Annotated in this window: 59 protein-coding genes (1 of these 59 cut by a window edge); 29 read left to right on the top strand and 30 right to left on the bottom strand. The window is 70.4% G+C overall.

What is annotated here, in order from left to right; translation table 11 throughout:
• Window positions 1–183: 183 nt before the first annotated feature.
• Complete coding sequence (locus tag ACZ4YL_RS26260) at window positions 184–702, bottom strand: DUF4245 domain-containing protein (protein ID WP_468119984.1); 519 nt, start codon at window positions 700–702, stop codon at window positions 184–186.
• Window positions 703–987: 285 nt separating this feature from the next.
• Between ACZ4YL_RS26260 and glpX the strand changes: the two genes are divergently transcribed.
• Window positions 988–2,019, top strand: a complete 1,032-nt coding sequence (gene glpX, locus ACZ4YL_RS26255) for a class II fructose-bisphosphatase (protein ID WP_030011229.1) — start codon at window positions 988–990, stop codon at window positions 2,017–2,019.
• A 155-nt stretch (window positions 2,020–2,174) separates the two neighbouring features.
• Here glpX and ACZ4YL_RS26250 read toward each other — a convergent pair whose 3' ends face one another.
• The 3 genes from ACZ4YL_RS26250 to ACZ4YL_RS26240 all read right to left on the bottom strand — a co-directional run bounded on the left by ACZ4YL_RS26250 (window position 2,175) and on the right by ACZ4YL_RS26240 (window position 4,125).
• Window positions 2,175–2,573 (bottom strand): WhiB family transcriptional regulator, encoded by a 399-nt coding sequence (locus ACZ4YL_RS26250; protein WP_382550902.1) that lies wholly within the window; start codon window positions 2,571–2,573, stop codon window positions 2,175–2,177.
• Window positions 2,574–2,705: 132 nt separating this feature from the next.
• The gene (locus tag ACZ4YL_RS26245) at window positions 2,706–3,305 is read right to left on the bottom strand and encodes a TIGR03086 family metal-binding protein (protein WP_468119800.1); all 600 of its coding nucleotides are present in this window, start codon (window positions 3,303–3,305) and stop codon (window positions 2,706–2,708) included.
• Window positions 3,306–3,444: 139 nt separating this feature from the next.
• Window positions 3,445–4,125 (bottom strand): DUF1707 SHOCT-like domain-containing protein, encoded by a 681-nt coding sequence (locus ACZ4YL_RS26240; RefSeq protein ID WP_468119798.1) that lies wholly within the window; start codon window positions 4,123–4,125, stop codon window positions 3,445–3,447.
• A 150-nt stretch (window positions 4,126–4,275) separates the two neighbouring features.
• Between ACZ4YL_RS26240 and ACZ4YL_RS26235 the strand changes: the two genes are divergently transcribed.
• Together ACZ4YL_RS26235 and ACZ4YL_RS26230 are read left to right on the top strand one after the other, a co-directional pair.
• Window positions 4,276–5,946, top strand: coding sequence for a fumarate hydratase (locus ACZ4YL_RS26235; protein WP_468119796.1), 1,671 nt, complete (start codon window positions 4,276–4,278; stop codon window positions 5,944–5,946).
• Between the two features lie 155 nt (window positions 5,947–6,101).
• Window positions 6,102–6,710, top strand: a complete 609-nt coding sequence (locus ACZ4YL_RS26230; RefSeq protein WP_468119794.1) for a hypothetical protein — start codon at window positions 6,102–6,104, stop codon at window positions 6,708–6,710.
• Here ACZ4YL_RS26230 and ACZ4YL_RS26225 read toward each other — a convergent pair whose 3' ends face one another.
• Entirely contained in the window at window positions 6,711–7,067 is a 357-nt protein-coding gene (locus ACZ4YL_RS26225; protein WP_468119792.1) for a hypothetical protein, read from the bottom strand.
• 53 nt (window positions 7,068–7,120) lie between these two features.
• Between ACZ4YL_RS26225 and ACZ4YL_RS26220 the strand changes: the two genes are divergently transcribed.
• Window positions 7,121–7,894 carry a glycerophosphodiester phosphodiesterase gene (locus tag ACZ4YL_RS26220; RefSeq protein ID WP_468119790.1) on the top strand — a complete coding sequence of 258 codons (774 nt, stop codon included), beginning with the start codon at window positions 7,121–7,123 and terminating at the stop codon, window positions 7,892–7,894.
• A 24-nt stretch (window positions 7,895–7,918) separates the two neighbouring features.
• On the opposite strand, the gene ACZ4YL_RS26215 is transcribed toward ACZ4YL_RS26220, so the two are convergent.
• Entirely contained in the window at window positions 7,919–8,395 is a 477-nt protein-coding gene (locus ACZ4YL_RS26215) for a hypothetical protein (RefSeq protein WP_468119788.1), read from the bottom strand.
• A 376-nt stretch (window positions 8,396–8,771) separates the two neighbouring features.
• Between ACZ4YL_RS26215 and ACZ4YL_RS26210 the strand changes: the two genes are divergently transcribed.
• Entirely contained in the window at window positions 8,772–10,478 is a 1,707-nt protein-coding gene (locus tag ACZ4YL_RS26210; protein WP_468119786.1) for an IMP dehydrogenase, read from the top strand.
• A gap of 139 nt (window positions 10,479–10,617) precedes the next feature.
• On the opposite strand, the gene ACZ4YL_RS26205 is transcribed toward ACZ4YL_RS26210, so the two are convergent.
• Window positions 10,618–12,123 (bottom strand): ricin-type beta-trefoil lectin domain protein, encoded by a 1,506-nt coding sequence (locus tag ACZ4YL_RS26205; RefSeq protein ID WP_468119784.1) that lies wholly within the window; start codon window positions 12,121–12,123, stop codon window positions 10,618–10,620.
• Between the two features lie 133 nt (window positions 12,124–12,256).
• On the opposite strand from ACZ4YL_RS26205, the gene ACZ4YL_RS26200 reads away from it, so the two are divergent.
• From ACZ4YL_RS26200 to ACZ4YL_RS26190, 3 genes are all read left to right on the top strand, one after another.
• Window positions 12,257–13,660: a class II fumarate hydratase gene (locus ACZ4YL_RS26200; protein WP_468119782.1), complete on the top strand. Its 1,404-nt coding sequence runs from the start codon at window positions 12,257–12,259 to the stop codon at window positions 13,658–13,660.
• A gap of 111 nt (window positions 13,661–13,771) precedes the next feature.
• Entirely contained in the window at window positions 13,772–14,491 is a 720-nt protein-coding gene (gene fomD / locus ACZ4YL_RS26195; protein WP_468119780.1) for a cytidylyl-2-hydroxypropylphosphonate hydrolase, read from the top strand.
• 309 nt (window positions 14,492–14,800) lie between these two features.
• A complete protein-coding gene (locus ACZ4YL_RS26190) occupies window positions 14,801–17,080 on the top strand; it encodes a SpoIIE family protein phosphatase (RefSeq protein ID WP_468119778.1) in 2,280 nt (759 codons plus the stop codon).
• A 77-nt stretch (window positions 17,081–17,157) separates the two neighbouring features.
• Here ACZ4YL_RS26190 and ACZ4YL_RS26185 read toward each other — a convergent pair whose 3' ends face one another.
• The gene (locus ACZ4YL_RS26185; protein WP_468119776.1) at window positions 17,158–19,428 is read right to left on the bottom strand and encodes a transglycosylase domain-containing protein; all 2,271 of its coding nucleotides are present in this window, start codon (window positions 19,426–19,428) and stop codon (window positions 17,158–17,160) included.
• A gap of 232 nt (window positions 19,429–19,660) precedes the next feature.
• Here ACZ4YL_RS26185 and ACZ4YL_RS26180 point away from each other — a divergent pair, with 232 nt between their 5' ends.
• From ACZ4YL_RS26180 to ACZ4YL_RS26160, 5 genes are all read left to right on the top strand, one after another.
• The gene (locus ACZ4YL_RS26180) at window positions 19,661–20,569 is read left to right on the top strand and encodes an SPFH domain-containing protein (protein ID WP_468119774.1); all 909 of its coding nucleotides are present in this window, start codon (window positions 19,661–19,663) and stop codon (window positions 20,567–20,569) included.
• Window positions 20,566–20,799 carry a type II toxin-antitoxin system antitoxin gene (locus ACZ4YL_RS26175; protein ID WP_030010967.1) on the top strand — a complete coding sequence of 78 codons (234 nt, stop codon included), beginning with the start codon at window positions 20,566–20,568 and terminating at the stop codon, window positions 20,797–20,799. Before ACZ4YL_RS26180 ends, ACZ4YL_RS26175 begins: the two co-directional genes overlap by 4 nt.
• A gap of 190 nt (window positions 20,800–20,989) precedes the next feature.
• Complete coding sequence (locus ACZ4YL_RS26170) at window positions 20,990–21,514, top strand: PadR family transcriptional regulator (RefSeq protein WP_150259013.1); 525 nt, start codon at window positions 20,990–20,992, stop codon at window positions 21,512–21,514.
• Window positions 21,511–22,197, top strand: coding sequence for an ABC transporter ATP-binding protein (locus ACZ4YL_RS26165; RefSeq protein WP_468119771.1), 687 nt, complete (start codon window positions 21,511–21,513; stop codon window positions 22,195–22,197). Before ACZ4YL_RS26170 ends, ACZ4YL_RS26165 begins: the two co-directional genes overlap by 4 nt.
• Entirely contained in the window at window positions 22,194–24,566 is a 2,373-nt protein-coding gene (locus tag ACZ4YL_RS26160) for an ABC transporter permease (protein ID WP_468119769.1), read from the top strand. The genes ACZ4YL_RS26165 and ACZ4YL_RS26160 overlap by 4 nt, the downstream gene beginning before the upstream one ends.
• Window positions 24,567–24,632: 66 nt before the next feature.
• Here the strand turns inward: ACZ4YL_RS26160 and ACZ4YL_RS26155 are convergent, their stop codons facing one another.
• A complete protein-coding gene (locus tag ACZ4YL_RS26155) occupies window positions 24,633–25,580 on the bottom strand; it encodes a hydrogen peroxide-inducible genes activator (RefSeq protein WP_468119767.1) in 948 nt (315 codons plus the stop codon).
• A gap of 135 nt (window positions 25,581–25,715) precedes the next feature.
• On the opposite strand from ACZ4YL_RS26155, the gene ACZ4YL_RS26150 reads away from it, so the two are divergent.
• On the top strand, window positions 25,716–26,270 hold the full coding sequence (locus ACZ4YL_RS26150) for a peroxiredoxin (RefSeq protein ID WP_365274842.1): 555 nt from the start codon (window positions 25,716–25,718) through the stop codon (window positions 26,268–26,270).
• A 3-nt stretch (window positions 26,271–26,273) separates the two neighbouring features.
• Window positions 26,274–26,810 carry an alkyl hydroperoxide reductase gene (locus ACZ4YL_RS26145; RefSeq protein WP_468119765.1) on the top strand — a complete coding sequence of 179 codons (537 nt, stop codon included), beginning with the start codon at window positions 26,274–26,276 and terminating at the stop codon, window positions 26,808–26,810.
• A gap of 63 nt (window positions 26,811–26,873) precedes the next feature.
• Here the strand turns inward: ACZ4YL_RS26145 and ACZ4YL_RS26140 are convergent, their stop codons facing one another.
• From ACZ4YL_RS26140 to ACZ4YL_RS26115, 6 genes are all read right to left on the bottom strand, one after another.
• The gene (locus tag ACZ4YL_RS26140; protein WP_468119763.1) at window positions 26,874–27,593 is read right to left on the bottom strand and encodes a hypothetical protein; all 720 of its coding nucleotides are present in this window, start codon (window positions 27,591–27,593) and stop codon (window positions 26,874–26,876) included.
• 10 nt (window positions 27,594–27,603) lie between these two features.
• Window positions 27,604–28,308, bottom strand: coding sequence for a hypothetical protein (locus tag ACZ4YL_RS26135; protein ID WP_468119761.1), 705 nt, complete (start codon window positions 28,306–28,308; stop codon window positions 27,604–27,606).
• Between the two features lie 105 nt (window positions 28,309–28,413).
• The gene (locus ACZ4YL_RS26130) at window positions 28,414–29,823 is read right to left on the bottom strand and encodes an AI-2E family transporter (RefSeq protein WP_468119759.1); all 1,410 of its coding nucleotides are present in this window, start codon (window positions 29,821–29,823) and stop codon (window positions 28,414–28,416) included.
• A gap of 136 nt (window positions 29,824–29,959) precedes the next feature.
• Window positions 29,960–30,664, bottom strand: a complete 705-nt coding sequence (locus ACZ4YL_RS26125) for an aggregation-promoting factor C-terminal-like domain-containing protein (RefSeq protein ID WP_468119757.1) — start codon at window positions 30,662–30,664, stop codon at window positions 29,960–29,962.
• A gap of 414 nt (window positions 30,665–31,078) precedes the next feature.
• Window positions 31,079–32,395, bottom strand: a complete 1,317-nt coding sequence (locus ACZ4YL_RS26120; protein ID WP_468119755.1) for a PhoH family protein — start codon at window positions 32,393–32,395, stop codon at window positions 31,079–31,081.
• A 303-nt stretch (window positions 32,396–32,698) separates the two neighbouring features.
• Complete coding sequence (locus ACZ4YL_RS26115) at window positions 32,699–33,460, bottom strand: isoprenyl transferase (RefSeq protein ID WP_030385783.1); 762 nt, start codon at window positions 33,458–33,460, stop codon at window positions 32,699–32,701.
• A gap of 129 nt (window positions 33,461–33,589) precedes the next feature.
• Here ACZ4YL_RS26115 and mgrA point away from each other — a divergent pair, with 129 nt between their 5' ends.
• A complete protein-coding gene (gene mgrA, locus ACZ4YL_RS26110; protein ID WP_468119752.1) occupies window positions 33,590–34,627 on the top strand; it encodes an L-glyceraldehyde 3-phosphate reductase in 1,038 nt (345 codons plus the stop codon).
• A 142-nt stretch (window positions 34,628–34,769) separates the two neighbouring features.
• Here mgrA and ACZ4YL_RS26105 read toward each other — a convergent pair whose 3' ends face one another.
• Window positions 34,770–35,510, bottom strand: coding sequence for a prepilin peptidase (locus ACZ4YL_RS26105; protein WP_468119750.1), 741 nt, complete (start codon window positions 35,508–35,510; stop codon window positions 34,770–34,772).
• 359 nt (window positions 35,511–35,869) lie between these two features.
• Between ACZ4YL_RS26105 and ACZ4YL_RS26100 the strand changes: the two genes are divergently transcribed.
• The 3 genes from ACZ4YL_RS26100 to ACZ4YL_RS26090 all read left to right on the top strand — a co-directional run bounded on the left by ACZ4YL_RS26100 (window position 35,870) and on the right by ACZ4YL_RS26090 (window position 38,504).
• A complete protein-coding gene (locus ACZ4YL_RS26100; protein ID WP_373040834.1) occupies window positions 35,870–36,238 on the top strand; it encodes a DUF192 domain-containing protein in 369 nt (122 codons plus the stop codon).
• Window positions 36,239–36,297: 59 nt separating this feature from the next.
• Window positions 36,298–36,915: an SMI1/KNR4 family protein gene (locus ACZ4YL_RS26095; RefSeq protein ID WP_189732943.1), complete on the top strand. Its 618-nt coding sequence runs from the start codon at window positions 36,298–36,300 to the stop codon at window positions 36,913–36,915.
• Between the two features lie 302 nt (window positions 36,916–37,217).
• Window positions 37,218–38,504 (top strand): extracellular solute-binding protein, encoded by a 1,287-nt coding sequence (locus tag ACZ4YL_RS26090; protein ID WP_468119748.1) that lies wholly within the window; start codon window positions 37,218–37,220, stop codon window positions 38,502–38,504.
• A 148-nt stretch (window positions 38,505–38,652) separates the two neighbouring features.
• On the opposite strand, the gene ACZ4YL_RS26085 is transcribed toward ACZ4YL_RS26090, so the two are convergent.
• Window positions 38,653–39,279 carry a hypothetical protein gene (locus ACZ4YL_RS26085; protein WP_468119746.1) on the bottom strand — a complete coding sequence of 209 codons (627 nt, stop codon included), beginning with the start codon at window positions 39,277–39,279 and terminating at the stop codon, window positions 38,653–38,655.
• Window positions 39,280–39,435: 156 nt separating this feature from the next.
• Here ACZ4YL_RS26085 and ACZ4YL_RS26080 point away from each other — a divergent pair, with 156 nt between their 5' ends.
• The gene (locus ACZ4YL_RS26080; RefSeq protein ID WP_468119982.1) at window positions 39,436–40,632 is read left to right on the top strand and encodes a serine hydrolase domain-containing protein; all 1,197 of its coding nucleotides are present in this window, start codon (window positions 39,436–39,438) and stop codon (window positions 40,630–40,632) included.
• Between the two features lie 22 nt (window positions 40,633–40,654).
• Here the strand turns inward: ACZ4YL_RS26080 and ACZ4YL_RS26075 are convergent, their stop codons facing one another.
• A complete protein-coding gene (locus tag ACZ4YL_RS26075; protein WP_189732947.1) occupies window positions 40,655–40,984 on the bottom strand; it encodes a nuclear transport factor 2 family protein in 330 nt (109 codons plus the stop codon).
• Between the two features lie 103 nt (window positions 40,985–41,087).
• Window positions 41,088–41,978, bottom strand: a complete 891-nt coding sequence (locus ACZ4YL_RS26070; RefSeq protein ID WP_468119744.1) for a polysaccharide deacetylase family protein — start codon at window positions 41,976–41,978, stop codon at window positions 41,088–41,090.
• 273 nt (window positions 41,979–42,251) lie between these two features.
• On the opposite strand from ACZ4YL_RS26070, the gene ACZ4YL_RS26065 reads away from it, so the two are divergent.
• Complete coding sequence (locus tag ACZ4YL_RS26065; protein ID WP_468119742.1) at window positions 42,252–42,620, top strand: hypothetical protein; 369 nt, start codon at window positions 42,252–42,254, stop codon at window positions 42,618–42,620.
• A 117-nt stretch (window positions 42,621–42,737) separates the two neighbouring features.
• On the opposite strand, the gene ACZ4YL_RS26060 is transcribed toward ACZ4YL_RS26065, so the two are convergent.
• A complete protein-coding gene (locus ACZ4YL_RS26060; protein ID WP_468119740.1) occupies window positions 42,738–44,324 on the bottom strand; it encodes an MDR family MFS transporter in 1,587 nt (528 codons plus the stop codon).
• A 131-nt stretch (window positions 44,325–44,455) separates the two neighbouring features.
• Here ACZ4YL_RS26060 and ACZ4YL_RS26055 point away from each other — a divergent pair, with 131 nt between their 5' ends.
• The gene (locus ACZ4YL_RS26055; protein ID WP_468119738.1) at window positions 44,456–45,034 is read left to right on the top strand and encodes a TetR/AcrR family transcriptional regulator; all 579 of its coding nucleotides are present in this window, start codon (window positions 44,456–44,458) and stop codon (window positions 45,032–45,034) included.
• A 54-nt stretch (window positions 45,035–45,088) separates the two neighbouring features.
• Here ACZ4YL_RS26055 and ACZ4YL_RS26050 read toward each other — a convergent pair whose 3' ends face one another.
• Complete coding sequence (locus ACZ4YL_RS26050) at window positions 45,089–45,526, bottom strand: nuclear transport factor 2 family protein (RefSeq protein ID WP_468119736.1); 438 nt, start codon at window positions 45,524–45,526, stop codon at window positions 45,089–45,091.
• A gap of 122 nt (window positions 45,527–45,648) precedes the next feature.
• On the opposite strand from ACZ4YL_RS26050, the gene ACZ4YL_RS26045 reads away from it, so the two are divergent.
• The 3 genes from ACZ4YL_RS26045 to ACZ4YL_RS26035 all read left to right on the top strand — a co-directional run bounded on the left by ACZ4YL_RS26045 (window position 45,649) and on the right by ACZ4YL_RS26035 (window position 47,242).
• A complete protein-coding gene (locus ACZ4YL_RS26045; protein ID WP_468119734.1) occupies window positions 45,649–46,176 on the top strand; it encodes a TetR/AcrR family transcriptional regulator in 528 nt (175 codons plus the stop codon).
• Window positions 46,177–46,270: 94 nt separating this feature from the next.
• Window positions 46,271–46,744, top strand: a complete 474-nt coding sequence (locus ACZ4YL_RS26040) for a carboxymuconolactone decarboxylase family protein (protein WP_468119732.1) — start codon at window positions 46,271–46,273, stop codon at window positions 46,742–46,744.
• A 159-nt stretch (window positions 46,745–46,903) separates the two neighbouring features.
• Complete coding sequence (locus ACZ4YL_RS26035; RefSeq protein ID WP_468119730.1) at window positions 46,904–47,242, top strand: SCO4225 family membrane protein; 339 nt, start codon at window positions 46,904–46,906, stop codon at window positions 47,240–47,242.
• 15 nt (window positions 47,243–47,257) lie between these two features.
• Here the strand turns inward: ACZ4YL_RS26035 and ACZ4YL_RS26030 are convergent.
• The 5 genes from ACZ4YL_RS26030 to ACZ4YL_RS26010 form a co-directional block, all read right to left on the bottom strand.
• Window positions 47,258–48,189, bottom strand: a protein-coding gene (locus ACZ4YL_RS26030; protein ID WP_373412838.1) for an IS5 family transposase whose coding sequence is annotated in 2 segments (ribosomal slippage) — window positions 47,258–47,809 and window positions 47,812–48,189 — 930 coding nt in all. Because the reading frame shifts where the segments join, the coding sequence is not laid out codon by codon here.
• A 194-nt stretch (window positions 48,190–48,383) separates the two neighbouring features.
• Entirely contained in the window at window positions 48,384–48,929 is a 546-nt protein-coding gene (locus tag ACZ4YL_RS26025; protein ID WP_267004197.1) for a hypothetical protein, read from the bottom strand.
• A gap of 208 nt (window positions 48,930–49,137) precedes the next feature.
• Window positions 49,138–49,380, bottom strand: a complete 243-nt coding sequence (locus ACZ4YL_RS26020) for a hypothetical protein (protein ID WP_453918572.1) — start codon at window positions 49,378–49,380, stop codon at window positions 49,138–49,140.
• Window positions 49,377–49,700, bottom strand: coding sequence for a hypothetical protein (locus tag ACZ4YL_RS26015; RefSeq protein WP_468119727.1), 324 nt, complete (start codon window positions 49,698–49,700; stop codon window positions 49,377–49,379). Before ACZ4YL_RS26015 ends, ACZ4YL_RS26020 begins: the two co-directional genes overlap by 4 nt.
• A gap of 58 nt (window positions 49,701–49,758) precedes the next feature.
• On the bottom strand, window positions 49,759–50,310 hold the full coding sequence (locus ACZ4YL_RS26010; RefSeq protein ID WP_468119725.1) for an ATP-binding protein: 552 nt from the start codon (window positions 50,308–50,310) through the stop codon (window positions 49,759–49,761).
• A gap of 242 nt (window positions 50,311–50,552) precedes the next feature.
• Between ACZ4YL_RS26010 and ACZ4YL_RS26005 the strand changes: the two genes are divergently transcribed.
• Window positions 50,553–51,401 carry a helix-turn-helix domain-containing protein gene (locus ACZ4YL_RS26005; protein ID WP_468119723.1) on the top strand — a complete coding sequence of 283 codons (849 nt, stop codon included), beginning with the start codon at window positions 50,553–50,555 and terminating at the stop codon, window positions 51,399–51,401.
• An 18-nt stretch (window positions 51,402–51,419) separates the two neighbouring features.
• Entirely contained in the window at window positions 51,420–51,617 is a 198-nt protein-coding gene (locus ACZ4YL_RS26000) for a hypothetical protein (protein WP_468119721.1), read from the top strand.
• Window positions 51,618–51,630: 13 nt separating this feature from the next.
• Here the strand turns inward: ACZ4YL_RS26000 and ACZ4YL_RS25995 are convergent, their stop codons facing one another.
• The gene (locus ACZ4YL_RS25995) at window positions 51,631–51,906 is read right to left on the bottom strand and encodes a hypothetical protein (RefSeq protein WP_468119719.1); all 276 of its coding nucleotides are present in this window, start codon (window positions 51,904–51,906) and stop codon (window positions 51,631–51,633) included.
• 73 nt (window positions 51,907–51,979) lie between these two features.
• Between ACZ4YL_RS25995 and ACZ4YL_RS25990 the strand changes: the two genes are divergently transcribed.
• Window positions 51,980–52,582, top strand: coding sequence for a hypothetical protein (locus ACZ4YL_RS25990; protein WP_468119717.1), 603 nt, complete (start codon window positions 51,980–51,982; stop codon window positions 52,580–52,582).
• On the top strand, window positions 52,579–53,196 hold the full coding sequence (locus ACZ4YL_RS25985) for a hypothetical protein (RefSeq protein ID WP_406085166.1): 618 nt from the start codon (window positions 52,579–52,581) through the stop codon (window positions 53,194–53,196). Before ACZ4YL_RS25990 ends, ACZ4YL_RS25985 begins: the two co-directional genes overlap by 4 nt.
• Here the strand turns inward: ACZ4YL_RS25985 and ACZ4YL_RS25980 are convergent.
• The 3 genes in view from ACZ4YL_RS25980 to ACZ4YL_RS25970 are tightly spaced (at most 30 nt apart) and all read right to left on the bottom strand, a layout consistent with a single transcriptional unit that may run on beyond the window.
• Window positions 53,193–53,843 carry an OmpA family protein gene (locus tag ACZ4YL_RS25980; RefSeq protein ID WP_468119715.1) on the bottom strand — a complete coding sequence of 217 codons (651 nt, stop codon included), beginning with the start codon at window positions 53,841–53,843 and terminating at the stop codon, window positions 53,193–53,195. The genes ACZ4YL_RS25985 and ACZ4YL_RS25980 overlap by 4 nt on opposite strands.
• A gap of 4 nt (window positions 53,844–53,847) precedes the next feature.
• Window positions 53,848–54,435, bottom strand: a complete 588-nt coding sequence (locus ACZ4YL_RS25975) for a hypothetical protein (RefSeq protein ID WP_468119713.1) — start codon at window positions 54,433–54,435, stop codon at window positions 53,848–53,850.
• A gap of 30 nt (window positions 54,436–54,465) precedes the next feature.
• On the bottom strand, window positions 54,466–54,615 hold the 3' end of the coding sequence (locus ACZ4YL_RS25970; RefSeq protein WP_468119711.1) for a pilus assembly protein TadG-related protein. It continues 492 nt past the right edge of the window; the window shows 150 of its 642 coding nt (coding positions 493–642); its start codon lies off the right edge, out of view; its stop codon occupies window positions 54,466–54,468.

Here is a 54,615-nt window from a genome sequence, read left to right as displayed (position 1 = left end):
CGCCCTCCCCCCCCCCCCCCCCCCCCCACCCCCCCCCCCCCCACCACCCACCCCCCTCCCCCCCCCCCCCCCCCCCCCCCCCCCCCCCCCCCCCACGGCCCTTCTCGCGTGCGCGGCCTCGCGCAGCTGCGCGAGGCCCTGCAAGCCCTACAAGCCCTACAAGGGCCACTTGCCCTACGAGCGCTACGTGCCCTGCTTGAACTCCAGCGCCGCCGCCAGCGCACCGAGCTGCTCGAAGGAGGCCGTGCCGGTCACCACCGTGACGTGGCCCTGCTCCTGCCGCACGAGGGCGTCGTACTTCTCGCCGTCCCAGCGCTCCCACGTCAGGTCACCGACCTGCTGCGTCTGCCCGGTGGCCGTCGCGTGCTGGGTGACCTTGGCGAGGTACTTCGCCGAGGTGTCCGTGGACTGCTCCACCGCCGCGTACTGCTGTTCCGGGTCGAGGAAGCCCAGGTGCCAGGCATTGGCGTTCTTGCGCTCGTACGTCACCGAGGTCGCCCGCCACTGCTCCTGGAGCCCCACGGGGGCCGCCACCGGATACGGGGCCGCGCGCCGGGCCGTCAGGGTTTCCACCCGGTAGTCGACCGTGCGTGTCGGATCGACCTTCTCGTCATGCGGGACGAAGAGGTAGATCCCGGCGACGACGATGCCGATCACCCCCAGCGACCGGACCATGTCCCAGACCGTCTGCTTGCCTTTCATACCTGCCACGGGACCCATCGTCCCGCATCGCGGGGCGGCGATCACCGCCGGGGTCGCGGTGCGGCGCGCGTCGGTGGACCCTGGAGAGTCTGGGAAGTCTGAAGAGTCCCGGAGAGTCCTGGAGGCTCCTGGTAGGCCCTGGAGGACCGCAAGACGTCCGCTCAGGACAATCGACTGACCGATATGCCGCTCATACGTGACCCGCCCTGCTCAATATGTCGACGTACCGATAGAGTTCCAGCACCCTCACTTCCCGGCCGTCGCCGTACAGAAAGGTGCGCTCCGATGACCGAGCACAACCTGCCGCCCCAGCTCGAAGTCTCTCCGGAGGCCCCCGACCGCAACCTCGCACTGGAACTCGTACGGGTCACCGAGGCCGCCGCCATGGCCGCGGGCCGGTGGGTCGGACGCGGTGACAAGATCGGCGCGGACGGTGCCGCGGTCAACGCGATGCGCACCCTGATCTCCACCGTCTCGATGAACGGCGTCGTCGTCATCGGCGAGGGGGAGAAGGACGAGGCCCCCATGCTCTTCAACGGCGAGCGGGTCGGCGACGGCACGGGCGCCGAGGTCGACATCGCCGTCGACCCGATCGACGGCACCACCCTGAACGCCAAGGGCATGCCGAACGCCATCGCCGTCCTGGCGGCCGCCGACCGCGGCACCATGTTCGACCCGTCCGCGGTGTTCTACATGGAGAAGCTGGTCACCGGCCCCGAGGCCGCCGACTTCGTCGACATCAACGCACCCGTCTCGGTGAACATCCGCCGGGTCGCCAAGGCCAAGAACATGGCCGTCGAGGACGTCACCGTGGTCATCCTGGACCGCCCCCGCCACGAGGGCATCGTCAAGGAGATCCGCGAGACCGGCGCCCGGATCAAGTTCATCTCCGACGGCGACGTCGCGGGCTCGGTCATGGCCGTGCGCGAGGGCACCGGCGTCGACCTGCTCCTCGGCATCGGCGGCACGCCCGAGGGCATCATCTCGGCGTGCGCCATAAAGTGCCTCGGCGGCACCATCCAGGGCAAGCTCTGGCCGAAGGACGAGGCCGAGCGTCAGCGCGCGCTCGACGCCGGTCACGACCTCGACCGCGTCCTGACCACGAACGACCTGGTGTCCGGCGAGAACGTCTTCTTCGTCGCCACCGGCATCACCGACGGCGAACTGCTGCGCGGTGTCCACTACCGCTCGGAGACCGCGACGACGTCCTCGCTGGTCATGCGCTCGAAGTCGGGCACGATCCGGCGGATCGACTCCACGCACCGCCTGTCGAAGCTGCGTGCGTACAGCGCGATCGACTTCGACCGCGCGCACTAGTCACCGGAGTGAGGAAGCGAGAGGGGCGGTCACCGCGTGCGGCGGGACCGCCCCTCTCGCACATCCACGTCCGGCTCCGGCGTCAGGCGTCCGGCATCCGTCGTCCGGCGCCCCGGCGGTCGACCCGGGTGACGCACGGGCGACCCGCGACCGGCTCAGCCCGCCGCGGCGATCGGCCCGGACCCCGGGGCCTGCCGCAGCTCGGCGGCCCTGCGCCGCATCCGCGCCAGCACCACCCGGCGCTCGGCCGCGGTGAGCCCGCCCCACACCCCGTACGGCTCGGGCTGGAGCAGCGCGTGCTCCCGGCAGGCGACCATCACCGGGCAGCGGGCGCAGACGCGCTTGGCGGCCTCCTCGCGGGAGAGCCGGGCCGCGGTCGGCTCCTTGGACGGCGCGAAGAAGAGCCCCGCCTCGTCGCGGCGGCACACCGCCTCCGCATGCCATGGGCCGTCCTCCGTCCTCGCCGGCACCCGCGGCTTCGGCACGGCCGCCGCGCGCCCCGGAAAACTCTGGACGGCGGCTACCTGCAAGGACTGATGCGGCGGATGCGGCACGGTCTACTCCTGACGACGTATACGTGAGCGAGAGACGACGCACCTGTCCCTACCCGCTGTACGCGCCCCTATGCACCGCGCGCCACGGGCCGCCGGGGGTTCGTCCGAAACGAGACCCCGCCGGGCGGGCCGTCACGCCGCGGGTGCGGCCCATCCGGGATCCCGCCCGAGGAAGGCCAGCAGGCGCGCCGCGGCGCCGTCGTGCGCGCCGGGCGCGAGGGGGAAGACCGGGCCGTAGGCGAAGCCGCGCAGGGGCTCGGCGAGGACGTCGGCGGCCGGGCGCAGGGCGGCGGCCAGCGCGTCGGTCAGGCCCGGCGGGCGGCCCGTGGCGACGGCGATGTCCCAGGCGTGCACGGCGGCGTCGAGGGCGGCGGCGCCGACGGCCGTCCCGGCCGGTACGGAGAAGGGCGGCAGCGGCACGGCCACCTCGACGTCACCGGGGGCGACCCCGGCGAAGGCCGCGGCCGCGGCCGCGAGCGCCGGGTCCAGCAGGTCCGCGGGCGTGCCTGCCAGGGCGCCGGAGGGCGCGAAGGGGTCCTCGGCGGGCCCGGGCCCGCCGGTCAGGCGGGCCGCGTAGGCCAGCTGGTCGCCCGCGGCGTGCTGGAGGACCTGGGTGACGTTCCACTGCGCGCAGGGGGTCGGGCGCTCCCAGGCGTCGGCCGGTACCCCCACGACGGCCTCGCGCAGCGTCGCGTACGCCTGGTCGAGCAGTTCCCACTTGGCTGTCGTCATGGTCCGGACCCTAGGGCGTGTCCCTGGACGGCGCTCCGGTGGACCGTCGGCCGAATTTCGTCGGACCTACGGCGCGGCGGGCCTAGGGCGCGTCGGACCTACGGCGCGGCGGACATGCGGCGCGCCGGGCCTTGTGGGCTCAGCCGTCCAGGCGCTTGCGCAGCTTGCGGGCCAGGTCCACCAGGCGGGCGCCGAGCTTGGGCCGCGCCTCGATGTTCCCCAGCAGGGCGAAGCCCCGCACGATCACCACCGGCGCCTGCGGGTCGCTCTCGCCGCGGCCCTCGCCGCGCACCTCGAAGTTGCCGAGGACCCCGCTGCCGTAGCCGCGCAGGGTGACGTTCTCCGGGACCAGGACCTCGACGTTGCCGAGGACACAGGTCACGTTGATCTCGGTGACCTGCTGTTCGAAGACCGCCTCGGTGAGGTCGATGTTGATGTCACCCATGACCGAGATCGCGCGGGTGTGCGCGCCGGGCCGCCAGCGGCCCTTGCGGGCCGAGCTGCTGCAGACGGCCACTATGGTCTCGGCGGGGCCGCCCGGGGCGGTGGAGGGGTCCGCGTAGGCGGGCGCGGCATGGACGCCGCCCGGCGCGGGCAGATCCCGTACGAGCACCTCCAGCTCGCCGACGGTCTTGACCGCGTAGAGCGTGTCCAGGCGGTCGGAATGCTCCTCGGCGGTCAGCCGGCCCTCGGCGAGGGCGTCGCCGAGGATCTGCGCGATCCGGTCCCGGTCCGCGTCGGAGGCGCGCAGGCCGGCGGGGGCGGCCGTCGCGGGAGCGGGGGCGGGTTCGGGGGCGGCGGGGTGCTTTTCCAGGTCCACGACGCCCAGCATAGCCAGACACGATAGATCGCGATACTGCCGAGTGAGCCTTACCTCACAGACACGCCCCCGGGGAGAGGTCCTACGCTGGTTAACCGCGCTGCCAATTGGTCGCCAGCGCCGTCTGCCGAGTGAGGAATGACTGCCGTCATGCCAGAGTTTGCGTACACCGACCTGCTGCCCCTGGGCGAGGACACCACCCCGTACCGGCTGGTGACCGCCGAGGGCGTGTCCACCTTCGAGGCGGACGGCCGTACGTTCCTCAAGGTGGAGCCTGAGGCGCTGCGCAAGCTCGCCGAAGAGGCCATCCACGACATCCAGCACTTCCTGCGCCCCGCGCACCTCGCGCAGCTGCGCCGCATCATCGACGACCCCGAGGCCTCCTCGAACGACAAGTTCGTGGCCCTGGACCTGCTGAAGAACGCGAACATCGCGGCGGCCGGCGTCCTGCCGATGTGCCAGGACACGGGCACGGCGATCGTCATGGGCAAGCGCGGCCAGAACGTGCTGACCGAGGGCGGTGACGAGGCGGCCCTCTCCCGCGGCATCTACGACGCGTACACCCGCCTCAACCTGCGCTACTCGCAGATGGCGCCCCTCACCATGTGGGAGGAGAAGAACACCGGCTCGAACCTGCCCGCGCAGATCGAGCTGTACGCGACCGACGGCGGCGCGTACAAGTTCCTCTTCATGGCCAAGGGCGGCGGCTCGGCCAACAAGTCCTTCCTCTACCAGGAGACCAAGGCGGTCCTCAACGAGGCCTCCATGATGAAGTTCCTGGAGGAGAAGATCCGCTCGCTCGGTACGGCGGCCTGCCCGCCCTACCACCTGGCGATCGTGGTCGGCGGCACCTCCGCCGAGCACGCGCTGAAGACCGCCAAGTACGCCTCGGCGCACTACCTGGACGAGCTGCCCCGCGAGGGCTCCCCCCTGGGCCACGGCTTCCGCGACGAGGCCCTGGAGCAGCAGGTCTTCGAGCTGACCCAGAAGATCGGCATCGGCGCGCAGTTCGGCGGCAAGTACTTCTGCCACGACGTCCGCGTCGTGCGCCTCCCCCGGCACGGCGCGTCCCTGCCGGTCGCCATCGCCGTGTCCTGCTCGGCGGACCGCCAGGCCACCGCGAAGATCACCGCCGAGGGCGTCTTCCTGGAGCAGCTGGAGACGGACCCGGCGCGCTTCCTGCCGGAGACCACGGACGAGCACCTGAACGACTCGGCGGACGTCGTCAAGATCGACCTGAACCAGCCGATGGACGACATCCTGGCGACCCTGACCAAGCACCCGGTGAAGACCCGCCTCTCCCTCACCGGCCCGCTGGTCGTGGCGCGCGACATCGCGCACGCCAAGATCAAGGAGCTGCTGGACTCGGGCGCGGAGATGCCGCAGTACCTGAAGGACCACCCGGTCTACTACGCGGGTCCCGCGAAGACCCCCGAGGGCTACGCGTCGGGCTCCTTCGGCCCGACCACGGCCGGCCGCATGGACTCCTACGTCGAGCAGTTCCAGGCGGCGGGCGGCTCCAAGGTCATGCTGGCCAAGGGCAACCGCTCCCAGCAGGTGACGGACGCGTGCGGTGCGCACGGCGGCTTCTACCTGGGCTCGATCGGCGGCCCGGCGGCGCGGCTGGCCCAGGACTGCATCAAGAAGGTCGAGGTCCTGGAGTACGAGGAGCTCGGCATGGAGGCGGTCTGGAAGATCGAGGTCGAGGACTTCCCGGCCTTCATCGTGGTCGACGACAAGGGCAACGACTTCTTCACTTCGCGTGAACCCGAGCAGCCGACGTTCACCAGCATCCCGGTGCGCGGTCCCGGCCTGGCGTAGCCCAGCACTCCCCGAGCGACCCCGTATGAGGGCCTCTCCCCCGTTCGGGGGAGAGGCCCTCGGGCATATCCGCCCATCGGCAGATGGCAGGCCGGCGGGCTCCCGGCGAGGCTGTTCCCGTAGCCGAACGGCCTCACTGTCAACGGGAGTTCACGATGAAGAACCGCAAGCGCGCGCTCATCCTGGCCGGAACCGCCGCCGCCCTGGCGGCGACGCTGATCGGCGCGGCGCCGGCCCCCGCGGCGCCGGCCGCGCCGAAGCTCGCCTCGGTGCACGGCGGCGGGACGGTGTCCTACCCCTACGTGCCGAAGGAGCACGACATCCGCTTCACCGTCGACGCCGACGCCGCCCCGTGGAGCAGGCCCTTCCCGGCCCCGGGCGGGGAACAGGGCATGCCGGTCGACGCGCGCGGCAAGGTGACCGTCTACCACGCCATGCCCGACGCGGGCTTCACCGGCGTCGCCGAGGCGGAGGTGGACTGCATGGTCACCGGCGGCAGGACCGCCACGATCACCGCGGTGGTCACGTCCTCGAACGTCGGCTGGGAGGGCAAGCGGATCGGGATCAGCGTCCAGGACGGGGAACGCGGCGGGCCCGACCGGGTGGGCTTCTCGTGGGGCATCGCCAACGTCGACGTGAAGGCCGACGGCTCGGTCTCCGAGCCCCGCGTGGGCACGTGCATGGCCCCGGCCCCCTTCACCGAGGTCACCAAGGGCGGCTTCAAGGTCACCCCGGCACCCTTGGCCCCGCGGCCGAAGCCGTAGTCACGGCGTCGGACCCGACAGGTACCGGGCCTCAACGGGGGTGGCCCGGTGCCCCGCCTTCCGCGCGGCCGCCACCTCGGCGATCGTCAGCCCGTACACCCGGCGCAGCACGGCGACCGGCACCCCGTCCCGGCCGCCGACCGGCAGGTGGACCGTGCCCTCCCGGGCCACGATGCGCTCGCGGATCCACGGCGGCGGTACACCCCGGCCGCGGTCGCACCACTGGACGTCGTACCGCGTGCAGACGTAGGACGACTCCCAGCACAGCTGCCCGTCCTCGATGGACTGACGGTCGTCATCGACGCACGCCTCGCACGGCTCGCAGTGCAGGACGGCGTACATCTCCTGTTCCGGCATCCGGGCAGCATGCGGCACCGGGCCGGTCACCGCATCCGGATAACGTCTGTTCCATGAACCGGCAGTCCATGCTCCCCGCCACCGCCCGCACCGTCCGGGTGGTCGCCCACCGCGGGGCCTCCGACGAGCACCCCGAGCACACCCTCGCCGCCTACCGGCAGGCCATCGCCGACGGGGCCGACGCGCTCGAATGCGACGTACGCCTCACCGCCGACCACAAGCTGGTGTGTGTGCACGACCGGCGGGTGGAGCGGACCTCCGACGGGCGCGGGGTGGTCTCCGAGATGACCTACGCGCAGCTGTCCGCGCTCGACTTCGGCGGCTGGAAGGGCGCGGAGCACCGCGGGGCGCAGGTGCTGCTCTTCGAGGACCTCCTGAAGGAGGCACTGGCCGCCGGCCGGCCCGTCGGGCTGGCCGTGGAGACCAAGCACCCCACCCGCGCCGGCGGCCGTCTGGAGGCCGAGCTCGTACGGGTCCTGAAGGACCACGGCCTGGCCGACGGCTCGACGGGCCTGGTCGAGGTGATGAGCTTCTCGCGCAATGCCCTGATCAGGCTGAACCGGCTCGCGCCCGGCCTGCCGGCCGTCTACCTGATCGAGCGGCAGCTGCGGCCGCTCCGGCCGCCGTTCGCGGGGCATGCCGGGCCGGGCATCGACCTGGTGCGCAAGGATCCGGGGCTGGTGGCCCGGCTGAAGGCGAAGGGGCTGTCGGTGCGGGTGTGGACGGTGGACGAGCCGCAGGACGTGGAGCTGTGCCTGCGGCTCGGCGTGGACACGATCATCACCAACCGGCCCCGGCAGGTGCGGGAGCAGCTGGAGAGCCGCTGACGCGCGGTCCGGCGGCGGGACCGGTCAGGCCCGCTGCCCCGCGGTGTGCGAGGACCTCGACGAGGAGCCGGCGCGCACGGCGCCCACGCCGCAGGCGGCGACGCCGGCCAGTGCGACCACGAGCAGGGGATTGGTCCAGCCCGGGACGAGCTCGACGCTGGTGCCGTCGGGGAACGCGCACACCCTCGACAGGGGGAAGTACCGTGCAGTGATCTTTATGTCGTTGTCGGGGGTCCGGTAGGACTGGACGCCGAACTGTTCGGCGCGTTCCGCGAGGCAGGGCCGCGTGGGGCGGGAGTCGAAGCCGCCCAGGCTGCCGAGGGCGAAGGCGACGACGGCGATGCCCAGGCAGGCGAAGGCCCATTCCACCCAGGGGCCGACGGCGCCGCGGCTCATGCCCCGTCTTCGGGTGGCCAGCAGGTGCACCACCTTGACGAGGAGGAAGGCACCGGCCGGGAGGGCCAGGAGGAGGGCTGCGGCTGCTACGAGGATCGGACTCACCCTTACGTGGAAACGGCGGAGACGGTGGAGACGGTGGAGACGGTGGAAACGCGGCATCAGGTCGGCGCCCGCCGGAGGCCGGGGGCCACGGTCACCCTGCCACAACACCCCCTCCGATCAGCGGACATGCGTTCGCCGAACACGAGAACGCCCCGCAGGGAATCAGGCACGGCATCAGGGTTCGCCGGGAAAGCGAATCTCGTTCGTCCATGATCACGCCGTGTGGGGCGTGGTGCTGCGTACGGTCGGGCGTGGCGGCCAAGTACGAGGAGGGAAGGGCGACTTCGGCGCTGCCGCTCCCGGCGCTTTGCGCGCCGACGAGGTGAACAGGGGCAGTGCGTTAAGATCACGTATGGCGCGATGGAAGTCAGCGCCTGTGCAGCACCGCGCGGAGGATCCGGGTCTGCCGTGCCTTCGCCGCCGATTCGGCCGCGCGTGCGAGCACCGCTCCGCCGGGTGCGCCCGCTCTGAGGATCTCCAGAGCGCATTTCTTCCGATGGCGCGCTACCGGTCGGCTCGATCCGCACTGCCCGTACGAGCCTCGCCGATCCGTCGTCGATCGGTGCGCAGGCTCCTTGCTGGAGACAATGTGAAAATCCTCCCCGAGATTTCTCGTACGCTGAGCGAATACCTCCTCATCCCGGGCCTGACCACGGAAGACTGCACGCCGGACAATGTGGATCTCGGGGCACCGCTGGTGCGTCACCGGGTCGGCGAGGAGCCGGTAATTCGGGTCGCCACGCCCATGGTCAGCGCCATCATGCAGGCGGTGTCGTCACCGACGCTGGCGGTGGCACTGGCGCAGGTCGGCGGGTTGTCGTTCATCCACCAGAATCAGCAGACCGAGGACCAGGCCGCGGACGTGCTGGCGGTGAAGCGGCACAAGGCCGGCTTCCGGACCAGCGAGATCACCGTGGCGCCGCAGACGCCTCTCGGTGAGGTCGCCCGGCAGCTGTCCGAGGCCGAGCAGGGCGTGGCGGTGGTCACGCAGAGCGGGGACGCGGACGGCGAGTTCCTGGGGATCATCAGCCTCGACGACTTCCACCTGGAGCGTCACGGGGCTTCCGAGACCGCCGGCAACCGGATGCGGGGCCGCGCCGGCCTGGTCACCGCGCCGGCCTCGGTCTCCCTGTCCGAGGCGAATGAGCTGATCTGGCAGCACCATCTGGACGTTCTGCCGGTGCTTGAGGACGACCGGGTCTTCTCCTTGGTCCTCAAGAAGGACTATCAGGCCCACAAGACGTACCACCGCGCGACGGTGGACGGCGAAAAGCGTCTGCGTGTGGGTGCCGGTATCAATTCCCGTGACTTCAAGGACCGCATTCCCGCCCTGGTGGAGGCCGGCGCGGACGTGCTGTGTCTGGACTCCTCCGACGGCTATTCCGTCTACCAGGCGAGGACCCTCGAATTCGCGCGGGAGACGTACGGGGACGATGTGTTCGTCGGCGCGGGGAATGTCGTCGACGGCAGGGCGTTTCGCTACCTGGCCGATGCGGGCGCGGCGTTCGTGAAGGTCGGGATCGGCGGCGGGGCCATCTGCACCACCCGGGCGCAGAAGGGCATCGGCCGCGGGCAGGCCTCCGCACTGCTCGATGTGGTCCAGGCGCGCGACGCCTACGCCCAGGAGACCGGTGTGTACGTGCCGTTGTGCTGCGACGGCGGCTTGCTCAACGACTCGCACATGGCGATGGCGCTGGCGATGGGGGCGGACTTCATCATGCTCGGCCGCTACTTCGCCCGGCTCGACGAGAGCCCGTCGCGGAAGCTGCAGATCGGCAGCCAGTGGTACAAGGAGTACTGGGGTGAGGGCTCGCGGCGCGCGCAGAACGCAGACCGCTACGGCCAGGGCGGCCGGATGGTCTTCGAAGAGGGCGTCGACGGCTACGTGCCCTACGCCGGCAGCCTGTACGACAACGTGGAGCGGACCCGGACGAAGCTCACCTCGACGATGATCAGCTGCGGGTCGACCAACCTGCGGGACTTCCACCGCGATGCGCTGCTCGTACCGGTGTCCGCGGAGTCGTTCAAGCAGACAGGTGCCGAGGTACAGCTGCGCCAGCCCACCATCGACTCCGGAGAGTGATCTGACGGCCCCGGGCGGAAGCGGCCCGGCATCCGGCCCGGCATCCGGCCCGCCATCCGGCCCGGCGTCCCGCCCGGCATGGAAACACCCGGCCGGGGTGCGCCGGCCGGGCGTGGGGGGTCTGCGGGTGCGGGGGCGGTTACACGAAGCGCTGGTTGGCGGACCCGTTGCAGGTCTGCAGGCGCAGCGGCTCGTGGGCGGCGGCCACCGTCAGGCACATGCCCGGGGCGGCGGCGGGGCGGATGGTGGCGCCGTCGCGGACGAACTGCTGGTTCGCGCCGCCGTGGCAGTTCCAGATGATCAGGCCGGTGCCGGAGCCGTAGTCGGCGCCGGGGGCGTCGAGGCAGCGGTCCTGGGTCAGTTCGATGTGGACGGACCTGCGGACGCTGTCGTACCACCAGCCCTGGTTGCGGCCTCCGTGGCAGTCCCATCCGACGATCCTGGTTTCATCGGCGCTGGAGCCTCCGAAAGAGTCCAGGCAGTTGCCGGTCGCCTCGTTCTTGAGGGCCTTGAACTTGTCGTCCCAGGCCCCGGCCTGCAGGACGGGGGTCCCGGTGCTCGCGGGGTCGGCGCAGGAGGCCTCGCGCAGGCCCGAGTTGTAGAGCTGCGTCAGGCACGACGCGAAGGCGCCGTGGCCGCGGTAGTTGGGGTGGAAGGACTGGCGGGCGGTGTTCTCGTCCCACGGGAAGTGGTCCCCGAGGTCCAGGTAGAGGCCGCGCGCCCAGGTGTCCTCCATGCAGACCTCGTGGCCGTGGAAGAGCCGCGAGTTGTCCAGGTAGACCGCGCCGGAGGCGAGGGCCGCCGCGCGCATGCCCTTCTCGAAGGCGGGCACCGCGTAGTTGCGGCCCCAGGCGGCGTCGGAGTCGTAGCCGGCGCAGCCGCCGGGCAGCTTGCCGGGGAAGTTCGGGTTGTCGTAGAAGTCGGGCCCGATGGGGCTGGGATAGCCCATCACGACGAGCTTGTAGTCGGAGTCGGCGTAGCCGGCGTCGCGCATGACGGTCTTGAGGTCCGCGACCGTGGCTTCCACCTTGGGCTTGAGGCCGTCGACGCGCCCCTGCCAGCCGGGCCCGTACTTGGGCTCGCAGGTGCCCTGGCTGAGGACCCAGCGGGTCACGCAGTCGGTCATGACCGGGCCGAACTGGAGGTCGTCGTTGGCCCCGGCGACCAGCAGGACCATCTTGATCTTCGTGTTGCGCGCCTTGACGGCCAGGTTGTCGCTCTGCACCAGCTCGTCGGCGTACTGCTTGCCGCCGCCGATCCTGATGTTGCCGGTGTAGCCGCCGGAGCAGGCGACGTTGAAGGTCAGGTCGGCCGGTATGCCGGTGCGGTGGATCGCGGCGTCCGGCGAGCGGTGGCACTGGTTGTTCGGCGTGTTGGTCGCGGGGTCGTAGTTCCCGACGCCTTCGCCCGAAATCTCGCTGTCGCCCAGCGAGATCAGGCCGGTTTTACGCTCGTTCAGCGGACGTACGGCAGGATCGCCGTAGATCTTGGTGGCCTCCGCGGCCCGGATGGCCTCCAGCTCGGGCGACAGCGGCACGGCGGCGGCCCCGGAGGCGGGCGCCGCCTGGGCCATGGGGGTGATGGCGGTGACACCCCCCAGGGCGGCCGCGATCGCCGCGACGGCGGCGAAGGTAGATCTGAGCATGGGTCTCGTACGGGCACGTGCCATGGAACGCCTCCCCGGAAGTGGGTGTTACCCCCGGTATTTACTGGCCGGTAGGGGAGTTGGGAACACTTCGAACAAGACAATTGCTCAACTTTTTGAGGAGGCCACAGAAATGACGGATGACCAGCAGGCCGACGCGTTCCGGATCGAGCACGACTCCATGGGCGACGTACGGGTGCCCCGGCACGCCAAATGGCGTGCCCAGACCCAGCGCGCGGTCGAGAACTTCCCCATCTCCGGGCAGCGGTTGGAGCGCGCCCACATCGAGGCACTCGCCCGCATCAAGGCCGCCGCCGCCGTGGTGAACGCGAAGCTCGGCGTGGTGGACCAGGACGTCGCCGACGCGATCCGCTCCGCCGCCGCCGAGGTCGCGGACGGCCGCTGGGACGACCACTTCCCCGTGGACGTCTTCCAGACCGGCTCCGGAACCTCGTCCAACATGAACACCAACGAGGTGATCGCCACCCTCGCCACCGAGCGCCTGGGCCGCGAGGTCCACCCCAACGACCACGTCAACGCCTCGCAGAGCTCCAACGACGTGTTCCCGTCGTCCATCCACATCGCCGCCACCGCCGCCGTCACGGGCGAGCTGATCCCGGCCCTGGAGCACCTGGCGGCCGCGCTGGAGCGCAAGGCGGCCGAGTTCGCGCAGGTCGTCAAGGCCGGGCGGACCCACCTGATGGACGCCACCCCGGTCACTCTCGGCCAGGAGTTCGGCGGGTACGCCGTCCAGATCCGCTACGGCGTCGAGCGGCTGCGGGCGGCCCTGCCGCGGCTGGCCGAGCTGCCGCTGGGCGGCACCGCGGTGGGCACCGGCATCAACACCCCGCCCGGGTTCTCCGCCGCGGTGATCGCCGAGGTCGCCGCCACGACCGGGCTGCCGCTGACCGAGGCCCGCGACCACTTCGAGGCGCAGGGGGCCCGGGACGCCCTCGTGGAAACCTCCGGAATGCTCCGCACGATCGCCGTCTCCCTCACCAAAATCTCCAACGACCTTCGCTGGATGGCTTCCGGACCGCGCACCGGTTTGGCCGAAATCAATCTCCCGGATCTCCAGCCGGGCTCCTCGATCATGCCCGGGAAGGTCAATCCGGTGGTCCCGGAGGCCGTCCTGATGGTCGCCGCACAGGTCATGGGGAACGACGCGGCCGTCGCCGTGTCGGGCGCGGCCGGCAATTTCGAGCTCAATGTGATGCTCCCGGTGATGGCCAGGAACCTCCTCGAATCGATCCGGCTGCTCGGCAATGTGAGCCGCCTGCTGGCCGACCGCACGATCGACGGAATCACCGCCAACGAGGCCCGGGCCAGGGAGTACGCCGAGTCCTCGCCCTCCGTGGTCACCCCGCTCAACCGCTACATCGGCTACGAGGAGGCCGCCAAGGTCGCCAAGAGGTCCCTCGCCGAGCGAAAGACGATCAGGGAGGTGGTCCTGGAGTCCGGTTACGTGGAGCGCGGCGCCCTCACCCTGGAGCAGCTCGACGAGGCCCTGGACGTGCTGCGCATGACGCATCCCTGACCCGTCCGGCCGCCCTGCGGGCGGGGGCCGGATTCGGTCGATTCTCATCGCCGAACCCCCCGGTGACCTGCGCCGCAGCGGGCCCGGGGACCCCCGCCCTAAGATCTGCGCATGACAGGTACTTTCAAGCCCGGGAACCCCGCGGCGCCGAGCGCGCCGCGGTGCCCCGCGCAGGGCCCGCGCTGGGCACCCGGGGAACAGATCCTCTGGCGCTACCGCGATCACGCCCCGGGACTGAAGGGCCCGGTCCACATCTGCCGCCCGGTGACCGTGGTCCAGGACACGGACGAGCTGCTGGCGGTGTGGATGGCCCCCGGCACCGAGTGCGTCAAGCCGGTCCTCGCCGACGGCACCTCCGTCCACGAGGAACCGCTCGCCACCCGCTACACGGCGCCGCGGACGACCGTACGGTCGCGCTGGTTCGGCGGCGGTGTCCTGAAACTGGCCCGGCCCGGGGACTCCTGGTCCGTGTGGCTGTTCTGGGGCCCCGGCTGGCAGTTCAAGAACTGGTACGTGAACCTGGAGGAGCCGCGCTCGCGCTGGGCCGGCGGGGTGGATTCCGTGGACCACTTCCTGGACATCGCCGTCTACCCGGACCGCAGTTGGAAGTGGCTGGACGAGGACGAGTTCGCGCAGGCGCAGCGGTGCGGTCTGATGGACCGTGAGCAGGCCGACCGGGTACGGGAGGCAGGCCGCAAGGCGGTCGAGGTGATCATGGAATGGGGAGCCCCGTTCTCCGGCGGCTGGGAGGACTGGCGGCCGGATCCGGCCTGGAGGATTCCGGCCCTTCCGGAGGACTGGGACCGCACCCCGGCGCATATGACGTCATGAGACCCTTGATGCGCCCCCAGGGTTCAAACGTAGGATCGTCCTCCACGAGATCACGCGCGCGGGACGGTGCGGTGGATGCACCGTTGTGCAAGTGTCGCTCCGCACGCGGGATTTGACCGGAGGTCGGACGCACGACGAGAGGCGACGAGGGGGCGGGGGTCCGTCAGGGTCACCTCCCGGCCGGAGGTTGGGAGAGAAGTTTGGGGCAGGATCCTCGGGGTGATGGTGCCCGGGCCGCTGAGCGGGTATACCGCGACTGACCGAGTTGAGTGCAGCGCACATCGAGCGCAAACGGACGGAAATCCACGCGTGACGGAGTACCCCACCTCCCAGGAGGGCCCGCAGCCCGTCGCCTCCGGCGGAGGTACGGACGAGGCCGGCCACGGCAAGGCGCCCATCGCCGCCACCGAGGCCGTACGCACGCATGCCGCGAGCGCCGGTACCGGCCCGGCGACCGAGCCTGACGGTGCCGCTGCCGCGGCGGCCTCCGACGCGCGCGCGGCCCGCTCCGCGGCGGGAGCGGGCGGTTCCGCCGGGCTCCCCCGGCCCCGCCGCAACGCGGCCGCCCCCGGCGAGGTACCGGCCGAGCCCGGCCAGGGCGCGGCCCGTCCCCGGCCCGGTACGAGCGCCCTCGACGCGTCGATCGGGGCGACCGGGCACGACGGGCCCGCCGAGGCCCCACGCCCGCGCGGCGGGAGTGACGACATGACCGATGACGACAACGGCCCCCCGACCGGCACGATGACGAGCGGTGGAGGCGGAGCCGGCCGCCACGGAGGCGGCGCCGTACCCGTCGGCGAGGCGACCGCCGCGCGCCGCGAGGGGGACCGGCTGCGCTTCGTCGGCGCCGCCACCCGGCGGATCGCCCGCGGCATCGACCTCGACGAGATCGTGCTGGGTCTGTGCCGGGCCACCGTGCCGACCTTCTCGGACGCCATCCTCGTCTACCTGCGCGACCCGCTCCCGGTCGGCGACGAGCGGCCCGTCGGCCCGGTCGTTTTAAGGCTCCGGCGCACCGACCGGCTCCGGCCGATCGACGATCTGACCGACATCAGCAGCACCATCGGCGCGGGGATGGACCTCGCCGGGGCCGCGGGGGCCACCGGCGAGCTCGACTTCAGCCAGTTGCCGCTGGTCGGCCCGCAGGGTGACCTGCCCGCGGCCGAGCTGTGCGAGATCCGGCCCGGCGGCGCGCTCGCCGAGGTGCTGCGCGGCGTACGGCCCGTCTTCGGGTCCTCCGCCGCCGCCCGGGCAGCCCTGCCCGAGCTGCTCGGCGTCGACCACCCGCTGCCGCGCGGCAACCGGGCTGTCCTCGCACCCCTGCGCGGCCGCCGCCGGGTGATCGGCGCCGCGGTCTTCCTGCGCAGCCCCGAGCGGCCCGCCTTCGAGCAGAACGACCTCCTGGTCGCCGCCCAGCTGGCCACCCACACCGCGCTCGGCATCGACAAGGCGGTGCTGTACGGCCGCGAGGCGTACATCGCCGACGAGTTGCAGCGCACCATGCTGCCCGACAGCCTGCCGCAGCCCACCGGGGTGCGGCTCGCCTCCCGCTACCTGCCCGCCGCCGAGACGGCCCGGGTCGGCGGCGACTGGTACGACGCCATACCGCTGCCCGGCAGCCGCGTCGCGCTCGTCGTCGGCGACGTCATGGGCCACTCCATGACCTCCGCCGCGATCATGGGCCAGCTGCGCACCACCGCGCAGACCCTCGCGCAGCTGGACCTGCCGCCCGCCGAGGTCCTGCACCACCTGGACGAGCAGGCGCAGCGCCTCGGCTCCGACCGCATGGCCACCTGCCTGTACGCCGTCTACGATCCCGTCGCGCACCGGATCACCATCGCCAACGCGGGCCATCCGCCGCCGGTGCTGCTGCACCTGGGCGGCCGCGCCGAGGTGCTCCGCGTACCTCCCGGCGCCCCCATCGGCGTCGGCGGCGTGGACTTCGAGGCGGTGGAGCTGGACGCGCCCGCCGGGGGCACCCTGCTGCTCTACACCGACGGCCTGGTGGAGTCGCGTCTGCGGGACGTGTGGACCGGCATCGAGCAGCTCCGCGAGCGCCTGGCCACCACCGCCCAGCTGACCGGCCTGGACCACCCGCCGCCGCTGGAGGCGCTCTGCGACGACGTTCTGGACATGCTCGGCCCGGGCGACCGGGACGACGACATCGCGCTGCTCGCGGCCCGGTTCGACGGGATCGCGCCCAGTGACGTCGCGTACTGGTTCCTGGACCCGGAGGAGACCGCCCCGGGCCGGGCCCGCCGGTTCGCGCGCCGCGCCCTGACCCGGTGGGGCCTGGAGGAGCTGAGCGACTCGCTGGAGCTGCTGGTCAGCGAGGTGGTCACCAATGCCGTGCGGTACGCGGAGCGGCCCGTGACGCTGCGCCTGCTGCGTACGGACGTACTGCGCTGCGAGGTCGGCGACGACTCGCCGCAGCTGCCGCGCCAGCGCCGGGCCAGGGACACCGACGAGGGCGGCCGCGGCCTGTTCCTGGTCAACCGGATGGCCCGTCGCTGGGGTGCGACGCGGCTCAGCAGCGGAAAGGTCGTCTGGTTCGAGCTGTCGCTGCCGGGGACGCCCGAGCGGCGCTGATCGCCCGACAGTGCGAAGACCGCCGCCCCGCAGCCTTGGAAGGCTGCGGGGCGGCGGTCTGTCGTGGACCGGCAGGCCTAGCGCTCGGGCACCAGCGGCGGGTCCGGCGGCTTGGGACCGTTGGTCTTGGTCGCCGTGGGCGTCGGGGTCGGCGTCGTCGGGGTCGGCGACGTCGGGGTCGTCTTGGTCGCCGTGGGCGTCGGGGTCGGCGTCGGGGACTGCGGCGGGCTGCTGCTGGCCGCCGGGGCGCTGGAGGACGGCGACGGCGACGGCGTCGGCGAGGCGCTGCGGGACGGCGTCTGCACGGCGCCCATCTCCGCCTCGCTCAGCTGGAACTTGCCCGCGTTGCCCTTGAGGACGGCGAGCGTGTACGCCTTCCAGATCGAGGCAGGGAAGCTGGAGCCGCCGAGCCGGCCGAGGCCGGCCGTACCGGTCAGGGTGACCTGTTTGGCGGTGCCGGGCTCCTCACCGAAGATCGCGACGACGGTGACCAGTTCCGGGGTGAACCCGGAGAACCAGCCGGAGACGTTGTTCTCGGTGGTACCGGTCTTGCCGGCGGCCTCGTAGGAGCTGCTGCGGACCTTGTTGCCGGAGGCGCCGTCGTCGTTGACGACGCCCGTGAGCACCTTGGTGACGGTGTCGGCGGTCTTGCGGCTGATGGCCTGGGAACCGACGGCCTGGGCCGGCTCGACCTCGCGGTCCTTGTGCTCGGCCTTCTTGATGATGGTCGGCGTGACCTTCTTGCCGTGGTTGTCGAAGGTGGCGTAGACGCCCGCCATCTCCACGGTGTTGGCGCTCATGGTGCCGAGCGACATGGCCGGCTTGTCCTCGGGCCAGCCCTCACGGTCCTTCATGCCGAGGGCCAGGGCCGTCTTCTTCGCGTTGCGCGGCTCGACGTCCACGATCATCTGCGCGTAGACGGAGTTGACGGAGAAGTTGGTCGCTTCCTGGACCGTCATCATCGGGGTGCCGAAGCTGCGGTCTTCCTGGTTCTGCGGGGCGAACGGGATGTCGCTGCCGAGGACCGCGCGCTTGCTGGTGCCGTCGTAGAGCGCGTTCGGCGTGATCGGCTTGCCGTCCTGGGTCTTCGCCCCGTTCTCCAGCGCGGAGGCGAGCACGACCGGCTTGAAGGTCGAGCCCGGCTGGTAGTCCTTGCGCAGGGCGTTGCTCGACCAGTGGTCCTTCAGGCTCGTACCGCCGTACATCGCGACGATCGCGCCGGTCTTCGGGTCCACGGAGGTGGCACCGGCCTGCACGCTCTGGTCCTGGGGCTTGCCCTTGGTGTCCTTGCGGTCGAGCTTGGACTCCAGCTCGTCCTGGACGGCCTTCTCCAGCGCTTCCTGCTTCTTGGGATCGATGTTCAGCGTGAACGTCCAGCCACCGGCGTCGATCAGCTTCCTCTCGACGCCCTGGGCGTTGAGCTCGGCCTCGGCCGCCTGGACCAGGTAGCCCTTCTGGCCGTCCATGCCCATCGGCGGCTGCGGCGGGATCGGGTCGGCGAACTTCAGCGTCTTGCGCTTGGCCTCGTCCAGCTTGCCGTTCTCGACCATGTTCACGAAGGTGGCCTCGTAGCGGATCATGATCCGCTTCTTGGTGTCTTCGCTGGCGGTCGACCAGTCGTACTGGCTGGGGGCCTGGACGAGGGTGGCGAGGTACGCGCCCTGTTCCAGCGTCAGCTGACCGACGTCGACGCCGTAGTAGGCCTGGGCGGCGGCCTGGATGCCGTACGCGCCGCGCCCGAAGTAGCTGGTGTTCAGGTAGCCCGCGAGGATCTCGGGCTTCTTCATGCGCTGGTCGACCTTGAGGGAGATCACCAGCTCCTTGAGCTTGCGGCTCGCGGTCTGATCCTGGGTCAAGTAGTAGTTCTTGACGTACTGCTGGGTGATCGTGGAGCCACCGGCCTTGCCGCGCCCGGTGGCCGTGTTCCACAGACCGCGGGCCAGACCCTTGAAGTCCACGCCCTGGTCGTTGCGGAAGGACTTGTTCTCGATCGCAATGAACGCCTCCTGCACGTCCATCGGGATCTTGTCGATCGCCAGGATCTCGCGGTTGACCTTGCCCTTGCTGGCCATGATCGTGCCGTCTGAGTACTTGTAGACGTTGCTCTGCTGGAGCGCCTGCTTGTTGGGGTCCGGCTCTTCCACGTAGAAGTACAGGGCGACCAGCGCGCCCATGCCGAGCAGGGCCAGCCCGAAGAACGTGCCCAGGATCTTCTTCCAGGTGAAGAAGCGGCGTATGCCGGTGCGTTTGCCGGTACTTCCGCTTCCCTCGGTGCCCTGCGCGCGTCCGCTCGGCGCACGCCGCGCACCGCGCTGCTGCTGCGCCTTACGCACTTCTGCTCGGCCCATCGCTCCCGCTCCGCTCGATTTCCCCCCCGACGTCAGCTCAGAAAGCTAACACCGCAGGCTGTGACAAAAGTTGGCCAACCATGACTAATTGCGGTCATTTCGGACGTGAGAATCAGCACCCGCGTCATGGGAACCGACGCCCACCTAAGCCGAAGGGTTGCCGTAGCGCAAAAAAGTGATATCACTTTGCTAGACGGTCCGATCGGCCGTGAGCTGAGAAACGGGGCAAACCATGACGAACGAAAACGCCACCCCTGACGGAGTAAGGGAGTTCGCCGCGCGCAGCGTCGGCGGCGGGCTGGCGCTGCTGCTCGGCCTCCTGGGCCTGCTGGCGAGTGCGGGCCTGATCGTGGCCGGGTCGGTGGCCACGGCCGTCGCGGCCAAGGCGGCCCTCATATCGCTCGGCGTACTCCTGAGCCTGGTCTCCACGTTCGCGATGTGCGGGCTGAACACCGTGGCTCCGGGCGAGGCCCGGGTCGTCCAGCTGTTCGGCCGCTACAAGGGCACCGTCCGCACCGACGGGCTGCGCTGGGTCAACCCGCTGACCTCCCGCGAGAAGATCTCCACCCGGGTGCGCAACCACGAGACGGCCGTCCTGAAGGTCAACGACGCCTACGGCAACCCGATCGAGCTGGCGGCGGTCGTGGTGTGGCGGGTCGAGGACACGGCCCGGGCCACCTTCGAGGTCGAGGACTTCACGGAGTTCGTCGAGACCCAGACCGAGGCGGCGGTCCGGCACATCGCCATCGAGTACCCCTACGACGCGCACGACGAGGGCGGCCTGTCGCTCCGGGGGAACGCCGAGGAGATCACCGAGAAGCTGGCGGCCGAGCTGCACGAGCGCGTCGACGCGGCCGGGGTGCACATCATCGAGTCCCGCTTCACGCACCTCGCGTACGCTCCGGAGATCGCCTCCGCGATGCTCCAGCGCCAGCAGGCGGGCGCGGTCGTGGCGGCCCGCAAGCAGATCGTGGAGGGCGCGGTGGGCATGGTCGAACTGGCACTGACCCGGCTGGCGGAGCAGGACATCGTGGACCTGGACCCGGAGCGCAAGGCGGCCATGGTCTCGAACCTGATGGTCGTCCTGTGCGGCGACCGCGCCGCACAGCCGGTGGTCAACACGGGAACCCTCTACCAGTGACCCCCGGCGGCGAGGAGAAACCGGCGGGCCGGCAGGCGCGCAAGCAGGTGCTGCTGCGGCTCGACCCGCAGGTGTACGACGCACTGGCCCGCTGGGCGGGCGAGGAACTGCGCAGCGCCAACGCGCAGATCGAGTTCCTGCTCCGCCGGGCCCTCGCCGAGGCCGGACGCCTCCCCTCGGCCCCCGGCCCCATCCCGCGCCGGGGACGCCCCCCGAAGCCCACAGAATGACCCGCACGCCCGGTGGGGCCGGATGTCCGGCCCCACCGGGCGTGCGGCGTTCCGGGGGCCCTGCGCCGGCCGGCTCCCGAGCCCCCTGATCCCCGCCGATCCCTCCGCGATCACCCCTCGCCCGACCCTCGTCCGACCCTCGCCTGCCTTCTATACACTCCGCGTATACACACGGTGTAGAGTCGCGGTCATGTCCATCGGTCACACCCTCCTGGGCCTCCTTGAGGCCGGCCCGCGCCACGGCTACGACCTCAAGCGCACCTTCGACGAGAAGTTCGGTCACGACCGCCCCCTCGCGTACGGGCAGGTCTACTCGACCATGTCCCGCCTCCTGAAGAACGGCCTCGTCGAGGTCGACGGGATAGAGAGCGGCGGCGGCCCCGACCGCAAGCGGTACGCCATCACCGACGCCGGCATCACCGACGTCGAGGCCTGGCTCTCGCAGCCCGAGAAGCCCGAGCCGTACCTCCACTCGACCCTCTACACGAAGGTCGTCCTCGCCCTGCTCACCGGCCGCCGCGCCGACGAGCTGCTGGACACCCAGCGCGCCGAGCACCTGCGCCTCATGCGCATCCTCACCCAGCGCAAGCGCAAGGGGGACATCGCCGACCAGCTCGTGTGCGACCACGCCCTCTTCCACCTGGAGGCGGACCTGCGGTGGCTGGAGCTCACCGCGGCCCGCCTCGACCAGCTCGCCCGGGAGGTGCGCCGATGACCCCGGCCGGCTCGCTGCTCGCGGCCACGGACCTGCGCAAGGCGTACGGGACCACCAACGCCCTCGACGGCGCCGAGTTCTCCATCCACGCCGGCGAGGTCGTCGCTGTCATGGGCCCCTCCGGCTCGGGCAAGTCGACCCTGCTGCACTGCCTCGCGGGCATCGTCCCGCCCGACTCCGGCTCCATCAGCTACGCCGGCCGCGAGCTCACCTCCATGAGCGACGCCGAGCGCAGCGAGCTGCGCCGCACCGAGTTCGGCTTCGTCTTCCAGTTCGGCCAGCTCGTACCGGAGCTGACCTGCGTGGAGAACGTCGCCCTCCCGCTGCGCCTGACCGGCGTCAAGCGCAAGGAGGCCGAACGCACCGCCCTGCGCTGGATGGAACAGCTTCAGGTGGAGGACCTCGGCGCCAAGCGGCCCGGCGAGATATCCGGCGGCCAGGGGCAGCGCGTGGCCGTCGCCCGCGCCCTCGTCACCTGCCCCCGGGTGATCTTCGCCGACGAGCCCACCGGAGCCCTCGACTCCCTCAACGGCGAACTCGTCATGCAGCTGCTCACGGAGGCCGCCCGGTCCGCGAACGCCGCCGTCGTCCTCGTGACGCACGAGACGCGCGTGGCCGCCTACTCCGACCGCGAGATCGTCGTACGCGACGGCAAATCCCGCGACATGGAGCGAATCGTATGAGCCGGCTCCAGGTCTGGACCCGCGACCTCGGCATGGGCGCCCGCTTCGCCTTCGGCGGCGGCCGCGAGGGGTGGATCCGCACCCTGCTCACCGGCGTCGGCGTCGGTCTCGGCGTCGCCCTGCTGCTGATCAGCACCGCCATCCCCGGCGCCCTCGGCGCGCGGTACGAGCGCGGCGACGCACGGTCGACGTTGAACTCCGAGCGAGCCGACACCCCCGGGCCCGACACCCTGCTGATCGCCCGCCTCGGCCAGACGTACCACCGCAAGGACATCGACGGGCACATGGTGCGGGCCGAGGGCCCGGACGCCCCGCTGCCGCCCGGTCTGACGCGGATCCCCGGCCCGGGCGAGATGGCCCTCTCCCCCGCCCTCGACGCGTTGCTGAAGTCCTCCGACGGCGCCCTGCTGCGTGAGCGGCTCGACGCGCGGGTCAGTGAGATCGTCGGCGCCCCGGGGCTGGTCGGCCCCGGCGAACTGCTCTTCTACCTGGGCAGCGACACCCTCCGGAAGAACGGCCCCGAGGACTACCGCGTCCAGCGCGTCACCGGCTTCGGCCACGACACGGACCGCGAGGGCCTCGACCCCGTGCTCATGCTGATGGTCGTCCTGACGTTCGTCGCCCTGCTGATGCCCGTCGCCGTGTTCATCGCCACCGCCGTCCGCTTCGGCGGGGAGCGGCGCGACCGGCGGCTCGCCGCCCTGCGGCTGGTCGGCGCCGACGGCAGGATGGTGCGCCGGATCGCGGCCGGCGAGGCGCTGGCCGGCTCTCTGATCGGACTGGTGCTGGGCGCCGGCTTCTTCGCCGTCGGCCGCTCCCTGGTGGGCAGCTTCAGCCTCCAGCAGCGCAGTGTCTTCCCCGCCGACCTGGACCCGGCGCCCTGGCTCGCCGTCCTGGTCGCCCTCGCGGTGCCCGCGGCGGCGGTGGCCGTGACCCTGTTCGCACTGCGCGGTGTGGTCATCGAGCCGCTGGGCGTCGTCCGTACGGCCAAGCCCTCCCGGCGTCGCATCTGGTGGCGGCTGCTGCTCCCGCTGATCGGAATCGGCCTGCTCGTGCCCTTGGACGGCCGCGGCAACGACCACGGCAGGTTCAACCAGTGGCAGGTCAGCGCAGGTGTGGTGCTGCTGCTGGTCGGGATCACCGTGCTGCTGCCCTGGCTGCTGGAACGGTTCGTCGCGAAGGTGTCCGGCGGCCCGGTCTCCTGGCAGCTGGCCGTGCGCCGGCTCCAGGTCAACAGCGGCGCCGCCGCCCGCCTCGTCAACGGCATCGCCGTGGCCGTCGCGGGCGCCATCGCCCTCCAGATGCTCTTCGCGGGCGTCGAGGGCGACTACACGAAGTCGACCGGCCAGGATCCCGCCAGGGCCGCCGTCGCGGTCATGGTGAACCGCGATACGCAGACAAGCATGGACGACCTCGCGCAGCGGATCTCCGCCGTGCAGGACGTCACCCGCGCCGTTCCGCTGACCTCCGCGCAGGCCGCCCGCCAGGTGGCCGGGGCGGAGGAGACGGTCCAGGTGACCATCGGCACCTGCGACGCACTCGGTGAGGTCGCGGCGCTCGACTCCTGCAAGGACGGCGACGCCTTCGTGCTGACCGGCTCCCCCGCACCTGCCGCGCAGGGCCCGAAGGCCACGCCGGGCATCTACGGGGCCACGGCGAAGCCCGGTGACGAGCTGTTCGTCGGCAGCGTCAGGGGGTCCGGGACGGCCGACCGGCCCGCTCCGGTGAAGTGGCAGGTCCCCGCGGCCGCCCGCACGGTCCCCAGCCGCCCCGACCCCACGGGGGAGCTGCGCAGCGGCCTGCTGGTCACCCCGTCGGCCGCGCCGAAGGAGATCGGCGGCTTCCCGAACGCGCGGATCTACGTCCAGGTCGACGAGTCCCGTCCGGACGCCCTGGACCGGGCACGCAACGCCGTCTTCAAGGCGGACCCGTTCCTCACGGCGATGACGCTGCGGGACACCAAGGAGGCCGACGGCTACTCCTCCATCCGCACGGGGCTGTTCTTCGGCGCCACCGCCGTACTGGTCCTGATCGGCGGAAGCCTGCTCGTCTCCCAGCTGGAGCAGTTGCGCGAGCGCCGGCGGCTGCTGTCCTCCCTGGTCGCCTTCGGCACCAAGCGCTCCACGCTGAGCCTGTCGGTGCTGTGGCAGACGGCCGTGCCGATCGTCCTCGGCCTGGTGCTGGCGGCCGGGGTCGGCGTGGGGCTGGGCGCCGTCCTGATGGGCATGGCCGCCCAGCCGATCCGGATCGACTGGGCGTCGGTGCTCGGGATGACGGCGGCCGGCGCGGGTGTGGTGGTCGTGGTGACCTTGCTCAGCCTGCCGCCGCTGCTGCGGCTGATGCGCCCGGACGGCCTGCGCACGGAGTGACGTTCGCGGTGTGACCCGGACCCCGGACCCCTTACGCCCGTTCCCGGCGACGCCCGCAGGACGCTCCTAGTCGGTGGGCCAGACCGGGAGCGGGCGTACGGCTTCGCGCAGGGCCGCGGCGATCGACCTGAACTCCTCCTGCCGGGCGGTCCCGGTGCGCATGGCCAGGGCGATCCGCCGGGAGGGGGCGGGCTCGGCGAAGTACCCGGTGGACAGGTACTCGTTGCGGGCGGTCTCCAGCCGCAGCGCGGTGCGCGGCAACAGCGTCACCCCCAGTCCCCCGGCGACCAGTTGTACGAGGGTGGACAGCCCGGCGGCGGTCGTGGTGACGTCCGCGCCGGTCGTCCGGCCCGCTTCCCGGCAGATGTCGAGGGCCTGGTCCCGCAGGCAGTGCCCCTCGTCGAGCAGCAGCAGCTGCAGGCCGCGCAGTTCCTCCAGCGGGATGTCCCGGCGCCCGGCCAGCGCGTGCTCCCGGGGTGCGAGCAGGACGAAGTCCTCGTCGAAGACCGGCAGTTCGGTCACTCCGGGAACCCCGAGCGGTACCGCCAGCAGGAGCAGGTCCAGGCGCCCGCCGCCGAGGCCCTCCAGCAGCGAGGAGGTCTGCTCCTCGTGCACCTGGAGGTCCATGCGCGGGTAGCGCCGGTGGAACAGCCCGAGCACGGTCGGCAGCAGGTACGGCGCCACCGTGGGGATCACCCCGAGCCGCAGGACTCCGGTGAAGGGCGCCCGTACCGCCTCGGCCTCCTCCAGCAGCCCGCCCATGGCGTCGAGGACCACCTGCGCCCGCGCCGCGATCCGCTCGCCCGCCGGGGAGAGCAGCACCTTGCGGGTGGTGCGTTCCAGCAGCTGTACGCCGAGGGCCTCCTCCAGGGCGGAGACGGCTCCGGAGAGCGCGGGCTGGCTCATGCCGATGGCCGCGGCGGCGTCCCGGAAGTGCAGGTGCTCGGCGACCGCCGCGAAGGCGCGCAGCTGCGCGAGCGTCGGTTGCTTCGCTCCCCTACTACTGACAGCCACTGATAGGTACCTCCGATCACCCGGCACAAGAGTAGCTATTTCTGTAATCAATGCAGGTGTGTCAGCATGTGAGATACGTCCAACCCCATCGGAAAACCCCCAAAAGGGTTATTTTCCACTGCATAAGGAGAGCGCGTGCTCACTGTTGGTGACAAGTTCCCCGCCTTCGACCTGACCGCCTGTGTCTCGCTTGAGGCCGGCAGCGAGTTCGCGCAGATCGACCACAAGACCTACGAGGGCAAGTGGAAGGTCATCTTCGCGTGGCCGCTGGACTTCACCTTCGTGTGCCCGACCGAGATCGCCGCCTTCGGCAAGCTGAACGAGGAGTTCGCCGACCGCGACGCGCAGATCCTCGGCTTCTCGCTCGACTCCGAGTACGTGCACCACGCCTGGCGCAAGGACCACGCCGACCTGCGTGACCTGCCCTTCCCGATGATGTCCGACATCAAGCGCGAGCTCTCGGCCGAGCTGGGCATCCTGGGCGAGGACGGCCTCCCGATGCGCGCCGTCTTCATCGTGGACCCGAACAACGAGATCCAGTTCTCGATGGTGACCGCCGGTTCCGTGGGCCGTAACCCCAAGGAGGTCCTGCGGGTCCTCGACGCCCTGCAGACCGACGAGCTGTGCCCGTGCAACTGGAACAAGGGTGACAGCACCATCGACGCCGGCGCGCTGCTGGCCGGTGAGTGACGGATGTCCCTCGACTCCCTGAAGTCGGCCATACCGGACTTCGCCAAGGACCTGAAGCTGAACCTCGGTTCGGTCATCGGCAACAGCGACCTCCCGCAGCAGCAGCTGTGGGGCACCGTCCTGTCCTGCGCGATCGCCGCCCGCTCGGCCATCGTCCTGCGTGAGCTGGAGCCCGAGGCGAAGGCGAACCTCTCGCCGGAGGCGTACACCGCCGCCAAGTCCGCCGCCGCGGTCATGGCGATGAACAACGTCTTCTACCGCACCCGGCACCTGCTCTCCGACCCGGAGTACGGCACGCTGCGCGCGGGCCTGCGGATGAACGTCATCGGCAACCCGGGCGTGGAGAAGGTCGACTTCGAGCTGTGGTCGCTCGCGGTCTCCGCGATCAACGGCTGCGGCCAGTGCCTGGACTCGCACGAGCAGGTCCTGCGCAAGGCGGGCGTCGACCGCGAGACGATCCAGGAGGCCTTCAAGATCGCCTCCGTGATCCAGGCCGTCGCCGTCACCCTCGACGCCGAGGCCTCCCTCGCCGCCGAGTAACGGCACCCCGTACGACGACACGAGGGCCCCGCGACCGGAAACCGTCGCGGGGCCCTCGTGTCGTCAGCTCGTGCGCAGTGCTCCCATCAGCGCCCGCGCGTCCTCGACCGCCGCGGCCACCAGAGCCTCCCGGTCGGGGTCCGGCAGGGGTTCCGCCCGGGGGTCGGCCCCGTCCTGACTCGTCACGGGGAAGACCACCACCGAGACGGAGAACACCGCGCCGCCGTCACGGACGCGCAGCAGGAGGCCGCCACCGCCCCCGGGGCGGGAGACGAGGGCCTCCTCCCCGAGACCGGGCACGGACTCCCACCCGTCGCCGTCGGGCGCGTAGAACAGACCGGCGGGAGAGTCGGCCGTGAACTCCGGCGCCGGATCGGTCTTCTTGTGCAACTCGACCGTGGCCATGACGTGCACGCCCCCGCTCACGGCCGGCCTGTCGCCGCTGCGGGAGCACGACGCCCAGTCCAGCGCCGGATGCCGGACACCCGCCTCCCGTGAACCGTCCGCGAGCCCGCCGAGCAGCCCTTCCAGGGCCGGGGCCCTGAACTGGCCGCACAGGTCCTCCGTGACCCGGTAGCGGATCTCCGGCTCGGCCGCCCGCTCCCCGAAGGCGTACAGCCCGGCCGCCCAGAGTGCGGAGGTGGCCACCACGGTGGCCGCGACCCACCGCCACGGCCACGCCCGTGCCTGTACCCGTACGGGCGCGCGCTCCACGACGCCCGCCACGACCTCGGCCGGGGCCGCCGGCCCCCACTCCCCGTCGAGCTCGGGCTCCCCGATCATGTGCGCCCCCCTACTTCTTGAGTGCCGCCATCAGCTCACGCGCGTCCTCGATCATCGCCGCCTGGACCGCGTCGACGTCGGTGGCGGGTCGGCCGTTCGTCTCCGCGAAGGTGTCGGCGCCCGCTTCGACGGTGAACACCACTCCGCCGTCCAGCACCTTGAGGATCAGCCACCTCTCGCCGGACACCACGTTCATCACGGCACGCTCTCCGAGGTCCGGCACCACGGCCGTGCGCACGCCGCCCGCGTAGGCGAGGATGCGGAGATCCGGTGCGTCGAACTCGGCCGAGGGATCGGTCTTCTTGTGCAGGCCGACCTGGGCGACCACGTCGAAGTCCGAGGCCACCCCGTCCTTGCCGGCGTTCTCCAGGCGACAGCGTGCCGCGTACACGGCCGGATGGTCGCTCTCGTAGTTCACCGGCTTCTTCGAGTGCATGTCTCCGGTGATGCCGCTCAGCGCCCGGGCCTTGAAGTCCTGGCACAGGTTCTTCGACGCCCGGTACGAGATCTCCGGCTCGGCCGTCCGGTCCCCGGACGCGTACAGCCCGCCCGCCCACACCGCCGACGCGACCACGGCACCGCCCAGCGCCCACAGCCACGGCCGCGGGCCCGGACCTCCCGTCGCCCGCTCGCCCGGAGCGGGCCGGTCCGCCGAGCGGGCCGGCTGCAAAGTCTCGGTCTTCCACTCCTCGCCGAGCTCCGGATCGGTGATCATGCCTGTCCCCCCAGTGTCCCGTTTTCCTCAGCGATGCCGTCGGCACGCGAATCAATTCGATCATCGCAGCCCCGATCGCCGGAATATCTGGTTCCGGGGGCACGGTCAGGGTGTGACGTGCCCCTCGCCCCCGGGGGCCACGCTCAGGGCCGTCGAACCGTGCGGGCCCGGGCCGATCATTCCGGATCCGAGGTGGTGCTGCTCGCGCGAGTACGCCTTCAGATAGCCCACCACCGTGTTGGTGACGGCCACCAGCGGCACCGCGACGACCGCTCCGCCGATGCCCGCGATCATGCCGCCGGCTGCCACCGAGAGCACCACCGCGAGCGGGTGCACCCGTACGGCGCGGCCGAGGATGAAGGGCTGGAGCACATGGCCCTCGATCTGCTGCACCGCCAGCACCACCAGCAGCACCATCAGGGCGGTGAACACGCCCTGGGTCACGAGCGCCACGACCACCGCGAGGGCTCCCGACACCACGGCGCCGACCAGCGGGATGAAGGCGAACAGGAAGATGAAGACGGCCAGCGGCACCGCCATCGGCACGTCCAGGAAGTAGATGCCGAGGCCGATGAAGATGGCGTCGATGAGGGCGACGATGACCGTGCCGCGCACGTACGCGGTCAGCGTGCGCCAGGCGCGCGGACCGGCGCCGGCGACACCGGCCCGGGCGGCGGACGGGACCAGGCCCAGCGCCCAGTTCCAGATGCGCTTGCCGTCGTAGAGCAGGAAGAGCGTGGAGAACATCGCGAGCAGGATGCCCGTCAGGACCTCGACGAGCACCGTGACGCCCTGCAGTCCGGCGGAGGTGATCTGCTCGGTGTTGGTGCCGATGGTCTCGCTGAGGTTCTTCGCGATGTCGTTGATCTGCTTCTCGGTCACGTGGAACGGACTGTCCAGTGCCCAGAGCTTGAGCTCGTTGATGCCGTCGCGGACCCGGTCGGAGAGGTCGTCGAGGTTCTCCATGACCTGCCAGACCACGAACCAGCCGACGAGCCCGATGACCACGAAGCCGAGGATCGCCGTGACGGCCGTGGCCAGACCGCGCGGCAGGCCCAGTCTGCGCAGCCGGACCACGAAGGGCTGAAGCATCGCGGTGACGAGCATGGCGGCGGCGAAGGCGAGGACGACCAGGCGGACTTCGCTGATCACCTTCATCAGCACCCAGAGCATCCCGGCGAGCAGCAGCAGCCGCCAGCTGGCCTCGGCGGCGACGCGCATCCCCCAGGGGACGACGCTCGCCGGGTCGGGGCGCACGGGCGCGGCCGGGGCGGCGAGGTGGGGCGCGGGGACCACGGGCGGGTAGGCGGGCGGCGCCGGAACGGTCGTCGCGGTGGCGCTCGCGGCGGCGGACGCCTCGGAGGCCGCGGCCGCCGTTGCCCGCCCGGGCCCTGCGGGGACCGGCAGGTCGCCCCTGGTCTCGGCTTCGACCTCGGCGCGCCGCTCGTTGAGCCGCGCCTCCATCCGGTTCAGCTTGTTCCCCAGCCGGCCGAGCCAGCCTTCCCTCTTCGCCATGTCGCTTTCCTTCCCCCGCCCCCGGTCTACGGGCTCACCTCGAAGACCGTACACGCGAGGAGCCCCGCACCGTAGGACGGTGCGGGGCTCCCCCGGGTTGTGCGGTGCTGCGGCGCTCGCGGCGGCGCGGGCCGGGCTAGTACCAGCCGTTGGCCTGGTGGAAGCTCCAGGCGCTGCAGGGGCTGCCGTAGCGGTCTTCCATGTAATTCAGACCCCACTTGATCTGCGTGGCGGGGTTGGTGCGCCAGTCAGCGCCGGCCGAGGCCATCTTCGAACCGGGCAGCGCCTGGACCAGACCGTAGGCTCCCGAGGAGGAGTTGACGGCCTTGTAGTTCCAGGTGGATTCCTGGTTGATGATGTTCGAGAAGCACTGGAACTGCCCGGCCGGGACCATCTGCTGGGCGATGGCCTTGACCTGAGCGACCGTGTAGGAGCTCTGGGGGGCGAAGTCCCCGGCGTCGCGGGCGGCGGAGCGGCTGGCGACCTCCTCCTTCTCCTCGCGTTCCTTCTTCTGCTTGGCCTCGGCCTCGGCCTTCTCCTTCTCGGCCTCCGCCTTCTTGGACTTGGCGTCCTCGGCGGCCTGGACGCGCGCGGCCTCCTCGGCGGAACGCTTGGCGTCGGCATCGGCGGCGTGGGCGATGGCATCGGCCTGCTGCGTCAGGGACGCGCTCTGGACCTGTGCCTGGTCGCCGACCGGGATGTCGGCAAGGAGAGTCGCGCCGGACGCGGTCGTCTCGAGATCGTTCGTGGGGTCGCCGGTGGCAACGCCTACGACTGCGCCGACGGTGGTGACCGCGGTGGCCGAAGCCACGGCGAACCCCCGGACCGAGATCCGGCTCACACGGTGTCCTTCCAGCAGCGTCCGCAGTGACCGCGCGGGCGCAAAAGTGCCCTCGACTCTGGCCTCCGTGGTTCTACGGTCACTGGAGGCGCGGGCCCGTGGGCAACCCCCTTGCGGGGGCCGCCGCGTGAAACTCCGGGCGGCATACGGCGATCGGCTGTGGAGTTGTGGTGCTGCGCGTACCTCACGGGAGATACAGGTGTGCCGTATGCGGGGCCTGACGGAAACCAGACTCTGCCGGAACGCGACACCGCAAGGCAATTCTCCGTTGCGTGTGAAAGGTCACACCTGGCATGTCGCCGTCGATTTGAGAAAAGACCTGTGCAGCACGACGCCGCCCGGCTAGGCTCTCGGGCCTTTGCCGGGCGGCGCCAACTCACCTTCCCGCTATGGGGGTTTTGACCGATCTGACCGTCAGAGGTTCTCCAGCATCTCGGTGACCAGTGCGGCGATCGGGGAGCGCTCCGAGCGCGTCAGCGTGATGTGGGCGAAGAGCGGGTGGCCCTTCAACTTCTCGACCACGGCTACCACTCCGTCGTACCGGCCGACCCGCAGGTTGTCCCGCTGGGCGACATCGTGGGTCAGAACGACCCGCGAATTAGCTCCAATTCGGGACAGAACGGTCAGCAGGACATTGCGCTCCAGCGACTGCGCCTCGTCCACGATCACGAAGGCGTCGTGCAGCGAGCGGCCGCGGATGTGCGTGAGCGGCAGGACCTCCAGCATCCCGCGGTTCAGCACCTCCTCGATGACCTCGCGCCCGGCGACCGCCGAGAGGGTGTCGAAGACCGCCTGCGCCCAGGGGCTCATCTTCTCGGAGGCGTCCCCGGGCAGATAGCCGAGATCCTGACCGCCCACCGCGTACAGCGGCCGGAAGACCATCACCTTCTGGTGCTGCCTGCGCTCCAGGACCGCTTCCAGCCCCGCGCAGAGCGCCAGCGCCGACTTTCCGGTGCCGGCCCGGCCGCCCATCGAGATGATCCCGATCTCGGGGTCGAGGAGGAGGTCCAGCGCGATGCGCTGCTCGGCGCTGCGGCCGTGCAGCCCGAAGGCCTCGCGGTCGCCGCGTACGAGCTTCACGTTGCCGTCGGCCGTGACCCGGCCGAGGGCCTTGCCGCGCTCGGACTTCAGGACCAGTCCGGTGTGCACGGGCAGTTCCGCGGCTTCCGGCACGTAGAGGCGGTCCTCCGAGTAGAGGAGGTCCACCTGTTCCCCGGAGAGGGCGAGGTCGCTCATGCCCGTCCAGCCGGCGTCGGTGATCGCGAGTTCCGCGCGGTACTCCTCGGCGATCAGCCCCACGGAGGAGGCCTTGATGCGCAGTGGGAGATCCTTCGAGACCACCGTGACGTCGTAGCCCTCGGCCTGGAGGTTGCGGGCGACCGCGAGGATCCGCGAGTCGTTGTCCCCCAGCCTGAAGCCTGCGGGCAGGACGCTCGTGTCGGAGTGGTTGAGCTCGACGCGCAGGGTGCCGCCCAGATCGCCCAGCGGGATGGGGGCGTCCAGGCGACCGTTGCGAACCCGGAAGTCGTCGAGCAGGCGCAGGGCCTGGCGCGCGAAGTAGCCGAGTTCGGGATGGTGCCTCTTTGCCTCCAGCTCGGTGATCACCACGATCGGGAGCACGACCTCGTGCTCGTCGAAGCGGGAGATCGCATTGGGGTCTGCCAGCAGGACGCTGGTGTCGAGGACGTAGGTCCGCCTGTCGGGCAGGCGGCTCTTTGTGCTGGTCACCACGGAAGGACGTACCCCCTCGGAAGAGGTCGGGCCATGAAGACCGGACCGGTCATCGGCACCCATGCCAGGGCCGATTTCCGGCCCTCCACTCCGTCCGTGCGAACCGCACGTGCGTCCTGGTGCAAAGGGCCTCCCGGGCGGACGACCCCATGCCGTCCGCTGAGACTCGACACCCGTGGATCGGGCATCGACCTGAAAGGGATATTCCCCGAACAGGCCAGGCCATGCCATGGCATATGACGGACGCTCGGTGAATCCCTGGTGAAGGCTTCGAGGGGAGGGGGTAGCGGGACCTACGGGAAATCAGGTGCCGTAGCGCCGGTGACGAGCCGCGTAGTCGCGCAGGGCCCGCAGGAAGTCGACCTTGCGGAAGGCCGGCCAGAAGACTTCGCAGAAGTAGTACTCGCTGTGGGCGCTCTGCCACAGCATGAATCCGGACAGCCGCTGCTCGCCGCTGGTGCGGATGACGAGGTCCGGGTCCGGCTGGCCGCGCGTGTAGAGGTGCTCGGCGATGTGGTCGATGTCGAGGATCTCGGCGAGCTCCTCGAAGGAAGTGCCCTTGCGCGCGTGCTCCAGCAGCAGCGAGCGGACCGCGTCGGCGATCTCCTGGCGGCCGCCGTAGCCGACGGCGACGTTGACGAGTATCCCGTCGACGTCGTGGGTGGCCTGCTCGGCCTCCTTGAGCACGGTCTGCGTCCGGGCGGGCAGGATGTCGAGGTTGCCGACGTGGTGGACGCGCCAGCGGCCGTCCGCGGCGAGGCCCCGCACGGTGTTCTCGATGATGTTGAGCAGCGGGCGGAGCTCGACCTCGGGCCGGTCCAGGTTGTCCGTGGAGAGCATCCACAGGGTGACGACCTCGACGTCCGTCTCGGTGCACCAGCCCAGCATCTCGGAGATCTTGTCGGCGCCGGCCTGGTGGCCCTGCTCCGTCGTTCCTCCGGACGCCTTCGCCCAGCGGCGGTTTCCGTCCAGGATGACGCCGATGTGCTTGGGCGCCGCATCATGGTCGAGGCGGCCTTCCACCCGGCGTGCATAAAGCCTGTACACCAGGTCGCGCAGCTTCACGATCTTCCAGCCCCTCCGTGCCTTGCCCCCGTGCGAAATGCGGTCCCTCCCCCGAGTCCGCCACATTACTGCGCGGTGGGATCGGGTACCCAACTCGGTCTGTCACAAGTCCGTGATAGGGAGGACAACGTGACTGATACCAATCCCTATCGGGCAGAGCCCTCACGCTACGACTCCATGGAGTACCGGCGCACCGGCCACAGCGGCCTCAAGCTCCCCGCCATCTCCCTCGGCCTCTGGCACAACTTCGGCGACGACAAGCCCCTGGAGTCCCAGCGGGCGATCCTTCGCCGGGCCTTCGACCTCGGCATCACCCACTTCGACCTGGCGAACAACTACGGCCCGCCGCCCGGCTCGGCCGAGCTGAACTTCGGCAAGATCTTTTCGCAGGACTTCGCGTCCTACCGCGACGAGCTGATCCTGTCGACCAAGGCCGGCTACCTGATGCACCCCGGGCCGTACGGCGAGTGGGGCAGCCGCAAGTACCTGCTCAGCTCGCTCGACGCCTCGCTGAAGCGGATGGGCGTGGACTACGTCGACATCTTCTACTCGCACCGCTTCGACCCGGAGACCCCGCTGGAGGAGACCATGAGCGCCCTCGCGTCCGCGGTCCAGCAGGGCAAGGCGCTGTACGTGGGCGTCTCCTCCTACACGGCGGAGCAGACGGCCGAGGCCGTGCGGATCCTGCGCGGGATGGGTGTGCGCCCGCTCATCCACCAGCCCTCCTACTCCATGATCAACCGCTGGACGGAGGAGGACGCACTGCTGGACACGCTGGAGGACGCCGGCATGGGCTGCATCTCCTTCGCGCCGCTCGCGCAGGGCATGCTGACCGGCAAGTACCTGAAGGGCATCCCGGCGGGCTCGCGCGCCGCGCAGGGCAAGTCCCTGAACCCGGACCTGCTCTCGGACGAGGTGCTCCGCCGGCTGACCGGTCTGAACGAGATCGCGGCCCGCCGCGGGCAGTCCCTCGCCCAGCTGGCGCTCAAGTGGGTGCTCCGCGACGACCGGATGACCTCGGCCCTGATCGGTGCGTCGAGCGTGCCGCAGCTGGAGGAGAACGTGGCCGCGCTGGCGTCCGCGCCGCTCGGAGAGGCCGAGCTGAAGGAGATCGACTCCCTCGCCGTCTCCACCCCCGGCACCAACATCTGGGCCCAACGCGGCTGACCTGCGCATTTACCGCGCAGCACGGTCGAGAAGCCGGAAAACAAAAAACGGGCCGGTCCGTGGGGGGGATACGGACCGGCCCGAGGGGGGGGTTCCACCATAACCCTTCGTAAAGCATGCTGCGTGCATTGACGCAGGATGATTACGCTCCGAAACCACCCAGCAGCACTCCGGTGAGTGCTCCGGCCGCCATGAAGGGGCCGAACGCGTAACCCTGATTCCGCTCGTCGGGGCCGCGCAGCAGCAGGATCAGCCCGTACAGGGCCCCGTAGAGCAGGCCGAGGAAGGCCCCCGCGGACCATACCCCCCACCCGTACCACCCAAGAGCGACCCCCACCGAGAGCGCCAGCTTGACGTCGCCGAAGCCCATGCCGGCGGGGTTGATCAGATGGAGCATCAGGTACGCCGCTCCGAGCGCGCCGCCGCCCAGCAGCGCGAGCCGCCAGTCGCCTCCGGCGCGGGGCAGCGGGGCCGCCACCCCGAGCAGGGCCGCCGCCCCGGCCGCGAGCGGCAGGGTCAGTACGTCGGGCAGCCGGTGCACGGCGCGGTCGACGAGGGCGAGCAGCACGAGCAGCGGGGCGAGGCCCACGTAGGCGACCAGCTCGGGGCGCGCCCCTACGGCGGCCGCGAGCAGGGCGCAGACCGCCCCGACGAGGGCGGCGAGGGGGGCGGCGCGGCGCCCGTAGGGGTGCGGGGCCGTTCCCGCGGCCGCGGGAACGGGGCAGCGGGCCGGACCGAGCCAGCCCCGCACCCGGTGCCCCCGGGGGCACCGGCCGCGCCAGGGCTCCCCCGGCTCGACGGAGAACCGGTACGCGGCACGAGGCAGCAGCCAGCCCGCGGTGGCGCCGTAGCCGGCGGCGAGGACGATCAAGGCGGCACCCATGCGGCGACGGTAGCGCCGACGCGCCCCGCTGCGCGGGGCTTCCGGGGCTGTCTCTTCAGCCCGTCCGGCGTTTTGAGGACCGGGTCCGGGCGGAGCCCGGGAAACGGAGGAAGGGCGGGCAGGGGACGGCTCCGCGCAGCGGCACCCCGCTCCCTGATCCGGCCCGGTCAACAAGACACCCCTAAGGGCTGTCCCGCAATCCCCGGCGGGCGCACGACGTCAGCTACGGCACCTCGCCGCGTTGTCGGAACGCCCGACTACGCCCAGTATGAGGACGCCCCTCCGCCTTGCGATGCACCGCATCTGACGCCGTGCGCTGATCCACCGGGGACTACGGGACAGCCCTTAGGCTGGCCGGCATGGCGAACTGGCAGGACGGCCCCGGCACACTGCACGCCGGCACGCACCGCATCCCCCTGGAGGTCGCCGCGTCCTACCGGGCCCGCACCCGGGGCCTGCTCGGGCGGGACGGGATCGACGGCGCGATGCTGCTGACCCCCGCGGCGAGCGTGCACACCTTCCGGATGCGGTTCGCGATCGACGTGGCGTACCTCGACCGCGACCTCGGCGTCCTCGCCGTGGTCACCATGGCGCCGGGTCGGCTAGGGCTGCCGCGACTGCGCTCCCGGCACGTCCTGGAGTCGGCGGCCGGCGCCATGGCGGGCTGGGGTCTGCGGGCCGGAACCCTCATCAAGGTGGACGTACCCGGGCGTCTCACTCGCCGCTAGGCGAGGCCCCTCACTGGCAGTAGGTTGGGGCGGTTGAGCTGGGGCATCAGGGGAGCGGCATGACGGAGAACGCGCGGATCAAGGCGCTGGAGCAGATCATGCCGGCGACGCACGGCGCCGACGAGGACATCGACTGGCCGGCGGTGGAGGCCGTCTGGGGGACCCGGTTCCCGGCCGATTTCGTCGCGTTCATGGGCCGCTTCGGCGCGGGCTCCATCAACGGCGAGGCCAGCATCCTGCTGCCGCTGCCCAAGCCCGGACTCCAGTGGGACCCGGCCGGGATGGCCGAGGAGACCGACAACGCCCGCCAGACCTGGGAGGCGGAGGGCGGCCGCTCCGCCTTCGACGTGGACCCCGAGTCGATCATCGCCTGGGGCGTCACCGGCGGGTCGGACATCCTGTGCTGGCTCACCTCCGACCCCGACCCGGACCGGTGGCCGGTCCTGGTCTGCGGGCGGCACACCGCCGACTCCTTCGCGGTCTACCCGTACGGCATGGCCGAGTTCCTCTACCGGCTGTGCTCCGACGAGTTCGACGTGAGCCCCGTCAGCATCACCTTCTGGGACGGCGGCCACCTCAGCTTCGTGCACTGGCGCAAGGCCCAGCGGCGCTGGCAGGAGGGCCGCAACCCGGAGACGGGTGAGCCCGACCCGTACGCGGGCGAGTTCGCCGACTAGCCCGCAGCCGAACCCGAAGCGCGCGTAGCGCCCGCAGAGCCCCGAGAGCCCGCAGAGCCCGTTCCGAGACCGGAAACGGGCTTTTCGGCATGTCTACGCGCGTCCAGTATTTGGATCGCATATCGGAAAACACCATTAGGAAAACCCCCACTTGGAGCATTGACCACAAGTGCGCCCCCAATGTAATCAACCACCCATCCCTCAGGAGAGAATTCCGGCCAACGGGCCATCGAGGGACACCCCAGCCCGGAGCAACTCATAAGTAATAACGGGATCCAAAAGAAAATCAGGGGAATACGCCTGTGCGACGAAGAATTTCCGGCACGACCGCCACCACGGCCGTTCTCGGTCTGCTGATACCACTGGCCGGATGCGGTGGGTCCGGAGACGATGCAGGTGACAGCGGTACGCTGCATCTGGTCGCCGCCGAATACGGCGACAGCCCGGCCACCAGTTCCAAGCCCTACTGGGAGAAGATGGCGACCGATTTCAACGAGGCGAACCCCGGAATCAAGCTCGACGTCAAGCTCCTGCCGTGGGCCGACATCGACCGCGAGGTCTCCCGTATGGTCAAGGCCGGCAAGGCGCCGGATGTGGCGCTGATGGGGTCTTACTCGGACTTCGCGGCCCAGGGGAAGCTGTATCCCGCGGACGAACTCCTCTCGGTCACCGCCGAGGCGAATTTCCTCCAGCCGCTCGCCGACGCCGGCTCCGTCGGCAACACCCTCTACGGCCTGCCCTTCGTGGCGAGCAGCCGTCTCCTCTTCTACAACGAGGCGCTCTTCACCAAGGCCGGCATCAAGGAGCCCCCGAAGACCTGGGGCGACCTCAAGGCCGACGCCAAGGTCCTCAAGGACAAGGGCGTGAAGTACCCCTACGCCCTGCCGCTCGGCCCGGAGGAGGCGCACGCCGAGGCGCTGATCTGGGAGCTGAGCAACGGCGGTGGCTACGCGGACAGCGCCGGCAACTACAGCCTGGCCTCGGAGCAGAACATCGCGACCTGGGACTGGGTCAAGCGGGAGATGGTCGGTCCCGGACTCACCGGTCCGACCCCGCCGTCGGAGCTGAACCGCGCCGACGCCTTCGCCGCCTTCCTGCGCGGCGAGGTCGGCATGGTCAACGGCTATCCCTCGCTCGCCCACGAGGCGCGCACCAGGGGCATCAGCGTCTCGACCACGTCCATGCCCGTCTCGGACAACCTCGGCACCGGGGTGCCGCCGCCCACCGTCGGTGTCGCCGACTGGATGATGGCCTTCAAGCAGAACGGCAAGCGCGCGGAGATCGGCAAGTTCCTGGAGTTCGTCTACCAGGACAAGAACCTGTCGGACTTCGCCGACCGCTACCACCTGCTGCCGTCCACCGTCACCGCTTCGCGCACCCCGGCCGGGGGCGGCTTGGACAAGAACGACACGCAGTTCCTGAACGCGCTGCGCGGCGCCCAGCTCTACCCGGTCAACGACCCGGCCTGGCTGACGGTCAGCGACACCATCAAGCGCAACATCGGACGCGCGGTGGAACCGACCGGCAACCCGAAGGGCGTCCTGGAGGACATCGCCCAACAGGCCGCCCAGGCCTCCAAGAAGCACTGAGAAGTTCCTCGACACGGGACCTCAGACCCATGCCGCAGACCACCCCGTGCGGCATCATGGCCACTACGGCACTTGATCCAAGGCCTCGGCCCAGTCGCCCGACGAGCACCCACAAGGTGCACGGGGCGGCCGGCCTCCACCCGGACCCTCAGCGCTGCTGCCCCTGGTCCGCGGCGAACGCCGTCCGGTACTGCTCGCAGCTGGAGTTCCAGCGCAGCGTCCCCGCCAGCGTTCCGTAGCCCGAGCGCGTGACCGACCACTCCACCGTGTACTCGCCGGTGTCGCACGCGATCCGCCGGTCGCCCGCAACCTTCTCCCGCCCGGTCGGCGGCTTCCCGGTCAGCTCCTTGCGCACTTCCGCGACCTTGGCCCGGTCGGCGGAGCGCAGTACGGCGTGCACGACGATCGGGTGCTCGCCCTCCTTCACCGTCACCGCCTTCTTCACCACCGTCGAGTCCGACACCGACCAGGCGAACTCGTACCCGGGCAGCCACGCCAGGGTCTTGGGGTCGGCGGCCTTGCGCTCGTAGTCCGGCGCGCCCGAGGGGCCGGGGCGGGTGACCGTCCTGTACTGAACCCCGGGGTGGAAGCGGAACTGCGCCTCCACCTTGTGCATCTCGTCCTTGGTCCACATCGACTTCATGGTCTTCTCGCCGCCCGCCGGGTCCTGGAGGTACGCCGTTCCCTCCGCGGCGGTGGCGGCCTGGCCCAGGAGGGGCGCGAGGGCCGCGGAGGCGGTGGCGAGGGCGAGAGCGGCGATGCGGGTGCGCTTCATGCCCGGACCAACGGGACCCTCCGGCGGGCCGGAACGACGCCGGGCGGGCTTTCACCCGTACGGGAGCGCCCGGTTCCGGTGGCCGCGGAATACCCGGTGATCAACTCCCGTTCCGGGTCAGGAGATATGACGATGCGACGATCGACGGGGGATCCGATGGGCGAGTACGCGAGCGGCGGCGTGCGCGGTGGCGAGGGCGGTGGCGTGGGCGGCACGGTGGCTGCGGGCTGGGAGCCGGTGCGGGAGGAGTTCGCGGCCTTCGTGGCGGCCGAGCCGCACTCCCCCGAGGCCCAGCTCGTGGTGCACCACCGGGGCAGGCGCGTGGTCGACCTGTGGGCGGGCGAGGACACCGACGGGGACACCCTCAGCGGCGTCTTCTCCATCACCAAGGGCGCGGCGCACCTCGTGGTGGCGCTGCTCGTGCAGGACGGCGTACTGGACCTGGAGCGCCTGGTGTCCTCGTACTGGCCGGAGTTCACCGGGGACGGCAAGGAGCGGCTGACGCTGCGCCGGCTGCTGGCCCACCGGTCGGGGCTGATCGGCACGGACGAGGGCTTCGACTACGACGAGATCGCGGACGACGCGCTGATCGCGGCCCGGCTGGCCGCGCAGAAGCCGTTCTGGGAGCCGGGCGAGGCCTACGGCTACCACGCCTTCGTGATCGGCGCGCTGACCGGCGAGGTGGTCCGGCGGGCGACCGGCAGGTCGATCCAGGAGCTGTACGAGGAGCGCGTGCGCGCCCCGTACGGACTGCACCTCTACATGGGCCTGCCGGCCTCGCAGGAGGGCCGGTGGAAGCCGGTGCTGGAGATGCTGCCGACGCCCGGGCAGCGGGCGGCGCGGGAGGCGGGCGGGCCGCCGCCGAAGCTGCTGGCGGTCGCCTTCAACGCGCACCGCAAGCCGCCGATGGACCCGGTCGCCCACGCCAACCACCCCAAGACCCGCGCGCTCGGCCCGGCCTCGGCGGGCGGCATCGGCTCGGCGCGCGGGGTCGCGGGCCTGTACGCGGCGGCGATCGGCGTGGGGGACGGCCGGGCTCCGCTGCTGGAACCGGACACGGCTGCGGAGTTCGCGCGGCTGCACACGCCGGGCCAGGACGCCGTGACCGCGGAGCCGGACCACTTCGGGCTCGGCTTCGCGCAGCAGCCCGCGGTGGGCCCCGGGGCCTTCGGGCACTCCGGCGCGGCGGGCGGCCAGGGCTTCGCCGACCCGGTCACGGGGATCGCGTACGGCTACACGCGCCGCCGCTACGGCTTCCCGGGCGGGCGCGCTCCGGAGAACGACCGCCTGACGGCGGCGGTGCTGGGCGTGGCGCGGAGAGCGGAGCCCGCCCGGGAGTCCGCTCAGGCCTGACTGAGCCCGCCCCGGAGTCCGCTCAGGCTTGACCGGTCTCGAAGCGGCTGATCCGGCCACCGCCGGGGGCGATCACGAAGCGCCAGGTGGTGCGCATCTCGCCCCAGGTGTCGTTGCGGTAGTTGACGAGGAGGGTGCGGCCGCCGTCGGACTCGGACTGGACGTCCATGTGACCGCCGGAATCGAAGATCTCGCGGTCGATCCAGTCCTGCAGATCGCGGTCGGAGCCGTCGTCGGACATGGTCGCGTCGGCGGTCAGGACCGCGAGGAAGGCGTCCTTGTCGTGCGCGTTGACGGCGGCGACGAGGGCGCCGACCACCGGGTCGGACAGTCTGGCGGGGGCGATGGCCACAGGAGCCTCCTGGTCGGGCGTACGTTCGTCCGTGCCCGACCAGGGAACAACGCGGGCGGGTCCGCGTCGTCGACCGTCACCCGTTCGCGCGGCGGACGGCGTGTCAGGAGGCGCTGGGGGCGGCGGGAGCGCCGGGCGCGTCGGGAGCGCCTGCGGTGTCGGGGGTGTCCGGGGCGGTGCGGACGGGGAAGCCGGTGGGCCGGCCCTGCTCCTTCAGCCAGGTCAGCACTTGGTCGAGGGCGTCGACGGTCTGGGCGCGGTTGCCGCCGCCGTCGTGGAAGAGCACCGTCGGGCCGTTGCCGATCTCGCGCTTGACGGCGCTCACGATGGCGGCCGTACCCGGCTTGTCGAAGTCCTTGGTGTCGACGTTCCAGCCGAGCGGCCGCATACCGTGCGCGGCGGCGATGCGCCGGCTGTCGGGGGTGAACGCGCCGCCGGGGGCCCGGTAGTACTCGACCTTCGCGCCGCTGCCCGCGGCCTCCTCGATCAGCTTCTTCGCCTCCAGGATCTGCTGCTCCTGGTAGGCGACGGACTTCTTGTCCATGGCCGTGTCGTGGCTCATGGTGTGGTCGCAGAGCCGGTGTCCGGCCGCAACCACCTTCTTCACCAGGTCGGGGTGGGCCTTGGCCTGCGGCCCGACCATGCAGAAGGTCGCCTTGACGTCGTGCCGCCGGAGTACGTCCAGCACCTTCGGGGTCCAGCGGGGGTCCGGGCCGTCGTCGATGGTGATGTTGACGGCGTTGCCGCCGCTCTCGGACGCGTGGGCTATGCCCTCGGGTATCCCCTGCGGCTGTTGCCCGGGCCGGCCGTCGTCGCCCCGGCCGGAGTCGTCGCCGGCGCCCGGCCGGGCCACGTTCTGCTGGGAGGCGGCGGTTCCGTCCGGTCCGACCAGGGCCGCCACGCCCCACACGGTCGCCGCCACGGCGGCGGCCGAAGCCACGACGGCGGCACCGGCCCGGACGCCCTTCTTGTTCGCGCGCGCCAAGAAACCCATGAACTGTCCCCTCCCCATCCGCTGTGTGAGCGTTCTGTGGATCAGGACGTTCATCGCCGCCGAGGAGTTCCAGCCAAATAGCCCATAAATTCCCTGTTATGGGACTGTTGGGACCGATGGGACTTTAGTCCTCCATGGAGTTGCATACCTGCCCGCGCAAACGCGCCCGAAACGGGCCGATCCCCGGACTACGCGCCGCCCTGCCCCAAGTCCCGCCACAGTCAAGGCCGTTCACCGGCACGCGGGACGGCGGGCCGGACGAGAATGGGGCGCATGCATGACGGACCCGACTGGCCCCCGGACAAACTGAACACGCTCCGCCTGGGCCGCAGACTGGTGACGGAAGTCCCGGCCTCCCGCCGCGAGCGGCGGGCGTTCGTGGACGTAGCCCCCGCCCGGAACGGGGCCGACCACCGGGCGCGGGACGAGGGCTGGGCGCGCGGCGACCCGGACCGCCGCTTCCGCCTGGAGCACTGGGAGTACGACGGCGACCGCCTCGACGGCTTCGACCACGACGTCGGCGCGGTCCTCGTCGCGTCCGCGGACGCGGCGGACGAGGCCGGCCTGCTCGCCGTGCTCACCGCGTGGGGCCTGCGCCCCGGCGCCTTCACCTACCCCAGGGAAACGGACGACCCCAGGTAGCCGGGCCCGGACGTGCCGGGAGGCGGCACCCCCGGTCGTCCCGGTGGTGCCGCCTCCCTGGCGGCGCTGCTGCGGTCGCTGCTGCCGGCGCCGATGCCGATGCCGGTGCGTGCCCGGTCAGTGCGCGAGCGACTCCTGGGCGGCCGGGGCCGCCTTCTCGTCGTCGGCGGTGGCGGGCGGGGTCGCCGGGCCCGCGCCTCGGAGGGGGACCTCCTTGACGAACCAGGCCGCCGCGAAGCCCAGTACGGCGATGGCCGCGCCGAGCAGGAACGCGGAGTGCGTACCGGCGGCCACCGCGTGCTGGTAGGCGTCGCGCACCGCTTCGGGCAGCTTGGCCAGGCTCGCGGCGTCCAGCTGGGCGGAGCCCGCGGCTCCGGCGGCCTCCGGGCCCAGGCGCTCGGCCATGGTGTCCGTGACCCGGGTGGTGAAGAGGGAGCCCATCAGGGCCACGCCGAAGGAGCCGCCGAGCGTACGGAAGAGGGTCGCCGAGGAGGAGGCGACGCCCATGTCCTTCATCTCGACGCTGTTCTGCGCGACCAGCATGGTGATCTGCATCAGGAAGCCGAGACCGGCGCCGAGGACGGCCATGTAGAGGCCCGACACGAGGCGGGTGGTGCCGGTGTCCATGGTCGCGAGCAGGAACATCCCGACGACCATGAGCGCGCCGCCCGCGATCGGGAACATCTTGTACTTGCCGCTGCTGGTGGTGACGCGGCCCGCGATCAGCGAGACGACCATCATCGAGAGCAGCATGGGCAGGAGCAGCAGGCCCGAGTTGGTGGCGGAGGCGCCCTGCACCGACTGCTGGAACAGCGGGAGGTAGAGCACGCCGCCGAACATCGCGAAGCCGACGAGGAAGCCGATCACCGACATGAGGGTGAAGTTGCGGCTGCGGAAGATGTGCAGCGGCATGACCGGCTCGGCGGCCCTGGTCTCCGCGTAGAGGAACGCGGCGGTCGACAGGACGCCGACGACGATCAGGGCGAGGATCTCGACGGAGCCCCACGCGTACTCGGTGCCGCCCCAGGTCGTCACGAGGACGGTGGAGGTGATGGCGACGGTCAGCAGCGCGGCGCCGAGGTAGTCGATCTTGCCTTGCGACCGCTTCTTGGGCAGGTGCAGCACCGCGGTGACCATGGCCAGCGCGACCGCGCCGAGCGGCAGGTTGATGTAGAAGGACCAGCGCCAGCCCATGTGGTCGGTGATGGTGCCGCCGACCAGCGGGCCGCCGATCATGGCCAGAGCCATCACGCCGGCCATCATGCCCTGGTACTTGCCGCGCTCACGGGGCGGGATCAGGTCGCCGATGATCGCCATGACGCCGACCATCAGACCGCCGGCGCCGAGGCCCTGGATGGCACGGAAGCCGATCAGCTGGCCCATGTCCTGGGCCATGCCGCTGAGCGCGGAGCCGATGAGGAAGATGACGATCGAGGTGAGGAAGGAGCCCTTCCGCCCGTACATGTCGCCGATCTTGCCCCAGATGGGGGTGGAGGCCGCAGTGGCCAGCGTGTACGCGGTGACCACCCACGACAGGTGCTCCAGGCCGCCGAGCTCGCCGACGATCGTCGGCATCGCGGTGCCGATGATCATGTTGTCGAGCATCGCCAGCAGCATCGCGATCATGAGCGCCATGAGGACGACGCGTACGCTGCGCGGCTTCACCTCCTCCGAAGTCCCCGCAGGCTTGACTTTGTCCACCATGTCCACTCCCCTGGCCCTACCGCTCGCACTACGTCCCGCACCGGCACTTACTTGCCGCCCGGCTAGTTCACTACAATGGGGACGGTAGACCCGCAACTAGCCGGGCGTCAAGTAAGTAATTGGGGAGAGCCATGTCCAGCAGCAGTCCGCAGCGACGCCGTGGCGACACGCGCCAGCGCATCCAGGACGTCGCACTGGAGCTCTTCGCCGAGCAGGGGTACGAGAAGACGTCGCTGCGCGAGATCGCGGAGCGGCTGGAGGTCACGAAGGCGGCGCTGTACTACCACTTCAAGACCAAGGAAGACATCATCATCAGCATCTTCGAGGACCTGACGCGGCCCATCGACGAGCTGATCATGTGGGCAGAGGGCCAGCCGCGCACCCTGGAGACCAAGCGCGAGGTGCTGCGCCGCTACAGCGAGGCGATGGCGGGGGGCGCCGTGCTCTACCGCTTCATGCAGGAGAACCAGGCGACGACGCGCGAGCTCACCATCGGCGAGACGGTCAAGAAGCGGCTCTTCACCCTGGTGGAACTGCTCCGCACGCAGGACGGCCCGCTGACGGACCAGGTCCGCTGCGTCAGCGCGCTGTTCACGCTGCACGCCGGGATGATGTTCCTCCAGCACGTCGAGGGCAACCCGGAGGAGACGCGCCTGGCGGCCCTGGAGGTCGCCACGGACCTCATCACCCAGGCCCACCACGAGGCGTAACGCCTCACAAGGAGGGCGAGGGCGACCGGGCCGGGCCGGACCTCTGCACCACCGTCACCTCCCCCCGCCACTCCCCGAAGTGGCGGCGAGGCGGCGGTCCTCGGCGGCGATCGGTACGTCGTTGATGCTCGCCTCGCGCCGCCTCATCAGGCCGTCGTCGTCGAACTCCCACTGCTCGTTGCCGTGGCTGCGGAACCACTGGCCGGCGGCGTCGTGCCACTCGTACTCGAAGCGGACGGAGATGCGGTTGCCGGTGAAGGCCCACAGCTCCTTGCGGAGCCGGTAGTCGAGCTCGCGCTCCCACTTGTCGGCGAGGAACTCGCGGATCTCGGCATGGCCGGTGAGGAAGCGGTCGCGGTTGCGCCAGACCGAGTCCTCCGTGTACGCGAGGGCGACGCGCTCGGGATCGCGGCTGTTCCAGGCGTCCTCGGCGGCCTGGACCTTGGCGCGGGCGGACTCTTCGGTGAAGGGCGGCAGGGGCGGACGCGTCACGGTGGATCCTCCGAAGGGGAGAAGGCGGGAAGGCGGGAAGATGAGAACGATCGTTCTCCTCGCCGCCCATCGTACGAGAACGTGCGTTCTCGCCGCAAGGGGAAACGGGCTACCCTGCCCTCATGGACGATGAAGAGGCGCGGACCCGACTGCTCGACGCGGCGGAGGAGCTGTTCTACCGGCACGGCATCCAGGCCGTCGGCATGGACCGCATCCGCACCGCCTCCGGGGTCCCCCTCAAGCGCCTCTACCGCGTCTTCCCCGCGAAGGAATCCCTGGTCACGGCCTACCTGGAACGCCGCGACCGGCGCTGGCTGGGCTCCCTTCGCGCCGCGGCCCTCGCCCCGGCACAGCCACGGGCGCGCGTGCTCGCGGTCTTCGACTGGCTGGCGGACTGGTTCGCCGAGCCCGACTTCCGCGGCTGCGCGTTCCTCAACGCGTACGGGGAACTGGGGGCGGCAGCCCCGGAGATCGTCCGCATCCACAAGACGGAACTCCACGCCCTGCTGGCCGGCCTGACCGCCGACCCCGCCCTCGCCGACCGGCTCCTGATCCTGACCGAGGGGGCGACGGCGGTGGCCGCCCTCACCCCCGGCCCGGAGCCGGCTCACCGGGCCCGGGAGATCGCGGAGCTCCTCCTGGGGGAGTGACGCAGGTCACATCACTTCGTCCCGTGGGGCTGTCACATCCGGGCCGCATTTTCCGTCAGAGCTGTGTAACCGTCGACACGGCAAGGAGATCACGATGGAAGCGCGTCTCAACCTCTTCGGTAACGCGGTCGCGACCAAGTTCGGCCGGTACATCAACTCCGCGGGCAAGGTCATCTCGGACTCGACCCTGCCGCACGCCACGCAGGAGCTCGTGAAGCTCCGGGCCAGCCAGATCAACGGCTGCGGATTCTGCACCGACATGCACTTCAAGGACGCCTCGCACGCCGGGGAGGACCCGGTGCGGCTGAACCTGGTCGCGGCCTGGCGCGAGGCGAAGGTGTTCACCGACGCCGAGCGGGCGGCCCTGGAACTGACCGAGCAGGGCACCCGCATCGCCGACGCGGCCGGCGGCGTCACGGACGAGGCGTGGGCCGACGCCGCCAAGTACCACGACGAGGACCAGCTGGCCGCGCTGGTCACCCTCATCGCCCTGATCAACGCGTACAACCGGATGAACGTGATCGTCCAGCAGCCGGCGGGCGACTACCAGCCGGGCCAGTTCGGCTGATCCCGCGCACCGGAGCTGCCGCTGTCCGGCCCCGACAGGGGAGGGGCCGGACCTCGCGCACCGCTCTGCTCTGTGCACATCCCGGGTACGGGTACTCACGACAGGACCCCGGGGCGTTCCCGACCATGGAGGGAGTCCGCACACCCTGGGGGGAACCCGATGACCGCACGTACGCTCGTCCGCCTGACCTTCGCGAACCCCGCTTCGGCGATCTACCTGGGTCTCGTCGGCGTCGCCGTGGCCATCGCGACGGCCGTCACGCTGTTCGCCCGGGACCCTGGCTTCGTATGGGTGCTGCCCGCCCTGTGCGCGTTCCCGCTGTTCCTCTTGGTGGGGCTGGCCCACGGCATGGCCCCCGGGGGCGGCCAGCCCGCGGCGTGGCTCTTCGTCACCGAGCTCGTCCTGTGCGTACTGGCCCAGTCGCTCGTCCTCGGAACGATCGTGGAAGCCTCCCGCGGCCGCCTCCGCCGCGGCACTCCCCGTACTCCGGCCAACTAGGACTTGTCCGGCCGATCATGTACGGAGCCAGATGACGAGGGTTGCGGCAGTCGCGGTCCCGAGGAAGACGTAGCCGCGCTTGTCGTAGCGGGTGGCTACTGCTCTGGCGTGCTTGAGCCGGTTGATCGCCCGCTCGACGGTGTTGCGTTCCTTGTACCGCTCTTCGTCGAAGCCGGGTGGCCGTCCGCCGCGTGACCCTTTGCGCAGGCGGGCGGCCTGACTGTCGGTCTTCTCCGGAATCGTGTGCCGGATGCTCCGGCGCCGCAGATACTCGCGGCATGGGCCGTTGCTGTAGGCCTTGTCGGCGGCGAGGCTGTCAGGCTTCTTGCGTGGCCTGCCCGGCCCGATGCGCGGGACTCGGATCTTCTCCAGCACGGGCTTGAACTGGGTGCAGTCCGCCCGCTGCCCTGGCGTGACGATCAGGGACAGCGGGCGGCAGCGGCCGTCCGCGCTCAGGTGGAGCTTGGTGGTGAACCCGCCGCGCGAGCGGCCCAGCCCTTCACCTCCTGCACCGCCTCCACCAGGCGGGCGGCGAGGCTCTGCCACGGTGTTTCGCCCTGGTGTTCTGCCGCTGCGTCCCCCTTTGAGGCGGGAGTCGGCGGTGGTTCTGTGCGGGCGCCGGCGGCGTGCTGATGTGCCCGCACGATGGTGGAGTCGATCGAGATGTCCCAGTCGATCTCCCCGGCCGCGTCGGCCTCGGCCTGGACTTGCTGGAGCAGGCGTTCCCAGGTTCCGTCGGCCGACCACAGGCGATGGCGTTCATAGACGGTCTTCCACGGGCCGAACCGTTCGGGCAGGTCACGCCACTGAACGCCGGTCCGCACCCGGTGCAGAATCCCGTCGATCACCTGCCGGTGATCCCGCCACCTGCCACAACGCCTGTTGCTGACCGGCAGGAACGGCCGCAGCCGTTCCCACTCGGCATCCGTCAGATCTCCCCGCCCCATGTCCACATCAACGACACAACGGCGGAGTAGTCACATGATCGGCCGGCCAAGTCCAAGCCTCCTCGACGGTCCTCACCGAGCCAGCAGCCGAAGCAGTACCGGCACAGCAGCTCCGGGAGTATGCGTCAGGGAGAAAGCAGAATGGCATGGATGCGATGTCGACAGGATTCTGTGCCGACTGGGCGGAATGACCTTCAGCTGTGCTGGTCGCAGTCCTTTGCCATCAATGCCTTTGCCTGGCCGCTGTCGACAGGGATGAGCTGGACCTGATCGATCGAGTAGGCGAAGGTGTATCCGAGCGTGATCATATCACTCGAGATCGAAAGCGCGCCTGATCCCGGGTCGGTGCCCGTCGAATCAGAGCCGTTGACATCGTTCCAGAGCACGCTGGTCCGGCCGTCGTTGATTGTGCCGGTCGACAGGACCTGGTACTGCCCTTTGTCGGTTCTACCGTCTTTGACGATCGCGCGGTGTTTGATGTCGTCGAGGGCCATCGTGGTCAGCTTGCACCGCAGGTCGCCACCAGGGACGTCGATGTACGTGATCTCGTGACCGTCGATGGCTGCAATCTCCCCGCGGGCCCCATCGGTGATGGAGATGTAGGCACCGTCGAAGCTGGAGGCCTGGCTGCTGCTGGGGCCCTTCGAGGAAGCAGCGTCACTACTCGCGCCGCAGCCCGTGAGCATCAGTGCGCCCGGGGCCAGAGCCGCGATGGATGCGGCTATCCCGGCCCGCGTCACATATGTGGTCCTTGCGGAGTTCACAGTGTTCTGCCTTCGTTCGTTCTGGATGGTCGGCCGGCGTCAGCTCTGCGGTGGCTGGGGCGCCGGCAGCAGCACTGCCAGTACTGCTGGTTGCTGTATCAGAGGTACCACGCAAACAGCAGAATATCTGTCAGAGTCAGCCTTCATAGGCACCCTTGAGTGGTCGAAACTCAGTCGTCAGTCGTCAGACGTCTTCGGGGAAGTTGTCGAGCCGCTGCGCCGTCAACGCCAGTGCGACCTCTGCCTGATTGAGCGCGTGCTCGCCGTCCCGGATTCGGTACTGCAGACACTGGACGGGCAGGGCATCCGCTTCCTGCAGCGTCAGGTCGCCGAGCTCACGCAGCTCCGCGTGCGCACCTTGCAGCTGCTCCTGATGATGCGCAGCCCGGACCCGGAGACGGGCGACCCGCTCCTTCCACCAGTTCACCCGCGCCTCGCGGTCGAGCGTGGTCTTCCCTCCAGCCAGGCACGCAGCTCAGCCTGGTCGGCGTCATTCGGCAGCCCGGCGGCGAGGGGCCCATCAGGTTCCGGCATGTCGATGGGGACGTGCGACAGCATCACTGCGGGAGTCGTCTCGAGCACGTAAGCGATCGCCACAAGATCGTCAACGGTCACGGGGCGAACACATCGCTCCATCTCAGCGAGGACGTCGGCAGAGATCGGGTGGTCGAGCATCAAGAGCACGTAGGCCAGCTCGTCGACGGTCAGCTCGCGCAGCTGGCGGTAGTGGGTGATGGTGTCGGACACAGCAAGGGACGTGGGAACCCTCGTCATCTGGCTCCGTACATGATCGGCCGGACAAGTCCTAGTCGGACCCGGCGGGCAGGCGGGAGACAGTCTCGCCCTTCAACTGCCGGCCGACGTGGCCGAGGTACGCAGCGGCCCCTGCCCTCGGCAAGCTCGCCCAGGTCCGGGTCCCGCCTCCGGGTTCGCGGGACTCCCCGAAGCCCCAGGCCCCGCCGCACGAGCGCACCACAGCCGCCATGAGCCGCAGCGCCGCACGCCGTCGGGCTTCGCAGTGGGTGGCGAGGCGGGGGTGCGCGTGGGGGGCGTGCCCGTCGTAGGCGGTGAGGCGGAGTGCGTCGTCGCGGTAGCGGACGGAGAGGTACAGACTCCGCCCGGGATCCAACATCCAGGCGGCGGCGACCAGTTCCCCGGCCACCTGTACGGCGGCGGGCTCCAGGGGATCGAGCCGGTACGCGCGCAGGACGGCCCGTACGGCGGCCCGCGCGACCTGGGCACCGAGCGGCTCCCCGGGCACGGTGAGGCTGCACGCGAGCGTGTCGAGCGCGGGCGGCTCGCCGACGGCGGGCTCGGGCGGGGACACCGGGCAGGCGGTGAAGGGGTGGACAGACATCGCGGACTCCCTGAGGTCGGAGGTGACTACGGCGAGTTCGACGCGCACGGATGGCTGACGCGGGGCCCGGGAGCGTGGCTCGTCGCCGAGGCCCGAGGCATGCTGCGGCGATGCACTTCAACTCCCGTTGCGTGAGCGGTGCGTTACCTAACGTAGCGCGAGCGGGCCTAATTTGGCCCACCCAACGGGAGAAATCATCCGCGCGTGGTCAGAGCGACCACCGACACGCAAGACTGCTCGCCATGAGCGCGAGGACTGCACCGACGGAGCGTCAGAAGAGGCTGGGGTACGAGCTACGCAGACTGCGCACGTCAGCGGGCATCTCAGCCGAGTACGCGGCCGGACTGCTCGGCGTCGACCGAGGAGCCGTCTCGGCAATGGAGTTCGGGACGCGCGCCATCTCCGCCGAGAGGGTGCGGACACTGGCCTGCAACTGCGCGGTGACCGATGAGGAACACATCGCCGGGCTGACGGCGATGACCGGCCCCAGCCGGGGCTGGTGGGACCGCTACCGAGGGCAATTGCCTCAAGGTTTCCTGGACATCGCGGAGCTGGAAGCACACAGCAGCCGCATGCGGGGAGCCTTCTCGGTGCACATTCCCGGCCTCCTCCAGACCTCCGACCACGCACTCGCCGTGTTCCGGATGGTCGTCCCCGCTCTCCCGGAACACGAGGTGGCGCTGCGTCTGGCGTTTCGCGCCGAACGCCAGCAGGTCCTGGCCGGAGCCGGCGCCCGAGAGTTCGTCGCCATCGTGCACGAAGCGGCCCTGCGCATACAGTTCGGCGGGCGTGCCGTACTCCACGCCCAGTTGGAGCACTTGCTCGAACGGTCGCAGCAGGACAATGTGACCGTACTCGTCCTCCCGTTCGAAGCGGGCGGATTCCCCGGGGCGGGTCAGACCGTGCTCTACGCGGAGGGCCCGACCGCACAGCTGGACACCGTGCAGGTCGACAACTCCCACGGACCCGACTTCCTCTACGCCGATGCGCAACTCGCCAAATACCGCGCCCACTTCGACATCCTGGAAAACCTGGCGCTGTCCCCCGAGGACTCGCGGGGGTTCATCCAGACCATCGCAAGCCAGCTGTGAGAGGGGACATCAGACATCATGCCTATCGTGACCTGGGAAGAGCCGTTCTGCGGCGAAGGAAACTCCTGCTACCGAATAGGGGTGGACGGGGACGGCAACAGCTACATCGCCGTCGCGGGCGCGGAAGCCTCATACCTCTCCGACACCAGGGACGCCCTGCGCCAGCTGATCCGGGACATCAAGGCGGGCAAGGCCGACCACCTGCTGGCCGACTGAACCCGGCCCGGCCTCACCAGGCCGCGTCCTCCACGACCCGCTGCGCGATCCACGGCACCGAACGGCCGTCCGTGGCGATGCGGACCGTCCCCGGCGGCGCGTCACGCTCCCGCACGGCCGCGGCCCGCCGGCTGCGCGCGATGTGGACCGCGAGCTGCGAGCCGATCCCCCGCCGGGCCAACCGCTCCCGTACGGTCTCCTCGCGCTCCGTGAGCAGCACGCACGTCGTACGGATCGGTCCGTCACCACCCATGGCCCGGTGGATCAGCGGAAGGTCGAGGATGCTCACTGTGTGGGTGTAGACGAGGCGGTATTGCCCCAGGCCGGAGTAGTTCGCCCAGACCGAGGCGAGGTTCCGCTCGGTGACGCACCACTACCTCGCCAACGGGGTTGAGTTCATGAAGCTGCCGGTCGACAAGATGCTCGCCGACAACCAGGGCTTCCAGGCCCATATCAAGGGCTACCACCTGCTGGACTACGAAGCCGACTGGCACGAGCAGGCGCTGGCGGAGTTCCAGAGGAACGGTGGGCGACCCGTCGCCATACCGGTCGAGACACCGAGCGGCAAGGACTACTCCTTCACCAAGGAGACTGATCCGAACTGGTTCTACGCGGTCGGCTCCGCCCGGTCGAACGTGACGGGCGTGGTGACCGTCGTACCGGGGTCCGACGGTCAGCCGGTGGTCGGACTGGACTACCAGGTCAACGTCTGGGACCGGTACAACTGGGACGAGGGCAAGGGCGTCGACGTCGGGCCGGTATACATTCCCGACGGCGAGATGGGCCAACAGCACAAGGTCGGCCTGGCCCAGGAGTTCGACATGGCGGGCAGCAGTTCGGTCAAGCACTACGAGCTTCTGGGCACCGGATCGGCATTGCCCGGACCCGACGACCCCGGCCGGACAGGCGAGCGAAGCGATCCAGGTCGCCATGTGAGAGACGGGGAAGGAGAGCTCGGACGATGAACGATTCCCTTGCCCAGGTCGGGCCCCGGAAGCAGAAGTGGTCCTGGAGGCGACGTCTCGCGGTCGGTGCGGGTGTGTTCGCCGGGCTGTGCGGCCTCGGATATGCCGTCATGCTCGTGCTGGGTGCGATCACCTGGCAGCGGCTGATGGAGCACGACACGAAGTGCTGCTGGGAGGAGAACGCCACACCCGAGTGGATGGCCGGGGTGATGGGGTTCCAGGTGCCGCAGGCGGCGACGGACCGCCGGGCCGGGTTCAAGACCAGTTCGCAGTACGACGTCGGGCTGCTCACCTTCACGGTGACGACGGCGGAGGCCAACAGCTTCCTGCAGCCGCTGGTGCCGCCGGGCAAGAAGATGTTCCCCAATGACAAGCCGAAGGCTCCGGGATACACCCGCAGCGACGGCTTCAGTCACCTCGGGCTGCCCGAGCCCGAGACCTTCGCTGACGGAATGCGTGTCAGGGACGTCTGCCGTGGTGACGTGGAAACGCCCGAAGCAAAGGCCGTCCAGTTCTGTACGACCGTCTACGCACACGAGTTCCAGCCCGGCACCACCCGGATCTACCTCTGGGCCGGGCTGGAGGGGGACGTCGGGAAGCCGCCGGCTCCCTAGCCGCCGCCTGCGCTGCGGGGGAAGGTGATCTCGACGCGGCGGTTCTTCTTGCGGCCTTCCTCCGTGCCGTTGTCGGCGATCGGGTAGTCCTCGCTGTAGCCGCGGACGTCGAAGACGACACTCGGGTTGGTGACGGTCTTGGCCAGCTCGGCCTGCACGGCATCGGCCCGCTGCTTGGAGAGCTCCTTGCCGTGCTCGTAGCTGCCCTGGTCGTCGGTGAACCCGAAGACGCGGATGCGGGTCGCTTTCTGCGTGTTGATCTCGTTGGCGATGGCCTGGATCCGGGCGGCGGCCTGCGCGTTGAAGACGGCGCTGTTCTCCGGGAACAGCACCTCGGACTGCAGCGCCATCATGACGGTCTGATTGGTCTCCTGCCGCCGCTGCTCCCCGCCGAGGTCTTCGACGACCTCGGCGATGTCCAGCACCTTGACGGGCGCGAGCGTCCCACCCTGCGGGATCTTCAGCCCGGGGGCGTTGGAGTCGATGGCGACGGGGGCGGAGGCGGAGGGCTCAGTGCCGGGAGGTACGGACGGCTTGACGTCATCGGCGTATGCGGCAGTGGCGCCGATGAGGTTGGCGCTGGCCATGACCAGGCCGACGACGGCAGTCGCAGCGGCAATACGATGACAATGGGTCACTGCAATCATGGCGTCACCCGGAAATCCTGATAGTTGCCGTGGCGAAGGTGGGGAGCGTGAAGTCGACCTCGGTGGAAGTAGCAGGCGGTGCGGGGAACTGTACGAAGAAGGGGATGGAAGCACCGGCATCGATTCGGGTGATTCCTGTCGTGCACAGGCAATTCTCACTGTCCCGAAGCACGTAGTACCGCTTCTTGCCAATCTTGTCGATCAAGGTAGCGCCCGCAACGGACGCACCGCTGGCGCCCTTCTCGTCACCACGCCAGGCCGTGACCTTCGTGAAGACCCCACTTCCGCCATTCTTGATCTCTCCGCTGACAGTGACAAAGCCACCCGGGTCACGTACAGCCGAGTTGATCGTCAGAACAATGCCGGGATCACCGTTCGCCGTGGCGAGTACCTCGGTCGGCTGAGGGCTTGGGCTCGCCTTGGGGGCCGACTTGTTCGAGCCGCCGCCCTGCGGCTGCGCAGTGGACGCCTTCTCGTCAGCCTTCGGCTCCTTGACACCGTCTCCACCGCACCCGGCCAGCGTGAGGGCCATGACCGCCGCACCTGCAACAGCCATCCCCCCACGGACCTTCACCATGCGCCGAATGCTCATCTATGAACTCTTCCTTGTCTCTCGTTCCTGTCAGCCAACGAGTCGCACGCTGAACAGCTTTCGGGTCAATGCACTCAGTGATCCCGGCTTCAGCGGATCGATCTCGACCAGCTCTCCGCCACAAGCGAAAGCCACCGTCGACGGCGAAGGCGTGGGAGCGGGCGAGCCACCCTCAGCCGG

This window comes from Streptomyces sp. NPDC030021, from assembly GCF_055574035.1.
Note: the sequence above shows the minus strand (reverse complement) of the source record. Positions and strands in the feature narration are given on the sequence as shown.

Coding starts and splice junctions, on each gene's coding strand:
- ACZ4YL_RS26260 (WP_468119984.1), bottom strand. CDS start 702: ATGAAAGGCAAGCAGACGGTCTGGGACATGGTCCGGTCGCTGGGGGTG.
- glpX (WP_030011229.1), top strand. CDS start 988: ATGACCGAGCACAACCTGCCGCCCCAGCTCGAAGTCTCTCCGGAGGCC.
- ACZ4YL_RS26245 (WP_468119800.1), bottom strand. CDS start 3,305: ATGACGACAGCCAAGTGGGAACTGCTCGACCAGGCGTACGCGACGCTG.
- ACZ4YL_RS26235 (WP_468119796.1), top strand. CDS start 4,276: ATGCCAGAGTTTGCGTACACCGACCTGCTGCCCCTGGGCGAGGACACC.
- ACZ4YL_RS26230 (WP_468119794.1), top strand. CDS start 6,102: ATGAAGAACCGCAAGCGCGCGCTCATCCTGGCCGGAACCGCCGCCGCC.
- ACZ4YL_RS26225 (WP_468119792.1), bottom strand. CDS start 7,067: ATGCCGGAACAGGAGATGTACGCCGTCCTGCACTGCGAGCCGTGCGAG.
- ACZ4YL_RS26220 (WP_468119790.1), top strand. CDS start 7,121: ATGAACCGGCAGTCCATGCTCCCCGCCACCGCCCGCACCGTCCGGGTG.
- ACZ4YL_RS26205 (WP_468119784.1), bottom strand. CDS start 12,123: ATGCTCAGATCTACCTTCGCCGCCGTCGCGGCGATCGCGGCCGCCCTG.
- ACZ4YL_RS26200 (WP_468119782.1), top strand. CDS start 12,257: ATGACGGATGACCAGCAGGCCGACGCGTTCCGGATCGAGCACGACTCC.
- fomD (WP_468119780.1), top strand. CDS start 13,772: ATGACAGGTACTTTCAAGCCCGGGAACCCCGCGGCGCCGAGCGCGCCG.
- ACZ4YL_RS26185 (WP_468119776.1), bottom strand. CDS start 19,428: ATGGGCCGAGCAGAAGTGCGTAAGGCGCAGCAGCAGCGCGGTGCGCGG.
- ACZ4YL_RS26180 (WP_468119774.1), top strand. CDS start 19,661: ATGACGAACGAAAACGCCACCCCTGACGGAGTAAGGGAGTTCGCCGCG.
- ACZ4YL_RS26170 (WP_150259013.1), top strand. CDS start 20,990: ATGTCCATCGGTCACACCCTCCTGGGCCTCCTTGAGGCCGGCCCGCGC.
- ACZ4YL_RS26165 (WP_468119771.1), top strand. CDS start 21,511: ATGACCCCGGCCGGCTCGCTGCTCGCGGCCACGGACCTGCGCAAGGCG.
- ACZ4YL_RS26160 (WP_468119769.1), top strand. CDS start 22,194: ATGAGCCGGCTCCAGGTCTGGACCCGCGACCTCGGCATGGGCGCCCGC.
- ACZ4YL_RS26145 (WP_468119765.1), top strand. CDS start 26,274: ATGTCCCTCGACTCCCTGAAGTCGGCCATACCGGACTTCGCCAAGGAC.
- ACZ4YL_RS26140 (WP_468119763.1), bottom strand. CDS start 27,593: ATGATCGGGGAGCCCGAGCTCGACGGGGAGTGGGGGCCGGCGGCCCCG.
- ACZ4YL_RS26135 (WP_468119761.1), bottom strand. CDS start 28,308: ATGATCACCGATCCGGAGCTCGGCGAGGAGTGGAAGACCGAGACTTTG.
- ACZ4YL_RS26130 (WP_468119759.1), bottom strand. CDS start 29,823: ATGGCGAAGAGGGAAGGCTGGCTCGGCCGGCTGGGGAACAAGCTGAAC.
- ACZ4YL_RS26105 (WP_468119750.1), bottom strand. CDS start 35,510: ATGGGTGCCGCCTTGATCGTCCTCGCCGCCGGCTACGGCGCCACCGCG.
- ACZ4YL_RS26100 (WP_373040834.1), top strand. CDS start 35,870: ATGGCGAACTGGCAGGACGGCCCCGGCACACTGCACGCCGGCACGCAC.
- ACZ4YL_RS26095 (WP_189732943.1), top strand. CDS start 36,298: ATGACGGAGAACGCGCGGATCAAGGCGCTGGAGCAGATCATGCCGGCG.
- ACZ4YL_RS26085 (WP_468119746.1), bottom strand. CDS start 39,279: ATGAAGCGCACCCGCATCGCCGCTCTCGCCCTCGCCACCGCCTCCGCG.
- ACZ4YL_RS26080 (WP_468119982.1), top strand. CDS start 39,436: ATGGGCGAGTACGCGAGCGGCGGCGTGCGCGGTGGCGAGGGCGGTGGC.
- ACZ4YL_RS26070 (WP_468119744.1), bottom strand. CDS start 41,978: ATGGGTTTCTTGGCGCGCGCGAACAAGAAGGGCGTCCGGGCCGGTGCC.
- ACZ4YL_RS26065 (WP_468119742.1), top strand. CDS start 42,252: ATGCATGACGGACCCGACTGGCCCCCGGACAAACTGAACACGCTCCGC.
- ACZ4YL_RS26060 (WP_468119740.1), bottom strand. CDS start 44,324: ATGGTGGACAAAGTCAAGCCTGCGGGGACTTCGGAGGAGGTGAAGCCG.
- ACZ4YL_RS26055 (WP_468119738.1), top strand. CDS start 44,456: ATGTCCAGCAGCAGTCCGCAGCGACGCCGTGGCGACACGCGCCAGCGC.
- ACZ4YL_RS26045 (WP_468119734.1), top strand. CDS start 45,649: ATGGACGATGAAGAGGCGCGGACCCGACTGCTCGACGCGGCGGAGGAG.
- ACZ4YL_RS26040 (WP_468119732.1), top strand. CDS start 46,271: ATGGAAGCGCGTCTCAACCTCTTCGGTAACGCGGTCGCGACCAAGTTC.
- ACZ4YL_RS26035 (WP_468119730.1), top strand. CDS start 46,904: ATGACCGCACGTACGCTCGTCCGCCTGACCTTCGCGAACCCCGCTTCG.
- ACZ4YL_RS26010 (WP_468119725.1), bottom strand. CDS start 50,310: ATGTCTGTCCACCCCTTCACCGCCTGCCCGGTGTCCCCGCCCGAGCCC.
- ACZ4YL_RS26005 (WP_468119723.1), top strand. CDS start 50,553: ATGAGCGCGAGGACTGCACCGACGGAGCGTCAGAAGAGGCTGGGGTAC.
- ACZ4YL_RS26000 (WP_468119721.1), top strand. CDS start 51,420: ATGCCTATCGTGACCTGGGAAGAGCCGTTCTGCGGCGAAGGAAACTCC.
- ACZ4YL_RS25985 (WP_406085166.1), top strand. CDS start 52,579: ATGAACGATTCCCTTGCCCAGGTCGGGCCCCGGAAGCAGAAGTGGTCC.
- ACZ4YL_RS25980 (WP_468119715.1), bottom strand. CDS start 53,843: ATGATTGCAGTGACCCATTGTCATCGTATTGCCGCTGCGACTGCCGTC.
- ACZ4YL_RS25975 (WP_468119713.1), bottom strand. CDS start 54,435: ATGAGCATTCGGCGCATGGTGAAGGTCCGTGGGGGGATGGCTGTTGCA.